The organism is Haloferax sp. AS1, assembly GCF_014530665.1.
Classification (GTDB): Archaea; Halobacteriota; Halobacteria; order Halobacteriales; family Haloferacaceae; genus Haloferax; species Haloferax volcanii.
The window spans coordinates 401,950-458,153 of sequence record NZ_SPSA01000003.1; the positions used below are offsets into that span (position 1 = coordinate 401,950).

Here is a 56,204-nt window from a genome sequence, read left to right on the forward strand (position 1 = left end):
CGCGTCGACGGCGAGGCCGACGACTACGACCCCGTCACCGGCGACTACAACGTCCTCGACAACCGCGTCACCGCGACGCTCGAACATCAGGGCTACGTCACGGTCACCCAGCGCGGTACTCGCCGCTATCTCGAACTCACGGAGGAGGGGCGACAGACGCTCCGCGCGTTCCGCCACCGGGCCGAATCGGTCGTCTCGGACCTCGAAGCGCGGACCGACGACCCGTCCGAGAGCGTCGATTTCGCCCTCGACAACCCGGTCGACGCGCTCGTGGAGAATCGGTAGGGCGAGTTGCCCTCGCGGTTACTGCCTCCGCCGCTCCCCGGCCGCCCCGGCCGCCCCCGCCGCTTCGAGGGGAACTGTTAGTACGGTCGCGACACGAGCCAGATATGTATGCCCTCCAACATGCACACGCGCAGAGCCGTTCTCGCGGCCGGCGGGGCGACCGCTCTGGCGTCGCTCTCTGGCTGTGTCGGCCGCGCGCTCGGTGCCCTCGACCTTGAGCGAGACTACCGGCGCGACGCGCCCGTCGGCGACGTGACGGGCGCGTGGCCGACCGCCCAGCACGACTTCGCCAACACCGGTTACACGACCGACTCCGGCCCCTCGGCTGACGCGAGCGTCGAACGAATCGCGTCGGGCGACGCCGCGCTCGCCACGTCGGTCGCCCTCGCCGACGGGCGCGGCGTGCTCGGCCACAGCGACGGCGACGGCGAGGACGGCGTCTACCGCGCGCTCGACCTCGATTCCGAAACCGCCCCCGCCGAGTCCGACGACGCGTGGACCGTCGACTACGCGCACGGCAAGTCCACGCCCACGCTCGCCGGCGACGCGATGTTCGTCTCGACCGCCGAGTTCGTCGCGGCTTACGACGCCCGGACCGGCGAGCGGTGCTGGCGGACGACCGAGGGCGGCTACGGGACCCCCGAAAACGCGCCGGTGCTCGCCGCGGAGACGCTCGTCGACGGCGGGAGCGCGCCCGTCTTCGGGCGAGACCCCGAGACTGGGGCGGAGCAATGGTGCTACGACGCCGGCGAGGCGTATCCCGGACTCGTCGCCCGCGACGGCGTCGTCTACACGCCAATCGGCGCTGACCACGAACAGACCGGCGTCGCCGCGCTCGATGCCGCCACCGGCGAGGAGCGATGGCGGCGCGAGGACCTCCCGCAGAGCGGCGTCCCGCTCGCGGTGGGCGGCTCTCACCTATACTACAACGCCCACCGCGGGAACGTGTTCGCTCTCGCCCTCGAAGACGGGTCGACGCAGTGGCAGGCGTCGATTCCGCTCCCGGAGAACGGCAGTCCGCGGACCGCCGTCGCGGGCGACACGGTCCACGCCCAGACCTCGCGGGGGAGCCTCGCCGCGTTCGACGCCGCCGACGGCGCGACGAAGTGGACGCTGTCGCTCGATGCGGATACGTTCGCCCGACCGCCGGTCGTCGCCGGCGACACCCGCTTCGTGGGGAGCGACGACCGTCTCTACGCGGTTTCGGCGGCGTCCGGTGAGAACCTGTGGTCGACGGCGCTCGACGCCCGACCGTCGGGCGGCCTGTCGGTCCGCGGGTCTGAACTCTACTTCGCCGGGATGGGTCGGAACCCCGGCGTGTTCCGCGTGACGGACTGACGCCCACTCGTCGCCGCCGATTGCGTTTCGCGCCGACCGACGATGCCACCTCCCGTCAGTCGAACGTGTACGTCCGGTATCGTCGAATCGCGTAGCGGTACGAGCCGTAGGAGACGCCGACGGTCACCAGGAGGTACAGCCCGACTCCGGCGGCGAGAAGCGGCGTCGGAGCGAGGTGCCCGGTGACGCCGAACCACGTCGCGACGAGGCCGATGACGGTTCCGGGGCCGACGACGAACATGAACGCCATCAGCACGAGCGTCGAGGGGACGACCGTGGTCGCGCCCCAGAACTCGCGTTCCTCGTATATCGGGTAGGCCGCGCCGATGCCGACCGAGAAGGTCGCGGCGGCGAGGCACATGCACACGCCGACGAGCGCGAAGCCGACCGCGGACAGCGGCGACGTACCGAGGGCGACGGTCACCAGCGGGAGCGCCGCCGCGACCGGAGCGCCGAGAAGCACACCGGCGAGGACGCGCCCGCGGACCAGCGTTCGCGGCGCGGTGGCGGTCAACAGCAACATCGGGAACTGCGGGCGGTCGTCGCCGACGGGGTTGAGGCCGAACGTCGCGCCCGCGAGATAGGTTCCGAGGCCGGCCCCGCTCGCGGCGAGTATCGGTCCGAGGCCGTCGGCCGAGGACTGGACGATGGTCGTCCCGAGCGGGCCGAGGAAGAACACCAGCATGACGAGGTGCGTGAACTGCTGGGGGTGGCGGACGCCGCGGACGAGCAGGCCCCACGCGACGTTGCCGCCGTTCGTCCCAGCGAGCGGCTTCGGCGTCGAGAAGCCGCCGGCAGACCCGTCAGCCTTCGGGCTCGCCGCCGAGCCTCGGTCGCCCCCGGGCGCGCGGTCGGTGAACCAGAGCGCGCTCGCCTGCCGGGTGGCGACGACGAGGCCGAGAGGCGTGAGCGCGGCGATGGCTGGGAAGGTGGCGACGGCGGCCGCCGAGAACGGTCGGGCGAGCGGGGTGCCGACGAATGCGAGCGCGAGGTAGTCGGTGAGCGGACCGAACGTCAGCGTCGCCGCCAGCGTGTCAACCGGAAGCGACCCATCGCCCAGCAACCGGCCGAACGCCTGCGAGACGAGGACGAACGCGGCCATCGCGACGAAGCCGACGACCTTGAGAACGCGCCGGACGCCGGGCAGACGCTTGAAGCCGCGGAGCACGGCAACGCCGGCGGCGTAGCCCCAGACGGTCGTACAGCACGCGAGCGGGACGACGACGACAGTCGTCGTGAGCAGCAGCGACGGCGCGCCGAGCCCGGCCGTGAACGTCGCGGCGACGACCGCAATCGGGAGTCCGAACCAGAGGGCGATTCGGGCGATTTCGGCCGTGATGAGTCCGATGACGACGGCCCGCGGGTGGACCGTGGTCAGCACGAGCGACTCGTGTTCGACGCGGCCGATTCGTTCGAGCGTTCGGAACGTCGCGAGGAGCGTGAGCACCACGGGCACCGCGGTGGCGACGAGGCCGAAGAGGGGAATCTCGGTCACGGACTGCGCGCTCCGACCGGCGACGTAGACGGCCGGGAGCGAAAACAGGAGGCTGCCCCCGAAGAACAACAGGAGCAACAAGAGGCCGACGACTCGGCGCGTCTCGGAGGTGTACCCCCGGATACTCCGAACGAACTCGGCGCGCCCGATTCGGAGGCCGCGGCGAACGTCTCGTCGGAGGCTCATTCGTCGGTGGCACCCGACAGCTGCGGTTCGTCGCTCGTGACCGCGAGGAACGCGTCTTCGAGCGAGCCTTCGCCGCCCGTCTGGGCGCGCGATTTCACCTCGTCGGGCGTCCCTTCGGCGACGACGCGGCCGTCGAACAGGACGCCGACCTCGTCGGCGACGGCCTCGACCACGGGCAGGATGTGCGTCGAGAGGAAGACGGTCGCCCCCGAGTCGGCCACGTCGCCGATGGAGGTCCGAATCTGCCGCGCCGCGCGGGGGTCGAGTCCCGAGGTCGGCTCGTCGAGAAACAGCACGTCCGGGTCGTGGAGCACGCTCTGGATGAACGCGGTCTTCTGTTTCATCCCCTTGGAGTACGTGCCGATGCGCTTGTTCGCGTCGCCGACGAGGTCGAACTGGTCGAGGAGGTCGTCGATGCGCGCCTCGGCGGTCTCCGACGGGATGTCGCGGAGGTCAGCGACGTAGTCGAGCTGCTCGCGGGCGCTGAACTCGTCGTACAGCGGCGGCGTCTCCGGGAGGTAGCCGACGTGCGGCGCGAGTTTCCCGCGGTCGCCCACGTCGAGGCCGCAGATGCGGACCGACCCCGAGGTGGGCTGTGACAGCCCCGTCAGGATGCGCATCGTCGTCGTCTTCCCTGCGCCGTTCGGCCCGAGAAAGCCGTACACCGTTCCGCTCGGAATCGACAGCGAGACGCCGTCGAGCGCGACCTCGGAGCCGTAGGCCTTTCTGAGGTCGGTCGCTTCGACCGCGGCGTCCGCGTTCGTGGAGGGCATGGGACGAGCCTCGATTCACTCTCCGGACGCGTAATGGTTGCGGCTTGACACACGGGCAACAGAAACGCGTCGATTCGCCCGCCGTCTCAGGGAGTCGTCGTCTCGGGGTTCGTCGGGCGAATCGACCGGTAGAACGCGGTCGAGTACGCGGCGAAGAAGCCGCCGATGAGGCCGCTGACGAGCACGAGTCCGACCGCGACGGCGACCATGCCGACGACGCCGATTGCCGGGAGGCTCGAAAACGCCGACGCGGCGGGCGCACCGCTTCCCGCGCCGGCCACCGCGGTCCCCTGATGCCGGAGCGACGGGGTGAGGAGGAGCGAGGCCACGCCGCCGAACACGCCGGCGACGAGGCCGCCGAGGCCGACGATGACCGAGTAGCCGAAGACCGATACGAGGTTGTTTCTGACGCAGGCGACGCTCCGCTTGACGCCGTCGACCGCGCCGAGGTCGTCGATGACGATGGCGTGGCCGAAGAACTGCACGACGAACGCCACGGCGAGGTAGGTGAGCACGACGGCGAGGACGACGATGGCCAGAATCGCGAGCCCGACCGTGCCCAACTCGATTCCGCTCCCGAGGACGGCGAGGCCGACGAACACCGCGGCGAAGCCGCCGACGAACGACAACACGAGGTTGACGACGAGCAGGCTGAAGTAGACGACGAGCAGCGAGACGTAGTGCGACTTCCCCTCGCTGACGAGCGTGCCGAGCGAGGTGCGACCGTCGATAGCTTCGTTGGCCATGCCGAGGACCCCGCCGAGGAAAAACGGGATGACGAATACCGTGACCCCGCTGAAGACCAGCGAGACGATGCCGCCGACGAGCGGGCCGACCGCCTGTGCGAACAGCGACGGGAGTTGGACGAGGCTGAACGCCATGGCGACGACGAACAGTATCGGGTTCCGTCTGAGAGAGCCGGCGGCTGTGCCGATGGATTGGAGGGCTGCCATACCGCCCACGTCGCGGTACCGCACAAAGAATGTTGGGTTGACAGGTCGTCCCTCCCGTCCCCGGTCTCCGACCCACAACTCGGTCGTTGACGAACGGGAGGCGGCCCGTGTTGCCGAGACCGCGATTACGCGTGTACCCGTGTAATCGGCGCTTTCACGGGAGACCGGCTCGGTCACGAAGGAACGCGTCGACCGCGGCCGCGACCCGCTCGGGGTCGTCGCCGGGGCCGCCGTGGCCGAGCGCGTCGAACTCGACGAACCGACTGGTCGGAAGGGCGTCGTGGACGTTTCGGGCGCTCTCGCGGAGGAAGTCGGGACCGTCGGTGCCGGCCAAGACCGCGGCGGGCGCGTCCACGTCCAAGCGGGCCGGAAGCCGGTACTGCTCGACCGCGCGGTTCATCCGGACGACCTCCTCGGCGAGGGCGACGCAGTCGGGCCAGACGGGCCATTCGTCGAGCCACGCGTCGAGGTCGTCGATGCCGTCGGGGTTGAGCACCTGCTCGACGTAGCGTTTGACCGCCTCGCGCCGCTGTCCCGCCTCCACGAGCGCGGCCATGCGCTCCGAGAGGTTCGCCTCGGTTCGGTTCGCTTCCGGGAGTACCGCCGGTTCGTAGGCGGCGACGGCGGCCACCCGCGCGTCGGTCGCCGCTTCGAGGGCGGTGAGCGCGCCGTAGGAGTGACCGAACAGCACCGGGTCGCGCCCGGTCGCCGCGCGAATCCCGTCGACGAGTTCGCGGACGCACTCGACCTCGCGCTCCAGCACCGCCTCGGCGGGCGTCGTCTCGGCGTCGTCCAGACAGGTGCCGAACCCGGGGCGCTCCGGGACGACGACCTCGTAGTCCCCGAGGTGCGGGACGACCGGGTCCCAGAACGCCGGCGGTGCCATCCCGCCGTGACAGCACAGAAGCGGCGTGTCGTCTCCGAATCGTTCGTCGGACGGTTCGGCTCCGGGTTCGAATCGAATCGGTTGCATCGCACCCTCGCTTGTCGCCGGCGTCGGCTAAGTCGCACTCTCAGCCGTGCGGCCGTTTACATGGGGGCCGAAGACGGAGACCGCCTCGGCCGCTTCGACACGCCCATGACCGACCGCCGAGAGAGCGGACGTATGGGGCTCATCGCCGAGTTCGACATCGACTGCGACGCGCTCCCGCTGACCGGGGTCGCGGCGGCGGTTCCGGAGGCGACGCTCGCGCTGGAACTCCAGTACAACCACGGCGAGCGGCCGATGTTCATCGTGACGGCCACCGGTGGAGAGGCGCGGGCGCTCGAAAGCGCCATGGACGACGCCTTCGACGTGGCCGACTGGACGCGAATCGGTGAGTCGGGCGAGACGCGCCGGTATCAGGCTGCTCCGGCGCGGAGCTTCGAAGAACAGCTCGGAGACAGCCTCGACGACCTCGCCGGACTGGAGGCCCTCGCCACCGCCGACGCCATCATCGAGCGCATCGAGGTCCGGCCGGCGGGCTGGCGGCAGACCGGTTGGTTCGCAGACCGCGACGAATTCGGGCGATTCGCGTCGTTCTGGCGGCGGAACGCCGGTTTCGAACTCCGACGACTCGCCCGCGACGGCGACCCCGAACCGCCGGGCGAGGGACTCACCGACCGACAGAACGAGGCGCTCCGGACGGCGTACGAACTGGGCTACTTCGACATCCCTCGCGGGGCCACCCTGCGGGAGGTCGCCGACGAACTCGGCATCACCGCGTCCTCGGCCTCCGAGCGACTCCGGCGGGCGCAGACCCGGCTCATCGCCGAGACGGTCGCGACGACGTGGCCGCCGCTTCCGAACTGACGAACCGCGGAACGGACCGCCCGACCACCCAACCGGCCGAGTCGCGTCCGGCGACGAACGCCCTAACTCAGCCGAACGACGGCGCTCCGGCCGGCGAAGTAGACGCCGTCCCCGGCGACGCTCGGTCCGATGTCGAAGCGTTGGCGCTCGTCTCCGGCCAATTCCTGTCGCGTATTCCCGGTGGCGGCGTCGAGGACGGTCATCGCGCCGCCGCTGTCATCCCGCGTCGGGACGAACACCGTTCCCGCACCGACGGCGATACCGCTCGCGTAGCTCCCGGCGTAGCTCCGGTTGTCCCAACAGCGGGTCCCGTCAGCCAGCGCGAGCGTGACCAGTCGGTCGTCGGCCGCGACGTACACCCGACTGCCGTCGGTCGCGATGGTCTCGGGCTGCCTCGGTCGGCGTTCGCCCCCTGCCCGCCGCGGTTCGAGCCGGTAGCGCCAGCGCTCCTCGCCGGTCTCGGCGTCGAATCCGAGCACCGTTCCCGCCCCGGTCCCGACGAGGACGGTCCCCTCGACGACCGAGACGTTACAGTCGATTCGGGCGCTCGTCTTCGCGCGCCAGCGCTCCGTCCCGTCGGCCGTATCCAGCGCCCGGACGTAGGTGTCGTCGCCGGCGGCGTAGACCGTGTCGCCGTCGACCGCGGGCGTCGAGTCGGAGGGGAACCCGGTCGCGGCCCGCCAGCGAGTCTCGCCGGTCGAACGCGCCACCGCGTGGGTCGCCACGCCCGATTGGACGTAGACGGTGTCGCCCGCGACGATGGGGCTCGCGCCGAAGATGCCGCCGTCGAGGTCTTCTCGCTTCCAGCGCCGGTCGCCCGTCGCCGCGTCGAACGCGTGGGTCGCGGCGTTAGTCACGACGACGAGCGTCCCGCCGCCGACTGCGGGCGCGGGTTCGGGGTCGGTGAGCGGTCTGGTCCACATCCGCTCGCCGGTCTCGGCGTCGACCGCGGAGAGTTCGTCGTCCATGTCGTGGACGTAGACGGTATCGTCGGCGACGACCGGGACGTGGTGGCCGACGTAGGTCTCGACGGGCACCGTCCAGTCTATCGCGAGGTCGCCCTCGGGGACGGCCTCGGCCGCGACGGCTCCGGTGTTCGTCGCCGGACCCAGCACGCCGCGCCAGTCCGTCGTCGCCGGTTCGACGGGGTCGTACTCGGGGCACTCTCCGTTCGTCGGGTTGTGCTCCGACCGCGTTCCGAGACAGCCCGTTGCGCCGATGGCGGCGGTCGCCCCGAGACTCGCCAAGAGCCGTCGTCGGGTCGGTCGCTTGCCCGCGTCGGTCATGCGACCTTCACCACCCCGCGGTGCGCGTGGGTCAGATACATCGCGTCCCCGGTGACGACCGGCGACGCCACCGGTCGGCCGTAGTACGGCTCGGCGAAGTAGTTCCCGCTCTGAAGCCATTCGTCGGCGTCGCCGCCCCACAGCCGCGTCCCGTCGGCGGCGGAGACTGCTCCGGTTCGGATGTAGACTCGCCCGTCGGCGACGGGTGGACGAGCGAGATACGGGAGCGCCGTCGGGTCGCGGTCGTAGCTCGGCGGCGCTTCGTTCACCACGCGCCACCGTTCGACGCCCTCGCTCCGCGAGAGCGCGTAGAGGTTCTTCGCGCCGACGTAGACTCGTTCGTCGTCGACCGTCGGCGGGCCTGCCGCCGCCGAGCCGGTCACGAACTGCCACCGCTGCTCGCCGGTGTCGGGGTCCAGCGCGTAGACGGTTCCGCCGACGGTCGCGTACAGCGCGTCGTCGGTGACGGCGAGGCCGTTGGGTGACCGGCCGTATCGTCCGTCGAGCACCGTCCGCCAGCGCCGCCCGCCGCCGTGGTCGTAGCCGAGAACGACGACCGCCTCGCGCCCCCGGTCGAACGGCGTGAAGGCGGCGTAGACGCCGCGGTCGTCGGCGACGGGCATCGTGGTTTCGACCGGTTCGTCCGGACCGAGGAGGCGCTCTGCCGGCCCCGGTCGGTCGGCGGTCCACAGCCGGCTCCCGTCGCTTCCGACGGCGTGCAGGCGACCGCTCCCGCTTTCGACGTACAGCCGGTCCCCGTACGCCGTCGGCGTACCGAGTCGGCCGCCGAGGTCCGCGGTCCATTCGCTCCCCCCGTCGCTCCCGACGGCGTGGAGCGCGCCGTCGTACCCGCCGATGACGACGGTTCCTGAGTCGTCGTCGACGACCGCGGGGCCGCCGCCGAGCCCGTCCGCGAAGCCTTCGACCCACCGGACCGACCCGGACGCGGCGTCGATTGCGGCCAGCGGGCTCACGAAGTCGTCCGGCCTGTAATAGTGGGTGGCGACCCCAGTGACGTAGACCGTGCCGTCAGCGACGACCGGCGGGGACAGCGCGCCGTAGAGCGGTGGGTCGGCGGAACTCCGCGAGACGCTCCACGAGACGGTTCCTTCGGTCGGGCCGTCGGGGGCGCGACCCGTCGCCTGCGGGTCGTAGCCGGCGGTCGGCCACGCCGTCGTCGGCGCGTCGAACGTCGCGTCCGGGGCCGGCGACGAACCGCCGCAGCCAGCGACCCCGCTCACGAGCGCGGCTCCGCCCGCGGCCAGTACCTCTCGTCTGGAGAGCATACGCCCGCCGTCTCGGCGCGGGATAAAAACCTTCGTGGCTCCCCGCTCGGAGACCCGCCGACCGCGGCTGGTCGCGCCGCCGTCGGAACCAACAGGAGTATTATCAATCGGCACACACGTCCCCGCGATGCCCTCCTATTCGAGACGCGACGCGCTGAAGACGATTCCAGCGCTCGCCGCCGGTCTCGCCGGCTGTACGAGTCTTACGGGCCGCGACGACTCGCTTCCGATGCCGACCGCGTGGACGGTGGACGTGCGGACTCCGACCCGCGCCGTTCGGCCGCCGTCCGGCCCCCTGCTCGTCGGGACTGAGAGCCAGTTTCGTGACGACCCGATGGTGTCCGCTCTCGACCCCGCGACCGGCGAGGAGCGCTGGGCGGTGACCGGTGGCAAAGGCCGCCGGTCGCCCCTCGGCTTCGACGACCGCCACGCCTACCTGTTTTCGAGGGCGGAGCGGGCCACGGCGGTCGACTACGAGGCGGGCGAGCGAGCGTGGTCCACCGAACTGACGGGCGTCGATAGACCCGACCCGGGCGTCGTTCAGTACCCGCCGGCCGTCGCCGGCGACACCGTCGTCGTCCCCATCTCGGGCGTGGAACACGACGTTGTGGACCGACTGCTCGGGCTGTCCCGCGAGGAGGGCGACCGACGCTTCCGCGCCGACCTGCCGGCGTCGCTCGCCGGCGCGCCCGCTCCCGTACCCCCCGGAGACGGCTCCCAAGCCGGCGTCGTCGCGCCCGTCCTCGACGGGACGCTTCGCCGGTTCGCGACTGACGGCTCCGAATCGTGGCGCGTCGACGCGGGTCCGTCGCCGTCGTCGGTGACGGTCGCCGGCGACACCGTCTTCGTCGGGAGCGCGACCGAGGAACTGCTGGCGCTCGACGCGGCGACCGGCGAGGTTCGGTGGCGCGCGCCGCTCCAAAACACCGTGTTCTCCCGGCCGCTCGTCGCCGACGGCCGCGTGTACGTCGGCGGCGCGGACTACTTCCTGTACGCCTTCGACGCCGCGTCCGGCACCCGACTGTGGCGGGACGAGCTCGCCGCCCCCGTGACCCGTGGGCCGACCCGCGTCGACGACCGACTGGTGACCGTCGTGGGGTCGGACATTCTCGTCCGGGGGCACAGCGGGACCGTCCCGTTCGACCCGACCGCGCTGTACGTCCACGCGACCGACGGGACGCTCGTCGACGAACAGCTGTTCGAGCGAACTCCCGATGGCGGCAGAGTGAACTGGGCTGTCGCCGCGGGCGGTGGCGTCTACGTCGGACAGGAATGGCAACTCGCTCGCCTCGCCCCGGAGGTGCTCGATGCCGAGTGAGCCGCCGGAACGGTCGGGTTCGGCCGGGAATCGGAACCGACACGTCTCCCGCCGCGCGGTGCTCGGCGGGCTCGCGGCCGTCGGTTCGCTCGCGGTCGCCGGCTGCGGTTCGATTCCCGGACTCGGCGGGAGACGGCCCGTCTGGCGACGCGACATCGACGGTGCGTACATGGCCGGTCCGCCCGCCACCACCGACGAACTGGTTCTCGTCGGGATGCAGGACAAGGCGCTGTACGGCCTGCGGCGCGAAGACGGGTCGACCGCCGTCCGGTTCGAAACGGGCGGCCCGATAGAGACGCGACCTGTCACCCCTTCGTCCGGCGGTCCGTACCACGTCCACAGCACCGACGGCGACCTCTACGCCGTCGATGCGGCGGGCGACGAACTGTGGCGCGACGAGGGCACGGCGCGCCGGGCGCGACTCGTCCGCACCGACTCGCTCGTCGCTGAACTCGACTTCGCGCCCCCCGAGAACACGCTCACGGGCTACGACCCCCAGACCGGTGACCGACGCTTCGACCGGGCTGTTTCCTCGCACTCCCTCAACGGCGTCACCGACGACTCGCTCGTGGTTCCCGTGCCGGTGGGCGGGAGCGACTCGCGCGTCGTCTCGCTTTCGCCGGCGGACGGGAGCGTCCGGTGGCGAACTGAGCCCCGACGGTGGTATTCCAACGTGGTCGCGGACTCTCGACTCGTCGTCGCCGCGAGAGACGGGACGCTGGCAGCCTACGAGCCGTCAGACGGGAGCGCTCGGTGGCGCGTCCCCATCGGCGACGTGGGATGGACGATGGTGCTCGGGTCGCAGGCGTACCTCATCCGCCGGGGGGACGGGCGGCAGGAACTGCTCGCGTTCGACCGCGAGACCGGCGAGAAACGGTGGGCGAACCCCACCGGCTACCAGATTCGGGCGGTCGAGGCCACGGACGACGCGGTGTTCGTCGGGACCCGCGTCGACGACCCCGACGGCGGGGTTCTCGGCCAAATCGACTGCTTCGGCCTCGACGGGATGCGGCGGTGGCAGACCGTGACCGGACTCCCGTCCGTCGACTCATTCGGCGTCACTGACTCTCGCGTCGTCGCCGTCTGGGACCGCGGCTTCGAGGTGCTGGCCCGAGACACCGGCGCGTCGCGGTGGTCGTACGAACCGGAATCGGCCAGTCGACTCTCGTTCCGCGTCGAGTCGGCGTCGGTGTTTGTCTCGTACGTGGACGACGGCGAAGCCGCGCGGTTCCCGCTGGACTGACTCCGCGTCCCCGAGTCTCCGATTCGACGACGCGCTCCCCACCAACTTATTGCTGTGCCGAGGGGATACCCCGTCAACGAGGGACACGAACCGATGGACGACACACGCCGCGCGTCTCCGCTGGAGCGCCTCGTCGAAGCAGCCGAAACCCGAACTGACGATGAGGTGAGCGACTCTCTCGGGGAACTCCTGACGGCGTCGCCGGAAGACCGAAAGCGGGCGCTCCGAGAGCTTCGACGTCTCGCGGACGACCGCCCGACTGCGTTCGAGTCGTTTCTCCCCGCCGTCACGCCGTTTCTCACCGACGACGAGCGCGCCGTTCGACTGCTGACCGCGAAGGCGCTCGTCGCGGTCGCGGAGGCCGACCCCGACGCGGTCGCGCCCGCGGTTTCGGCGCTCGCCGAGCGCCTCGCCGACGAAGACGAGTTCTACTACGTCCGCGCGCGGTCGGCCGAGGCGCTGGGCTACGTCGCGCTCGACCACCCCGACGCGGTCGCCTCGCCGGCGGTGCTCGCGGACCTCCGCGTCGGCCTCTCGTTCGACGAACCCGAGGTGAAACAGAAGCTGGCGAAGGCGCTCGAATGCGTCGCGCTCGGCGACCCCGGGCGGCTTCGCCACCGCGTCTCGGCGCTCGCCGAACATCTCGACGACGGGGACGAACTCGTCCGGTACCATCTCTGTACGGCGATTGCGGGCGTCGGCTGCGATTCGCCCGACTCGCTCGCGGCGGTTCGCGGGGCGCTCTCTGCTCGGCTCGTCGACGAGAACGCCTTCGTCCGGGGCCGCGCCGCCGAGGCGCTCGGGCTGTTGGCCGGTGAGCGCGGCGACCGCCGTGACCACGGTGAATCGGTGGCGGTTCCGGACTCGGCGCTCGGTGCGGAGTCCGACGAGGCGGCCGCGTTCGTCGCCGAACGAGTCGGGTTTCTTCGGGCGTCGATGGAGGGCGATACCGCGGCTGCGGCGTCGACGGTCGAGGACGTCGGCACGCTCGCCGGTGTTCGAAACACGACCGCGGACGCAGTCACCGAGATAACGTCTCCCGACGCAGAGGGTGTCTGTCCCCACTGCGGTATCGACCTCCCCGAGGGTGCGCCGCCGATGTGTCCGAGCTGCGGCGCGCCGTACTGAACTCCGCGTCCGGCGTGACCGACGAGCGGTCGTCCGTCACGGCCGTGCCGACCGAAACTCGCTCCCGCGTTCGCTCCCGCGCCTCGGACGACAGCCGCCGCCGTTCACCTGTCGGCCGCAGCGAACGTGACGCCCGTAATCTCGAACCGCGCGCCACCACCGTCTGACTCGGTGACGCTGACCGTCCAGCCGTGGGCCTCCGCGACCTGCTTCACGATAGCGAGCCCGAACCCGGTGCCCGTCCGTGACGTCGTCTGTCCGGCTTGGAAGACGCTGTCGCGTCGGTCGGCCGCGATGCCGACCCCGTCGTCCTCGACGTAGAACCCGTCGGGGAGGTCGCCAACCGTGACCACCACGCCGCCCCCACCGTGTTCGATGCTGTTTCTGACGAGGTTCTCGATGAGCTGTTGGAGCCGACTCCGGTCGGCGACGACCGTCGCCGTCAGGTCGGTTTGGAGTTCGGCGTCACCCGTTTCGATGGTCCCCCAGCAGTCGGTGACGAGCGTCCCCAGCGACACCGGTTCTCGTTCACCGACGTTGTCGCCTTTCCGGGCGAGCGTGAGCAGGTCGTCGATGAGGTCGTCGATACGGGCCAGCGCCCGAGCGGCAGTCGCGAGCTGGTCGCTCTCGTGGTCTTCACGAGCCAGTTCCACGTTCCCCGCGGCGACGTTCAGCGGGTTTCTGAGGTCGTGGCTGACGACGCTCGCAAACTCGCTCAGTCGCTCGTTTTGGCGCTGAAGCTGCTGTTCTCGCTCGCGTTGCTCGGTCGTGTCGCGATACATCCAGAGATGGCCGGTCCCGTCGGGGAGTTCGATCGGTTCGTAGCTTCGGTTGAGCGTCCGACCGTTCGTCAGGGCGACTGACTCGTTGTGGACCGACTCTGTCCCGGCGATTAGTTCGTCGACGCGCTCGACGAAGCCCTCCGAATCGACCACGAGTTCGCTGGTCTTCCGTGCCAACTCTCGGCAGTCAGCGCCGATGAGTTCCGTCGACGGTTCCGAGATGCCGAACAGTTCGAGCAGTCGGTCGTTAATCGCGAGGACGGTCCGGTCGCTGTTCTCGGCGAGGACGCCGACCGGGAGCGACCGGATGAGCGTCGAGAGCAGCGCGTTGGTCCGTTCGAGTTCGTTCTCGCGGCGGACGCGTTCGGTCACGTCTTGGAACAGCGAGATGATGCCGACGACCTCGCCGTCGTCGTCGGTGATGACTCGATTGTGCCACTCACAGCGGATGTGTTCGCCGTCTTTCCGGACGTTCTCGTCGATGCTGTGGTAGCCGCCCTCCGCGACCGCGAGCTGGTCCGTGACGGCGTCGACGTTGTCGTAGCTGTCGTCCGCGACGATGACCTCCCAACTGTGGCCGCGGAGTTCTTCCTCAGTGTAGCCCAGAATCTCCTCGCCGCGCTCGTTGAGCCCGATGATCTGGAAGTCGCTGTCGTATTCGAGGACGCCGAGCGGTGACTGTTCGATGAACAACGAGAGGCGCTGTTCGCTCGCTTCGAGCGCGCGTTGCGAGCGGTGCCGCTCGACTGCGTTTTCGATACGGTTCGCGAGCACGGTGTACTGGCTGGTTCCCTGTTCTTTCTGGAGATAGTCGGTGACGCCCGCGGAGATGGCATCGCTGGCGACCTCCTCGCTTCCTTCGCCGGTAAAGAGAATAAACGGGAGGTCGGGTGCGTCCTCGCGGAGGGCTTCGAGAAAGTCTAACCCGTCGCGCTCGGGCATGTCGTAGTCCGAGACGACACAATCGAACGTCGAATCCCCCGCGCGATTGAGTCCCTCGGCGACGGACGTGGCCGTCTCGACGCGAAACCGGTCGCATTCCCGTTCGAGGAACGCCGCCGTCAGTTCGGTGAAATCCTCGTCGTCGTCGACGTACAAGACGACCACTTCGTCCACTAGCTCGCTCATGTCTATCCCGCTTAGACGTGTGCTGAGAAGGTACTTAACGATAGTCGCAGTTTGAGGACCGAGCAGGTCGTTGAGTCACGTTGGGCTCACATTCACCGACCTGCTCGACGAGTGCTTTCTGGTGGATTTCGAAGCGACGTGAACGCGTGAACCGGGTCGCGTTTGCGGACGGCTGTTCTCTGCGAAAACGAATACGCTAAGCCAGTCGCCCCCGGTGGTTGCTTTGACGTTCCTGAATATCTGACTGGCCTAACGTTCGGAACTGTTTTGTATGTTTAGGCTGGCCTAAATAATATGGTGGACGATTCCGAAAACAGCAAGACACTGACACGGCGTGGCTGTCTGAAGTACGGCGGAACAATCGCGGGAAGCGGGCTCCTTGCAGGCTGTTCTGGTACTTCCGAGCCAAGCAGTTCGTCTCCGAAGTCGCGTACGTCATCGACGCAGACGGCTGTTTCGGAGACGGTCTCGGAGACGGATACGGCGACCGGGTCAGATGAGCCGTACACTGTCACAATCGAACCAATGGGTGAGGTTGCGTTCGACGGCCCGCCCGAGCGGTGGACCGCATTACTACCCACTTTTGCGGATATGGCGTTCGCACTCGGTGGTGGACAGACGCTTGGTATTCAGAACCACGACCGTTTTGCGAGCGAGGCCTTCGAAGAGCTTCCCGGGATAGACTTCGACGCAGATGACACCGTGGAACTGGTTGCCGACGGTGTGAGTAAGGAACTGTTCTATGAGATGAACGCGGACGTTCATTTCATAGACCCCCATATACTGCGACTCTGGTACGGCTGGGATCAGTCTGACGTCGATGAGATTGCGGACAACGTCGGCCCGTTCTTTGGCAACTTTATCCGCCGCCACAGCGACGACTGGCACGATTACCGTTACTACACCTTGTACGAGGCCTTCGGACTGATGGCTGAGGTCTTTCAGGCACAGGACCGATACCAGGCATTCGTCGAACTCCACGAGGAGATGCTTGCGTTGGTCGATGAGCACTTGCCGCCAGCCGACCAGCGTCCAACCGCCTTACTGGTATATCCGGCCGACGGAGCGGGCTTCCAGTTCTACCCGTTCCGGTTTGATGACGGGGGAGTCAGCACCAAGCAGTGGCGTGACCTCGGGCTGACCGATGCGCTTGCGGCGACGGATGTCGGTCATTACAGTTTCTCTGACAGGGGGACGCTCGATATCGAAGCCCTGATCGAAATCGACCCCGAGGTACTGCTGGTGCGAAACTATGGCGGGGCGTCCGAGTCAACGTTCCAGAAGGAAGTCGTCGAACCACTCCAAGACCAAGCGGGGTCCCATAGCGTGCAGGCGGTTGAGGACGACGCGGTTTACAGTGCCGGTTACCTTGACCAAGGGCCAATCATCAACTTCTACCATACCGACCGGGCGGCGAAAGATATCTACCCGGACTCGTTCGAGAACGTGACGCTATTCGACCGTGAACGCGTCGCAGAAATCGTCCACGGAAACATCTGAGACGGGTTAGAATAATACCTACCGCGGGACCGTTTCTGCTTCGGACAGTTACGCCGAGTATCGCTAGTTCGCCCTCAGCGTGCTCAGTTCGAAGTCACCCGGGTACGCGACGGCGGGTACAAAACGATACTGAATTTTTGACATTTTCGGGCGTGTAACGATACTCACCGTCGGTTCACAGGAGGGCGACCGTCACCACGCTCGCTAACTCAGTCGCACTCGTTCTCTGAACGTTGGCCTCCAGTGAATCGGTTCCACTCGGCTCGACCGAGGGCACTCAGAGGTCATCGACCCGACGCAGAAACGAACAGAGTGCGTCGGTGGCCGTTTCGAACAACTGTTCGCCCTGCTCGGCGGACGCAGACGTCGCATCCCCGACTGCACCGTTCTTGCTGAACTCTTCTGTGAACCGATTGACGACGCCACCATCGACCGTGTCGTCCCAGGTTGCGGCGTCGCCGTCGGTTGGGCTGCCGACCTCGTCGGGACAGATGTGAAGGAGCATGGATGTCTCGAGTTCACCGGCGTGGTTGACGTGGTCGTCAACGGCGCTCATCCACTCCCAGAGGAACACTTCGAGGTCAACCGTCGAGTCGTCGGCAACGGTACGCGTTAGGTTTCGGAGCGTCTCACTGTTTCCACCGTGGCCATTGACGAACACGACCGTCTCCACGCTCGAGTCCGACAACGAAGTGAGAATCTCATAGCTGTACCGCCGAAGCGTTTCCGCGGAGACCGATAGCGTCCCCGGAAAGTGACTATGATACGGTGCGATGCCGACTGGAATCGTCGGCAGGACGACCGAGTTGAGATCACTGCGCCGGCCAGCCTCGCTCGCCAGTTCCTGTGCGATAATCGTATCCGTACCGACGGGTGCGTGTGGCCCGTGTTGTTCCGTGCTTCCAACGGGGAGCAGCGCTACCGTCGGTGCCGCGTCTTTGACGTCCGTCCAGGAACTCGTCTCAAGGTGCATACCGTTCGGTGCTGAGCACGCTACATAAGCGATACCAATCCGGTCACTCGGCGGCATACCGTGTCGGCCGCGGGCCAATACTGTACGTTGTGCTGATTCGGGGCGCGAATCTTGCATGCGATTCCCAACTGAAATCGTTCGATTGCTCCCGTGTGACGAGCGCTCAATTGACAGTTCCACGGATCTGCGCGACACCATGGCGAGCCTAGATTATTTCGGCAGTCGCTCGACCAGCCCATCGATTTCGGCGTGCGTGTTGTACACGTGAGGACTGACACGAATATTCCCTTCGCGCAAGGCTGTATGGATGCCAGCATCCGCAAGCGCTCGATGGGTTTCACGGGCCACGCTTTCCGACGAATGGCTGAGTACGACGATGTTGGCGTGCCGTTGAGGGTCTTCCGGCGTTACAACCTCGAACGAACTCGATTCAGCCCCCTCGATGAGCTGACCGACGAGTCGCTCGCCATGAGCGCTGATCTGCTCGATGCCGATTCCGGTCAAATACTCGACCGCCGCAGTCCAGGGCATGAAGTTGTTGAAGTTCGCCGTTCCAAAGACGTCGTATCCGGACGCACCGAGTTCCGTATCAAGCGACAGATTCTGCATTTCGTCCAGCGTCGTTCCGGCTTGCATCGATAACCAATAAGCGTTCACTGGACCAAGTGCATCGAGGACCTCCGGTGTGAGCCACGTAAAGCCCGTGCCGTACGGTCCGCAGAGCCACTTGTAGCCACAACTGATGAGCACGTCGACCGGTGTTCGCGATACGTCAATCGGCCGCGCCCCAACGCCCTGCGAGCCGTTTAGCACGAAGAGCACGTCGTGTTCGTGACAGACGGTTCCGATCTCGTCGATATCGAGCCGCCGCCCAGTGAACGAGTCCACCCACGTCGTACAGAAGGCGCGCGTCCGCGGGGTCGCTGTCTCGGCGAGCTGCTGTGTCAAGGGTGTCGAACACTCGGCATCGACGAACCGCAGTTGGACCCCCTGGGATTCGAGCAGATGCCACGGGAGAATTGTCGCCGGGAAATCACCCTCGACGAGGATTACTTCATCACCTTCGTTCCACTCAAGCCCGTGAATCAGCAGGTGCAGCCCGTACGAGAAGCTGTTTCCGAGGATAATTTCGTCGGGAGAGGCGTTGATGAGTGTCCCGAGTGCCCGTTTGACCCCGGCTGGTACCTCGCGAAAGGCCTGTTCTGGGAGCCGATGGGGCGCTCGTTTCAATGTAACCGCATCGTCAACTGCCTCGACGGCTCGCTTCGGTAAGGGCCCTTGATGGGCGCAGTTCAGCCAAGTATGTCCATCGAACGGCCCGAAATCCGCATTCCAATCCGCCATGAGTCTCGTAGCCCTAGAGCCGACTTAGTAATTCGCCCGAAGCATTCTGTGTCGAGCTTATCTCCTAAGCCGACCGGGTATCTGTATCCACTATCGAGAACGTCCCTCCGCACCGTGCTTCGTGAGGTACTTGGAGAGGTTATCTCTGCGCCGGCGATGGGTGTCGTCGCACACGCGTCGGCGGTGATCGATGTCGACACGAAGTCAACGCGGTTCATCAAACAGAGCGAGCCGAGACGTTCTGACCTCAGGACTTTTGGGGACCTCGTCCGTCGTCTTCCACTGACCATGACCCTCGTCGTCGAGTGTCGTCTCGTCTCGGAGCGGTTGCCGCTGACCGACGTCGCCGCCGCCGTACCGGACGTGACCCTCCGGGTAGAGAACACGCTGACGTCCGCGCGGAGCCGACCGGTGCTTATCTTCTGGGCTGATGGCGGCCGGTTGGACTCGGTCGACGCGGCGTTACGGGACGCGTCGGTGGCGACTCACAGCGTGCTCGGGTCGACCGTGGACCGCCGTCTCTATCGCGTCGAACTCTCGGAGCGGCCGCCGGCCATCTACACGGAGTTTATCCGGCTGGACACCGCCCCCATTTCAGCGACGATAACCCCGAGCGGATGGGACGTGCGGACGCGGCTCTCCAACCGAGCGACGCTCGCCGAGTTCAACAAGGACTGCGAAGAGAACGGTATCACGTTCCGACTCGACCGCGTCGTCGACGTCGCCCCCTCGGACAGCAACGAGTACGGACTCACCGCGAAACAGCGCGAAACGCTGCTCGCCGCCCACGAGGCGGGTTACTTCTCCGTTCCGCGAACGACTTCGCTGGCGGAGTTGGGGGCCGAACTCGGCGTCACCGCCCCGTCCGTCTCCGAGCGACTCCGGCGGGCACAAGACCGACTCGTCCGGCACACTGTCGCCTCAGATAAAAAGACGTCTTAAACACCACAACAGGTTAGAGTCAGTACTTATCGCCGCACGCCCCCGGGATACAGACATGGCATCGAAGCTACAATCACGGGTGCGAAACCTCCCCGTTGACGGCGTCGGACGCCACCCGAATCGGCGGGTAGGCCGCCGCATGACGACGGTTGACGGGGTGACCTGCGCGTGACCGATACGGTCGGCACCGAAGCGGACGCGGCCGAACGCGACGCCTACTTCGTCGGCGGCGGCATCGCGTCTCTCGCCGGGGCCGCGTTCCTCCTTCGAGACACCGAGATACCGGGCGAGAACGTTCACGTGCTGGAAAAGCGGCAGGTGTTCGGCGGCGCGCTCGACGGGCGCGGAACCCCCGAGGAGGGCTACGTCCTACCCGGCGGCCGCATGTTCAACTTTCCGACCTACGAGTGTACGTGGAACCTCTTCCGGTCGATTCCGTCGCTCGAAGACCCCGACGCGACCATCAAGGGTGAGATGGACGAGTTCAACGAGAAACACGAGACGTACGCCGAGGCCCGCCTCGTCGGCGCGGACCAAGAGATACTCGACGTCTCCTCCTACGGGTTCGAGACGCAACACCGTCTATCGCTGCTCCGCCTCCTTCTCACTCCCGAGGAGAGGCTCGGTGAGACACGCATCGAGGAGTGGTTCGACGAGACCTTCTTCGACACCACGTTTTGGTATCTGTGGGCGACGACGTTCGCCTTCCAGCCGTGGCACAGCGCGGCGGAGATGCGACGGTACATGCAGCGGTTCACACGGGAATTTCCCCGACTCCACACGCTGAGCGGCGTGTCGCGGACGAAGTACAACCAGTACGACTCCGTAGTACGACCGCTCCGCCGCTGGCTGGAGGCACGCGGCGTCGACTTCTTGGGTGGCCACGCCGTCACCGACCTCGATATCGTCCCGGCCCGCGCGGGCAAGACGGTCGAAACCATCCGCTACGAGGACCAAGACGGCTCCGCCGGCACTATCACCGTCGAGCCGACCGACGTCGTCTTCGTGACGAATGGGTCGATGACGGACGCGCTGAGCCTCGGGTCGATGACCGAGGCCCCCGACCTGCACGACAGCGGCACCTCGTTCGAACTCTGGAAGGCACTCGCGGACGACTTCCCCGAGTTCGGGAGGCCTTCGGTGTTCGCCGACCACGTGCCCGAGTCGAAGTGGGAGTCGTTCACGCTCACACTCCGCGAGCCGGACTTCCTCGAACACGTCGTGGAGGTCACCCGCGAAGAGCCGGGGAACGCGCTCGTGACGTTCACGGAGTCGAACTGGCTGCTCTCCATCGTCACCGCCGTCCAGCCCCACTTCGCGAACCAGCCGGATGACGTGAAGGTCATCTGGGGGTACGGCCTCTTCCCGGAAGAACGCGGGAACCACGTGAACAAGAAGATGGAGGACTGTACGGGCGAGGAGATTCTGGCGGAGCTCTGTCACCACCTCGGCTACACCGACCGCCTCGAAGAGCTCCGCGAGACGGCCACCTGTATCCCCTGTATGATGCCGTTCATCACGAGTCAGTTCATGCCGCGGACGCCCGGTGACCGCCCCGAGGTCGTCCCTACGGGATCGAACAATCTCGCGTTCCTCGGCCAGTTCGCCGAGGTTCCCGACGACGTGGTGTTCACCGTCGAGTACTCGGTTCGCTCGGCACTGATGGCGGTTCACGAACTGTTCGACGCCGAGGGCGATGTGCCGCCGGTGAGCACCCATCAGTACGAGCCCGACGTGCTTCTCGACACGGTACGGGCCGCTTTCAGATAGCGACCTCGAAGACGACGCTGGCTCGGATTCGGCGGCCGTCTCGAACCGTGGGCGTTCGAACTCCTCGACGGCGATATCTGTGTTCGCAACGAGCCGAATCGACGATGGTGAAGCCAGTTGCCCGCGGTCCGTGAGGTGGATGCACCGTTCCTGATTACTGATGACTTCAGGGCTCTTCCTGAACTTCGAGAGCTAGTGAGTGCGGCTGTTGCATTATCACCGATCAACAACCTCGGAGGCTGATTTTGATGCGCGACTTGCGTTCAGCAACATCGAGACTGAATCGGACCTGCGGTAGACCCGCTTTCTACCCGTTGAGGGACCTGGGGTCAAATTCAGTTAGAAGTCGCCGTTGATGATATTCGCGACCTGTTCGCGGTCGAACAGTTGTTCCTCCTTGGAAAAGTCGGGATACGGACCACCGTCGTAATCAGGCCACTCACCGAACTGCTCCGGATACAGCTGTTTGGAGACCATCTCTAACTGGAAGAGGTTCATTATTGGGCCGCCGTACCGGGCGCTAAGCGGATACACCTGGTCGTTTTTCACTGCCGAAATTTCTCCCGCAACCGGGTCGTTGTGGAACTCCTTTTTTACTGCTCGCCAATCGTCGCTCCTGGCAAACGCGTTTTCGACGAGGATGACTTCCGGATCGGTCTCGACGAGGGTCTCCAGGTCAATCGTGCTGCTCTCTTCCACATCCGAGAGTGCGTCGGGGACGCCGAACGGACGCGTGTGCGACCGAATGAATCCCGGGCCGTTCATGTGGAAGGTCCAGATGGTATCCAGCTCCGGAGTCGTCATGATTCGCGCCGTTTGCGGCCGGTTATCGCTTGCTGGGAGACTCGACGAGATTGTCGAGTCGAGAGTGGTTTTGACGTCGGAGAGCGCTTCGTACCGCTCCTGTTCTCGGAAGACTTGCGCTACTTTGCCGAAAATATCCCAGAGGGAATAATACTGGTACTGGTCTGCCCAGTCTGCCGGCGGTTCGCTGTGGTTCCGACTGAGGGAGTTCCCGAACCAAGGGGCGATTTCCGTTTGGACTTCCTCGACATCCGCGGTGTCCCACGCATCCATTGTCGAGACGTATGCCGGGTCGGCTAGGTGGAGGTCACTGTCGAGTTCGTACAGGGTTTCCTTGTCCGGATTCCACGAGTTGTAGAGATTCGACCAATCGACCGAGACTCCATTGAGCCGTTCGAGAAGCTTGTCGTAATTGCCCTCGAAGTTGGACGGGCTGTACATCGCATTGAGGGCATCACCGTGACCGAGAGCGACGACCATGTCTGCGTGGTGAACGAGAACGGTGAATACGCTCTTGGGAACCTCGTCGAGTTCGATAGTACCGGCTGGTGCCATCGTCACCGAATAACTCTCCACCTCCGGTTCTGTGGTCTTCGTCGCGGTTGACGAGTCGTTCGCGGTTGTCTCAGTCAACGGTGACGCAGAGTTCGACTGTCCGATACAGCCAGCGAGCAGTCCCCCACCGATGACTGCCCCACCGTACTTGATTGCGTCTCGTCGCGTCGGTGTCTCGTGATCGCTGGAACCGTCTGGCATATGGTTTAGGCCCACCTAAATACGCAAAAGCGTTCCGAATTTTAGGCAGGCCAAAAACATCAGCGAGGAGCACCGCGGCGTGGGCACATCGACGGCCCACTCTCGGTGAGACCGGGTCCGCAACGCGGACACACTCTGCCGTCAGGAGCGTTCATCTCCTCGACCGCGTCGTCGGTCCCATCCCGAACAGACTTGATTGTACCAACTCCCGCTGCAACCGACCCGGACGACTCGTTCCCCAAATAGTGCTGACAGAGCTGTACGCGGTCGGTGAGGAGCGCCGACGTTTCTTCGCCTTTGGCGTCGATTTCACCGAGTGTTGGTGCCCCTCCATCGTGAGCGGGCAGACCACAATTACCGTTCTTCCGAAGCTGAGGATGATAATGTTTAATATTTTGTCCGCCCTATGTTGTTATATGAGCGTGGTCAGCGTCTCGATGCCGGAGGAATTGCTTAATCGAATCGATCAGTTCGCGGACGACCACGGCTATACTGGTCGCAGTGAAGTAATTCGCGAGGCGAGCCGAAACCTTCTCGGTGAGTTCGAGGACAAGAAACTCGAAGACCGAGAGTTAATGGGCGTCGTTACAGTCGTTTTCGATTACGAAACGACAAGTGTCGAGGAGAAAATGATGCACCTCCGCCACGAGCACGAGGACATCGTCGCATCGAACTTCCATAGCCACGTCGGCGGCCATCATTGCATGGAACTGTTCGTGTTGGAAGGGTCGCTCGAAGAAATCTCGACGTTCGTCGGAAAGATTCGAGCGACGAAGGACACGCTCACAATCGACTACTCAGTACTCCCCGTCGACGACTTCGGCCCGCTGGCCGACATGAACTAATTCTGCTGCCCTTCTCTGCGTTCACGCCGCCCCTAGCAACATCTACGAACTTCAATCTTCGTTAGTATCAGCTCTAGATGGGAAACTCACAAGAACCGGTTGATATGTCGAGAGAGTTGCCAAAACCAATGGCTCAAATCTCGCGTCGAAGACTACGCTAGGAGGCAGGCGCACCCACGATTGCTGCAACGGGAGTCGCTGGCTATCTCGGTGGATGGGGTGGACGCTCGATACTGTCACGGTCGCGTACGTCCCGATTTCCCCGGCCGTGCAACACTATGTCTCGACGCCATCCGTCTTGGACGTCTCCCGATCAGACCTCGGAAATCCGATCCAGCCGCCTTGGCTGGGGTCGCTAGTTGACGGGTGCCGCGAGTCCTCCCGCCCATCTTGTATCGGATGTCGCTTTCCTCGTCTTCGCACGGAATCTGTGTTCTGTCAATCACAACGAGATAATCGGTCGACCGGTCGCGACTCTCATTCAATACTAAAACCCTGAATTTACACGCTCTATACATATGTAGGTGTGGGCGTACTCCCAGTGCTGGGGAAGCGTCATCGCGTTGATTTGACAATAACTCGACCGTCAAACTGCAATGAAACGGTCCCCGACTCGTAGGCAACTCCTCCGCAGCACCGCTCTCGCTGGCATCGTGGCGATGGCTGGTTGTAGCACAACAAATCGTGAATCGAACGCCGCCAGTACCAGTACGACGTCGTCGACGAGCACGAACGACTCCGAAACCACCGCAACGACGACCACGGAGTCAACCCTGACACCCCCCGAGTCAATCGACGACTGGCTGGCAAATGCCAACGGTTACCGAGGCGATGCGCTTCGATACGGGCCTGGTTCCCAACCGTTGATTGAGGTTGGCCACCCCGTCGAGGACGGACTGTCGTTCGACCCGCCCGTAATCGAAGTCGCTCCCATGACGAATGTGACCTGGGACTGGACCGGTCACGGCGGGCTCCACAACATCGTTGCGCTCGATGGGACCTTCGACAGCGGACGACCGAACGCCCAATCGGGGACATCTTATCACTACATCTTCGAAGAACCAGGGACGTACCCGTTCGTCTCGGAACCGCACCGAGACGAAGGGATGCGCGGCGCCGTGTTCGTCAAAGAGCCTCCGTCGACGGGGAACCAGACCGTCGACAGGTGGGTCGTCGACAGCAGCAACTTCGACGGTACGGTGGTTGACCGAACCGACGTCGACACGGCGACAGTCTCTGTCGGAACGCAGGGCAACAGAGGTCATTTTGCGTTCGACCCCCCGGTTCTGAAGATTACGACGGGTACGACGGTCGAGTGGAACTGGACCGGAGTCGGCGGCGGGCACAACGTGGTGTTCCTGAATTCAGACATCCACTCCGGTCAGGTTACGCCCGAATCCGGAGTCCACTTCCGACATACGTTCGAACAGAGCGGAACGTATCGCTACGCCTGTCAGCCCCACAGATCACTCGACCAGAAAGGAGCGATTATCGTCGAATGACTATTGCCGCTCATTGAGACGGCAGCGAGTTAGACAGCGCTAGTTCTTTGAGCCCTCTCGCAAGGTGCGAAACGCAGGAGACGCCCGTGCGCTCGCGGCATGCTATCGCTGATTCGGAACTCGACAAGAGGGTTTCAGACGACTCGGCTCTGTTGAACCCTCAGAACCTGACACGAATGGCGTACGAGAGACAACCTCGGACATTGAAGTAACGCTCGGACGATACGCCGCTGTGCGACGACCCATTCGGTACGTTCTATCGGCGATTGTCGGTCTGGGCGTAATGTCGTTGACGGCCGTCGTTGACGGCGGTAACCTCGGTCTCGTGGCAATGATTCCACTCATATACGGGACGACAACGGCGTTTGCGCTCGACAACGCAGAGACGATTCGAACCCTGTCCGGCGAGGGTACCTCGTGGAAGATTGGGATGCTTGGCGGCGGCATCGGTGCGGGAAGCACGGCCGGCCTGTCCCAGCAGTCGTTCGCGGCGGGTATCGTGGGCTACGGGCTGTTAGTTTTCGGAATCGCACTGGTCATTGCAGAGGTCGGCAACCAGGCAGACGAGTAACTTTCCGCAGGGACGAGCCGTCTCGACTGTCGAGCGACTGATGTGGTCGTTGCAACTTATAGCGATGAACGAACATTGCAAGCCAATTACGGACGCTCCGCCGACTATCTGCGGTTTACAGCTATGATTCGGTGGCCCATGAGCGTGATTCTCGCGGGTGTTGATGCGGGCTCTATCGTAATCACAGAGACCGACCCAACACACCGTGTTCTTACTACTGCCTACCCGGACACGCTTGTCCGTCGGTTCCTTGAACTGGTCATCTCGAAGGACCGTTCCAGCTCTGTACCTGGTGTTGTTCTAGTGGAGCGGTGACGTACTAAACGCAAGACCTCGATGCGCACCGCCGTGGAAGAAAAGAATACGAGATCGGTACGTCACCCAGAGAGCCGAATGAGTTTCTCTGTGACGAGTTCAACCAACTTGGTTTGATCCACGCCTCACTCGCTGACACCCGACTCGTCACGACGCCGACGCTGCTCTCGGTGTTCGTTCGAACTGAACAGCTCTCGACTGCCGAGGCACGGCTGCTCCTCGATGACATCAGCGACGCCCGTGGCTGGGGTGCGAACAGTCACGTGCAGCGAGCTCCCTCGTTGCTCGACGAGTCCTGACTCGTTTGAGCTCATTCCACAGCGGCCTTCCTATCGTTACCAAAATGTCCTTGAATCCCTTGGTTAGTATAAACGATACTGCCTGCTTCCGTTGGGTCAGCTATCCAAAGGCCAAAATCGAACGGGGGAGTTCCCAGTATATCGTCCCATGTGCGACCCAAATACGTCGATATCTGTAAAATTCGGCAGCGCTATATCCGAACAAAGTACCTTTTAGCCTTCTTGAACTGCACCTGAATCGATGGTTACAATCCTCTCTAAAACACGTCCCGGACGAGTAGTAGACATTATTCTCGCCGCTGTCGTTCTCCTAGCTATTCTAGACCACGTTAGCGTGGTTGCGATTACTTCGACAAGCGTCTACATATTTTTCCTTATCACCCCTCTTGGGTTTCTCCGTTTGTACGTCGATCACGGGTAACAAGGAACGGCTCCAGTCGGCCGACCGGCTCCACCGCCATCACAAGGCAGCAGACGACCGGTACGGTGAGGAGCGTCCTGCGGACCTCCAGCCCGACGATATGAAAGACCGACCTCCTCTCGGAGCAAGGTCGCCCGATGCTCGTGCGATGCTGAGTTACGGTTCCAGCGATTCACGTAGCGATTCACTGTTGATGAGGGCGCACATCAAAACGACCTTATGGAACTGTCGAGACCAGCCGAGCGCTCTCACGGCGTCGCCGGGAGCGCCCACCGCCACGCCGATCTGAGAGCGACGACGCCCAACGGGCCGCCGAATCCGGCGGCGACCGCCGCGATGGAGGGAGCGTAGTAGCCGACGCCAGCGACGACGGCGATGCCACAGGCTCCGACTGTGGCCGCTATCCCGGCCACGCGTCGGTCGAGTGGGCCGAATGCCGTCGTCTCCACTGGAAGTTCGAACGCCTCGACGGCTCGGCCATACTCTTGGAGGTGCGCGACACTGAGTTCGTACTCCCCCGCGGACGGTATGAGCGAGAACGTTCGGGTGTCGCAGGCGCGGTCGACGAGCTCTCCCTCGCACAGCTCGGCGTCCCGGAGGTCATCGACGGGGATAGCCCATTGGACCGCCCCGGTGAAGTCGTCGTACGCGACTACCGCATCGTCGCGGCGCTGGTACGCCAGTGTACCGTGAGTGACGGCATACTCGACGGCCTTTAGCCCGCCGAGGCCGGCCGGCAGGAGGCCGAAACAGACCGCCGTGGCGGTGACCGCCCCTGTCGATCCGCCGGTGAGCCCAACCCACGCGAGGAGGTACGCCGGGCCGCCGCCGACGGCGGATGTCGCGCCCCGCCAGAGCGCGGCACCGCGGACGGCGCGCCGGTTCGGATGGACCTCAGCCGTCGGCGACGCGTCCGGAGCCGCCACGGGCGGGAGCGTCCCCGCCTCCTCGTCGGGGTCGGACGACTGCCCGCCGCGGTAGTCCCGCCACTCCGCGAGTAGCTTCACCGTGACGAACGCGGCCAGCGCGCCGGTCGGACCACCGGCGGCCGCGAACCAGAGCACCACCACGGCCACACCGGCCTCGTTCTTCGCGCTTCCGATCACGTCCCGGGGGGTGCTCGTCTCGTGGCGCCGCTTCCGGAAGTACTCGCGGTTGATGACACCGACGTGCGAGACGATCAGGGAGACGGCGCTCGTCGCCACAACCGGATCGGCGAGCGTCGCCGGCACGTCGATGACCCGGCTCAGTACGAAGAGGAACATCCCGACGAGCGCCACGGCAGCCCCGAACGCTCGCAAGACGAACGGGACGTTCCGGGGGTAGACCGGCGGGAGCGAGTCGACGACCGTGACGTTCCCACGCCGGCAGTTGAGGTCGCTCGGTCCGGCGGAGACCCCGCCCCACTCGTCGGGCTTGAGCGGGTTCCCCTCCTGTGGGCGCTCCAGTTCGTCGTAGTTCGGCGGGCGGCGCGCGAACAACGCCTTCAACCCGGCGAACGGGACGGCGACGACCAGTTCCATCGCGTAGACGACCGCGAACGTCTGTGCGCTCCACCCGAGGTGGAACACGCCGACCAGCGGGACGATGTTCGCCGCGACCGTCACCAGAAACACGGCAGACGAATCGTTTGCTGCTGGCCCCGCCGAGTTATTATTCATCGATATAGGCCACCTTCCCCGTGTATCCGCTGCTGTAAAGCCTCTGTGACGATGCAGTCGTCCACGTGGCGACGAATCAATCGCCTCCACCTCCTCGCCGCCCGTATTCCCACACCGCGATGTACAACAGGAACCCAGCCGCGAACACCCCCGTTCCGACCCCGGACGAGTCACGTGTCGGGAGTCTCTCTTGGGCGGCAAAGACACCGACCAACGCCGACGCCACGCCGACACCACAAACTGTTCCGAGGACCCCGAGACGAACTCGGGTACCGTCCACGAGGGTTCGCCCGGCCTGATACACGAGTCCAAGGCCGGCCAGTCCTGCGAGCGCGAGTGCAGTCGTCTGTAACGATGGCACGACAACCCCCGCGAGTACGGTGACGAAGCCGCCGATGGAGACACCCGTAGCGACCCGTCCAAGCGTCCGGACGCGGCTAAGCCCCGAGGAAGCCGTCTCGAACGGACTAGCTGTGTCCTCGGACTGCTGGGGCTCACCGTCAGTCGTGTGTGATACCCGCTGGCCGACGTGAATGTAGCGAGAACCATCCGGTTCCGTCCAGCTCGTCTCTTCGACAACGTCTCCCCCCGGCGTGTTCACGTCAACGTCGTCAAACCGGACCGGTAGTCCCGCCGAAATCTCGAACGTCGGGTGATCCTGAAGTTGGAAGTGGAGGTGTGGCTCTGCGGAGTTTCCCGAATGCCCACACCGGCCGATTTGCTCGCCGCGCCTCACGCGATTTCCGGGTTCAACCTCGATGCTCCCCGGGACGAGATGAGCGAGAGTGCTATACTCGTCTTCCGCGTGCCGGATCGTGACGGCGTTCCCCGTCAGACTCCGTTTGAACGGATGCGAGAATCCACCGGCTCGGCCGAGTTCCGGGCCATCGTCGTGTACGTCGATGACGACGCCGTCGGCGGGTGCGAGGACGGGCTGGTCGTAGCAGTAGTAGTTCTCGATTCTCGTGTCTGTGCTTACTGGACGGCTGCGCCCTTCTCCGTCCGTAATCACGAGGTCATAGGCGTAGCGCTGGGTCGCCGGAAACCACGAGTGGGAGTACTCTTTGATCGGACTTCCGTTTACGACTGTCCACGTCCCCTCTACGGGTAGTCGATAGCTCGCGGTCTGGTCGTACGTTTCTGGATTGGGAAGCGAACCACGGTGTCTCCCGATAGCGACGAGGCTTCCCAGCAGTTGCATCGCGTCCTGGCGAAACACGAGTGGATTAAAAAACGATAGTGGGATACCGAGCAGAACGGCGATCTGGCCTCGCCAGCCGGTGTCCATTTCGAGCCAGTCTCGGGGACCCTCGTCGTCAGCGCCGAATCCGAGCGATTGCTTAGTGCCGCTGCGTAGCATCGACACGAACGGCCAGAGTGCGAAAAACCAGAACAGGTGGAACAACTTGAGTATCTCAAGCTGGGGGACCAGGTTTCCAAGGACCCCGATTAACCCGAGCAGCGTCAGGGAGAACGGGCTGATAGACTGGATTCGCTCGCGGAGACGCGAACCCAGAGACGGTGACGTAGCTTGATTCGACATACGTAGGTACTGCGTGAGAGATGGGTATTCAGGTGCGTAAGCATTCTGTGAGCTCAACTTCACAAGAACAGCTCACACGCATCGCGGAGGGGAGCACTCAATGACCCCACCGTTCAACGAGTCTGTATGACGAACAGTGAACGCGGGGGAGCGGCGTCGGAGGAGGCGTTCGCGTTGCTCGGCCACGAAATCAGACTCGACATTCTGCGCGCGTTTTTCGAGCGGTACTCGCCAGTCGATCCGGATTCACGTTCGGACGTACGGGAGCAGCGCACGCTCTCGTACGCCGAACTGATGGCAGCAACAGAGATGGAAGACAGCGGGAAGTTCAACTACCACCTCGAAAAGCTCCGCGACGTCTACATCGAAGAGGTGGCGGAGGGATACGTTCCGACGGCGAGCGCGATCGCGCTCTACGAGGCAGTCATTGCGAACCGACCAACAGAGTCGATACCGGCCGACTTCGATATTGAGGAGTCCTGTCCGAACTGTGAATCCGGGCTTCGAGGAAAGTACGAGCAGGAATTTCTCACCGTCGAATGCCCCGCGTGTGACCTGTTCTGGGGAGCGACGTACCGGTTTCCGAAAAACGGGCTCGCTGTCCGCGAGGGAGAGGGGGTTTACAAAGCCCTCTACGACCGGATGATGCACCACGTCGGACTGGCTCGCACGGGCCAATGCCCGTCGTGTGCTGGCATCACCAGCGTCACTGTGCCGCGGGAGCGACTCGATGAGGACTCGACACCGACTGCGGAGTTCACCTGTGAGACGTGCTCGTGGTTCATTACTGTCGATATCGTCAGTGCACTCCAATTCGAACCGCAGGTGACGAAGGCGTTGACCGAGCTTGGTGTTCCGCTCAGTAAGTCGAGTAGCATGCGAGCGACGGAGCGGGTGCTCCCTGACGTAACCGGTTGGGTCAGCTCCGGCGACCCGTTCTATGCCACGATCAGCATCACGTATGACGATTCCGTCGCTGAGATTACTGTCAGCGACGACCTCAACATCTGTTCTGCTGCCGTTGAATAACTGGCTTGATGGCCGTTCGTTAGGTCGGTCGTAGCGTAGATGACGACACGATACCTTGGACGTAGATGTGCGCGTAGGCGCTCGCCCACACGATCGAGAGGAGCTCACTGACACTCGATGAGATGACGCTCAAAACGGGGTTTAACGAGGCTAGACTCGTCCCAATCTCGGGGAGATATGTCGGGAGAAAGAGGCTGACTGCACTTCCGATCACCATCACCCCGATAAGCACGAATCTGCCTCGGTAGTTCGTCGTGATGCGCCAACTCATGCGGAATGATCTAAGCGGGCCGTACTGGCCGATGACACACGCCTCGAGTGCGAACCAGAACTTGTACAGGAGAAACAGAAACGGCACGACAAAGGCGATTCCACCCACCGCTGCGGCGACGGGGAAACTGATCGTCTCTCCCGGTATGACCGGGAGCACACCGACGATAAGGAAGAGTGGTAGTGCTAAGAAGAACGGAACCGTCATCACCAAGAATACGGTGAGAATGACGACTCCGACTAGTGATGGCGTCCGAGCGAGGCTTCGATGTAACCCCTCACGTCTCGTGACGGGCTCGCCGGTCAGTTCACCGGCGACGATCGTTCCTACGTAGGCACGGATCAAGATGATGAACGCAAACGCCGTCAGAGTCTCAACCACGGCGATTGCGGGCATCGGAAGCGCGTCGATACCGTCCGTTTCGAGAAGCCGTCTAGCAAAAATGATCACACCCGCGAAAACGACGATTGACGGATAGGACCGAAACAGGCGAACGGACCAGACTAACGAATCGAGAACGCTTCGACGAGTTGCAGGGGTCTTGATATTGCGGCAATCAAGACACCCACAGCCATCGACATCGTCTCGGGCCTTGATCGTCGGTGCCGCGTCATCCGCGGTTGGGTCGCCGGCAGTAGAAGCTCGGACCGGTGTGTCGGTATGTTTACTCATTCGGCAGTAACGAACCGGGAGATGCATTCGCCGGCGGCAAGCAGGATCGACGGTGGACCAAGCAGTGAGGCGAAGGATTTGAACGCGCGTTTGAGACTCGGCCGATCGTCCTCGGTGCCGAGAAAGAGCAGTGTCGGGTCTTCAGAAACGACGTAGACGCTCATCTCCCGGCCTTTCTCCGAATAGCAGGTGTCCGCAACTTTGATTACGCCGGCCGATTCGAGATGCTCCAAGTGGTAATGGACGTTCTGCACGCTCTGGTCGAGCTGAGTAGCGATCCGTGACGGTGTCGCCGGCGTTTCGTTGAGCAGTCGAAAAATCTCGTAGGCGGTCTCGGAAGACAGTGCTTCGATCACGTCTCGCGTCCCGTCGTCGTCGAGACTCAGGACGGCCGGCGTATCGCTTCGTTCAACGGTCGCGTCAGTTCGTGTCGGGAGGATCCGTGACATAGGGTTTGGTTAGTTTCTGCGGGCGGCGATTGCGGGGGTTTGATCTGTTCGGTGGCTGTTCGAAACTATCGTACGTAATTGTTGGTGGATGGTCATACTGAGTCCGGAGTCTCAGTTGAGGCAGCGATTAATCGCAGATAGTAGGCCGTGTACACCGTGTAGAAGTACGCGAAGCCGACCGCGGAAAGAGCGATTCCGATCGGGAGCAGGACAGCAATCGGAATCCCGAACTCGATCGGTAATGCGTCAGCTGGGCCAGCGTCTGTCATCGTCAACTGGACCAGGTATTCGGGAACAAAGAAGACGTTCAGCAGGACGAGCCACGTCGCGGAGAATCCAGTGACGCTTTTCAGGTTCGAGCGAACGAGCCCAACACTTCTCCGGAACGCAGCAGTGACACTCGCGTTTTCGATGACGATTGCCGTGTCGTAAAACTGCACGAACATAATGACACCAAGGATCGACACGAGCCAGACGAGCAGCGAGATGACGCCTGCTGCGAACGCAGCCATCTCGTGAATCGCGGTGAGCGCCATCGAACCGATACCGAGGATGAACCCGATGAGTCCAAATCCGACCGCGGTTCCAAACACGAGTAGCACGAACACCACCGTTGCAAGGAGCAGCCGAAAGTAATGAGTCCGGGCTACCGTGAAAAAGTGAGTGAGGGACGGGTCTGTGCCGTCGATCGCAGCTCGGGCAGTGCCGATGAACCCGCCGATAACGAACGGGAAGACGATCAGCCAGGCGAGCGACACGCTCACCGAGAGATACGGCGACTCGATGAGGTGGTCGACGTATTGCAGCTGGCTGCCTGCCCCGACGAACAGGCCAGCGATGAGCAGGACCGGATTCGCGCGGAGGGCGCTTACTCCATCTTTGAATGCGGAGGCAGTGACCATCGTATCTACGAGTTACCGCTGTGATATCTTAGGTCGAACGTAGTATCAAAATCGTATTTAACCATCTGGCCCCTTCTCCCGCCTGTTTCGTGGATACGACGCAGAGCACAGTTTCGATTTGAGCTATCGGGGTGTTGAAGCATCCCGCCCGGCGACAACTGCCGACTCGTGATACTACGTCAGTATCATCTATCGTTCGACCAGTTCCGTGAGAGAGAACCGTTCCGAACCCTATCGATGATCAGCAGACGCGACAAACGAGTGATCGATATACTCGACGGACAGTGTTGACGACACTCGGGACAGCGGGAGTCACGCACCAATTCGCGCCAGTTGAGCGACTCGTATTCATCGAAGAGACGGGTGAAGAATGCCGACGTGAGCACGGGGATGCGTGTATTGGTTGCTCTTTTCCAAGAATAAGCGCTCAGCTAAGCAGAGCCGCTGTTCAAAATCGGTTTTAAGTCTCCTGTATGCTTTTGAGTCATACGGGTGTTGGTCCAGTAGGTACCGATGTTCGACACGCTCGCTCTCGTGTTCGGGTCCGGACTCGTCGCTGCGGTACTGTGGAGCCCGATCCTACTCAGCAGCCGAATTCGTTCATTATTCCACGGACTCCCACCAGTACGCTCCACGGTCGCAAGCTATCTCCTCGTCGCTATTGCGCTGTCGGTCCCATTCGCGATCGGTACTGGCATTGTTTTCACGACAACGAGTACAGAGGGTGCCGCGCTCTCGAATGCACTGCTGGCTATGGCGTTCGTACTCACGATTGCATACATGGGTGTGCTGCCACTGACTTCGGTTATCGGCTTACCGCGGGTTGGCATTGATTGGGACCCAACCAACTACGGACTCGGCACGTGGTTGTTACTCGTCACCGCGGCACTCTGGTACGCTGCGGTCTTCGTCATCCCATTAGCGTTTTTCGCGTTTCTCCTCGCGCTCCCAACCGGATGAGAGACGAGAGAATTTCAATAAAAATAATGGTGATATCGGATTTCGAGATAGTCGCACACCGTAGTCAGCCGCCAACTGCTGGAACCCGTCCCGCTCCGGGAGTCGGCCGTCATCGACCTCGCCGTGCGTCTCAAGATAGCGCAGCACGCCCTCGAGACCAGTTGTGTTGACGCCGTGAGTGCAGCACAATCAAGCTGGCGAGCGACACAGAAATCATACTTAGTGTTCATCTGACCTCTGCCGTGTGAGCGCACCACGTTGTGTGAGCGACGTGGCAGTTAGCACGTCAGCAATTGCAAGCGCTCTGGGGGAGACATCTAATCTTCGAATATTGGAGACGGTCCTTACTCATCAACTCCCCCGACCCGCCTCCCTCGAATATATTGTATTATTGTTATTATCGTCGGTGAACGGACACCCATTGCTGTCACCACGCGCTCCGAACTAGACAGCCAATTGCCATTATCAGGTTCAATAGGCTGTTTAATCCTCGAATTCAGATACTTTTGGCTCACCTAAATCGGAAACTCTATATGATTTAGGCCGACCTAAACAAATGATGAAAAACAGGAACTTAACGCGGCGTACGACCCTGAAGACTGGAGCCACCGCGCTCGCGGGGCTCACGGGACTCGCCGGCTGTACCGGTGCTGCCGAGGACCTCGGCGGGGACGGCGAGTCGACGACGCTCCGCATTGCGACCGACGCCGACCCGAGCTCGCCGCTGAACATCTACGTGAGTAGCGGCAGCTCGTTCGACTGGCTGAAGGACCTCGTGTACGACCGCCTGCTCGCGCCGTCGCCGTACGTCGAAGACCCGATGCCGGGGCTGGCGACGGAGACGACGCAAGTCGACGAGACGACGTGGACCGCGACCGTTCGCCCGGACGCCACGTGGCACGACGGCGAACCGTTCACCGCCGACGACGTGGTGTTCACCTATCGCTACTTCCGCGACGCCGAGCCGAATCGCTACACGCACCACGTGAGCGACGCCCCCGAAATCGACGCCATCGAAGCGGTCGACGACGAGACGGTCCGGTTCGAGTGCGCGTACCCCGCACCGACGCTGGCGGACATCACGTTCGCGGACCTCCCCATCCTCCCGGCGCACATCTGGGAGAGCGTCGACGACCCCTACACGTACGCCGAGTACCCAGTCGGGACCGGTCCGTACGAACTGGTCGACTACGAGGCGGGCGAGCGGCTCCGATTCGTCGCCAACGACGACTACTTCGGCGGGGCACCGCTCGTCGACGAGCTTTTGGTCCCGATTATCAAGGACCACTCGACCATCTTCACGGCGTTGGAGACCGGCGAAGTCGACACGGCGAACGTCGAGATTCCGCCTGAGGCCATCGACCGGTTCGAGTCCTCGGAGTCGGTCGACGTCGTTCGAACCGATTGGCTCTCGCTCGTCGAAATCCGAATCAACTACGAGCGCGAGCCGTTCGACCAGCACGCGTTCCGCGGCGCGGTCTCGGACGCCATCGACCGGGAAGCGATTACGGAGACCGTCACGCTCGGGATGGCGCGCCCCGGCGTCGAGGGCTATCCGCACCCCGAATCGCCGTGGACGGCACCCGACCTGTCGACGCCGTACGACCCGGAGAGTGCTCGGGCGACGCTCGACGAACTCGGCTTCACCGACGACGACGGCGACGGCGTCCGCGAGACGGAGGCCGGCGACCCGCTGTCGTTCTCGCTGAAAGTCGCGTCGAACCAGCCCACGTGGATTCGCGCCGCCGAGATGGTCGCCGCCGACCTCCTCGAAGTGGGTATCGAGGTCGAGGTCAGGACGCTCGACCCCGGTTCGATTGGGAGCCTGTTCGGCTCCCGCGACTTCGATATGTACGTCAGCGACATCTCGCCGCACGGCGTCGCCGACCCCGACCAGTTCGTCATGTCCCACCGCTCGGGCTACCTCTGGCGGAACGACATCGACTACCCCGAGTGGGACGCCCTCTACGACGAGTGGCGGCAGACGACGACCGTCGAGGCCCGAAAGGAGGTGCTCTTCGAGATGCAGCGCCTGTTCAACAGCCAGCCCACGTCGCTCGTGTTGTGGTACCCCGAGCCGCGCTGGGGCTACGACCCCGAGGCGCACGACGCGTGGGGCGAGTCGCCCGGCTTCGGCATCCATCACAAGTGGTCGCTCCTCCCCGAAGACGAACGCGGCACGGCCGTGACCCGGTCGTTCGACTGAGCCCATGACCGCGCACTTCCGGGCGGTCGGACGCGGCGTCGTCGAGTACGGCGCGACGCTTCTCGCGGCGCTAACGGTCAATTTCGCGCTCCCGCACCTCGCGCCGGGCGACCCGCTTCGGTACGTCGTCGGGCAGGCGGTCGCCGACCTGTCGGCCGCCCAGCGACGGGAACTGCTGGCGACGTACGGCCTCGACCAGCCGCTTCATATCCAGTACGTGGACTACCTGCTCGGAATCGTGCGCGGCGACCTCGGCTCGTCGGTGATGTTCGGGCGGCCGGTCGCCGCCGTCATCCTCGAACACCTCCCCTCGACGCTCGTGCTCGTCGGTCTCACGCTCGTCGTGTCGACGCTGGTGGGGACGCTCCTCGGCGCGTGGAGCGCGTGGAACGAGGGGTCCGAGACGGACGCGGCGCTCCTGACCGCCCTCGTCGCCGCCAACTCGACGCCCGCGTTCTGGGTCGGTATGCTGTTCGTCTCGGTGTTCGCGTTCCGGCTCGGCTGGTTCCCCTCCTACGGCATCGCCTCGGTCGCGGGGACGACGGGGGTCTTCGACACGCTCGTCGACCGCGCGATGCATCTCGCGCTCCCGCTGGCCACGCTCACGCTCGCCCGGACCGGCGGCATCTACCTCGTCGCCCGCGGCTCCGTCCTCACGACGACGGACGCCGACTTCGTCCGGTTCGAGCGGGCGAAGGGACTCTCCGAGCGAGCGATTCTGTTCAGACACGCGCTCCCGAACGCCCTGCTGCCCATCTACACGCGCTTTACCCTTCAGTTGGGAACGCTCGTCGGCGGTGCCGTCGTCGTCGAGACCGTGTTCTCGTATCCCGGACTCGGGATGCTCGTCTACGACGCGGCGCTCGCCCGCGATTACCCGCTCTTGCAGGGCGCGTTCCTCGTCCTCACCGTGACGGTCATCGCCGCCAACGTCCTCGCCGACCTCACGTACCCGCTCGTCGACCCGCGAACGGGCGCGGCTGATGGGGGGGCCGGCGAGTGAGCACGGCCACCTCCCGACTCGGCGGCCTCGTCGCCGCGGCGAGCACCCTTTCGCGGCGCGACTGGCTCGTCTTCGTCGGCGCGGCCGGCGTGCTGTCTATCGGTGTTATCGCCGTGTTCGCACCGATACTCGCGCCGTACCCCGCGGATGTCGCCGTCGGCGACCCATTCGAAGCGCCGAGTTCGGCCCACCCGTTGGGGACGGACGACGCCGGACACGACCTCCTCTCGCTCCTCCTCGTCGGGGCGCGCGTGTCGCTTTTGGTCGGCCTGCTCGCCGGGTCGCTCGCGGTGCTCGCCGGGCTTTTGGTCGGCGTCACGGCGGGCGTCGTCGGCGGGCGGACCGAGACGGTGTTGATGCGCGTCGTCGACGTGGTGTTGACCCTCCCGTTTTTGCCGCTCGTTATCGTCGCCGCCGCGGTGCTCGGCCCGAGTCTGGCGACGACCGTGGGCGTCCTCGTCGCGGTGATGTGGGCGCGTCCCGCCCGAGAGCTTCGCTCGCAGGTGCTCTCGATTCGAGAGCGGACCTTCGTGCGGGCGTCGCGGTCGATGGGCGCTTCGCCGACCTACGTCGCTCGACATTACGTCGTTCCCGCGCTGTTGCCCATCGCGGTCGCCCAGTTCGCAAAGGCCGCGAGTTCGGCCATACTCCTCGAAGCGTCGCTGAGCTTCCTCGGCCTCGGCGACCCGACCGCCCCCTCGTGGGGGACGATACTGTTCTACGCCCAACAGCGGAGCGCCTTCCTCACCGACGCGTGGTCGTGGTGGGTGCTCCCGCCGGGCGTCGCCATCGGCGGAAGCGTGCTCTCGTTTACCTTTCTCGCGCTCGGTATCGAGCGGCGCACCGCGGGCGACCGGCGCGCCGCGACCGCCGTCGACGACGGCCCGGAACTCACCGTGATGCCGCCGGCCCCCGATTCGGCTCCGGTCCTCGACGTGACCGACCTCACCGTCGTCTACGGCGACGACGATACCGCCCCGACCGCGGTCGACGACGTGAACCTCTCGGTGGGCCGCGGGGAGACCCTCGGCGTCGTCGGCGAGTCGGGGAGCGGAAAGAGCAGTCTCGCGCTCGCGCTCCTCGCGCTTCTCGACCCGCCCGGACGTGTCGCCTCGGGGTCCGTGACGCTCCGGACCGACCGCATCGACGACGCGGGGGCCGCCCGGTCCCCGACGATGGCCGACTTCCGTGGAGACGCCGTCGCGTTCGTCCCGCAGGAGGCGATGAACGCGCTCGACCCGAGGCGGACGCTCCGCGAACAGGTCGTCGAGGCGGTGGTCGCCCACCGCGACTGCTCCCGCGAACGCGCCGAAGACGTGTTGACGGACGTGGGGTTAGACGCCGAGAGTCACGGGCGATACCCCCACGAACTGAGCGGCGGGATGCGTCAGCGGGGCGTCATCGCCGCCGCCCTCGCGAACGACCCGGACGTGCTCGTCGCCGACGAGCCGACGACCGGCCTCGACACGGTGACGACGATTCGACTGCTCGACCTGCTCGAATCGCTTCAGGCCCGACTCGGCTTCTCGCTGGTCATGGTCACCCACGACCTCTCGTCGGTCGCTCGCGTCGCCGACCGAATCGCCGTCGTTCGAGACGGCCGCGTCGTAGAGGTCGGTGAGACCGACAGACTCCACGAGTCGCCCGACCACCCGTACACGAACGAACTGCTCGGCGCGCGACCGACGCTCCCGTCCGATATCGGCGCATCGCGGGGTGCCTCCGGGGATTCCACTGCACCCACGGACTCGGGGTCCGCAGACACGGGCGACGCCCACCTCGAATACGACGGCGTTGCGAAGTCGTACGACGGCGACGCGGTGCTTCGGGGGGTACATCTCCGCGTCAGCCGCGGCGAATCGGTCGCGCTGGTCGGTGAGAGCGGTGCGGGAAAGAGCACGCTCGGCCGCATGGCCGCCGGACTCGTCACCCCCGACGAGGGGACCGTCGCCGTCGAGGGTCGGTCGGTCCCGTCGTGGGCCGCGACCGACCGCACGTCGCTCGGGCGGACGGTCCACTATCTGTTTCAGGACCCCTACGCCTCGCTGTCGCCGAACCGAACGGTCGGGTGCGCCGTTCGTGAGCCGCTCGACATCCACGACATCGGCGAGCCGGGCGACCGCGACGCCCGCGTGCTCGACGCGCTTTCCGACGTGGGCCTCGCGCCGGCCGAAGACTACGCGGGGCGGCGACCCACCGCGCTCTCCGGGGGCGAGCGGCAGCGCGTCGCCATCGCCCGCGCCGTCGTTCTCGAACCGGCGGTCCTCGTCGCCGACGAGCCCACCTCGATGCTGGACGCGCCGCTCCGCCGCGACCTCTTGGAACTGCTGTACGACCTCGTCGCGGCCCGAGACATCACGCTGCTTCACGTGACACACGACATCGCCGCCGCCAGCGAGTTCGCCGACCGGCTCGCCGTCCTCGCTGCCGGTCGCATCGTCGAGAGCGGCCCCCCAGCGACGCTTCTTTCGACGCCGTCCCACGAGGAGACGCGAACGCTCGTCGACGCGACGAGGGCGCTCCACGCCGGCAGGTCACCGACAGCGGCAGACGCGAACGCGGCTGACGATATCGCTGAGAACGCGCCCGCCGAGGGCGACGAACCGCACGCAGAACGATGACAACCGACTACCGATGACGACACACGACTCAACGCAACCGCGACCAGCGACGAACGGCGGCCAGACCGAGGCGACCGAGACGGCACCGCCGACCGGGGACGGGGCGTCACCCGTCGGGTTTCTCGACCCCGACGACTGCTTTACGCGCCCGTTCTGTCAGACCCCGTTCGTCCGCGAGCACCTCGTCCGAATCGACCAGTACGACCTGCTGGAGACCGAACTATCCCGCTTTGCGGGCGTGGTGATTTCCAGCCACGCCGACCAGGACTACCTCTACCGTCACCGCGACGTGATTCGGGAGTTCCTCGACGTGGGCGGCGTCGTCGTCTTCAGCGGCCACCTCGCAACTCGGTGGCTTCCCGGCGCGGAGCCGTTCGTTCCCCGAGACATCGAAGACCACGCGGACTACGTCGTGAGCGAAGTCACCCCACACCCGGTGTTCGACGGCGTCTCGATGGACGATTTGACCTACCAGCGCGGCGTCGCCGGCTTCTTCGCTCGCGGGCATAACCCGCCGCCGGCACACGCGACGGCGATTCTCGAACTCCCCGGTGGTGAGCCGGTCGTCTACGTCGACGACGAGACGACCGACGGGACGATTTTCGCCCACAGCGGAAACGACCTCATCGGGTTCGGTCGCCGGGAGACGAGCGCCGCCCGGGTGCCGCGGCAGCTCGTCTCGTGGATTCGAACCGAGTCGGATGTCGCCGTTGGCGGCAGTCCGGAACCGCTCCGAAACGGGGAGGACCGCCGATGACGCGCCTCGCCGCGCTTTACAGCGGGACCGCTCCACAGCGCCGGACGCTCTTGGACTCGGAGTACGCTCGGTACGTCGACGAAGTGGTTCACGTGCGCGACCTGTCGATGGTTGACCTCTCGGCGTTCGACCGACTCCTCGTCCCGTCGCGACTCCACCTCGGCGCGCTCCACGAGGGGCGCGACGCCATCTTCGACTTCCTCGATGGCGGCGGTGACGCGGCGGTGTTCGGCGGCCAGCCCGACCCGTGGCTCCCCGAACTGTCGTGGACTCACCGCCCGACGAACTTCTGGTGGTGGTTGAACGCCGACGGCGACAGCGGCCTTCGGTTCCCGCGCGACGACCACCCGTTCTTCGAGGCGGTCCCGCCCCGCGACTGCACGTGGCACTTCCACGGGGCGTTCGATGCGCCCGCGGACGCGGACGTGCTCGTGACCGACGTCGACGGCGACGCGGTCCTCTACCTCGACCGGGAGACGTGGACCGGCGACCTCGTCGCGACGACGCTCGACCCGACGTACCACTACGGGTCGTACTTCATGCCCGCGACCGACCGCTTCCTCGCGGGATTCCTCCCGTGGTTCCGCGATGAGTTCTAGAACCGACGCGACGGCCGCGCTCGTCGCCGTCGCCCTCGTCGTCTGTCTGCTCGGCGGCGGGGCGAGCGTCGGAAGCGCCCACCTCGACCACGACGATTCGACGCCGAGCGAACCGCTCGAACCCGACGAAGTTCCCCCGTGGTTCACCCCCGCCGTGGGCGGGCTGGGTCTCGCCGTCGGCGGCGCCGCGGTCGGTGCGGTCGTCTCCGGTCGGGCCTCGAAGCGGGTTGGCTGGGGCGGCGTGGTCGTCGCCGCCGCCCTCCTGTCGGTCGCCGGTGCGGCGGACCCCGCGTGGTTCTGACTCTGACATCGATCTTTTCGGCCCGTCGCGGTGAGCGGGCGCATCCGACGACGCCGCCCAGCTACCCCCGCCCGCCGCCCGGCGTTCGCGTTTACTCGGTGAGCGTCATCGTCATCGGCTCCATGTCGAGGAACGCCGTCTCGTACCCCTCGTGGCGAGCCGCCTGCGGCGGTGAGTCGACCGTGATGGTGAACTCGTCGCCCGCACTGAGTTCGGGAACGACGGCTCCGTAGTGATAGGCGAGGTCCGGGTCGAGCGTCGACTGGAGGTAGCCGTCGAAGACCGTCTCGCCGTCGCGTCGCAGTGTTCCCGACAGCGCCATCTGGGGGAGCATATACCGATTGTGTGGCGTCCGCGGGGAGACGGCGACGTACGTCTCGCCCGTCGTGCCGCCGAACGGCGTCGCGTCCGCGAGCGTCGTCACGACGAAGACGGCGTCACCGCTCGTCGCCGTTCCCCGGACCGTTCCCGGGAGGTCGCGTTCCGCCGGGACCTGCGTGCTCGGAAGCATCTCCATGGCCATCGGTTCGACGGCACCCGCTGTCCCCTCCTCGTCGGCGGGGATGTCCGACACCATAATCTCGTCGAGCGCCGACGCCGCAAACTCGAACTCGAAGGAAAACGAGACGTCACCGCCGCTGTCGGCGAGCGCCCCGGTCCGCCGAATCGACGGCGACCCGACACGCACGTCGATGTCGAAGACGCCCTCGCCGCCGAGCGCGACGTTGTCACCGAAGTGAAAGCCCATCGGCTGTGAGAGCATGGGCCACGGCGAGAGTTCCGCGACGGTCTCGCCGTCCCGTGTGAACGTCAGTTGCGGGTTGCGGTCCGGCGGAACGAGACCCGTCTCTGTGTGCCAGACGATGGGCATTACGTGCACGGTGTCCTCGGGCTTGACGGCGACGGTCGTCAGCCCATCGGGCTTGACTAACCAGAAGCGGTGTGGGTACGTGTACGCGAGTGCGCAGGTGTAGTCGCCGGCCGATTGCGTGCCGACCACGTCCATGCCTTCGAAGTGCGTCGGCAGATAGACCGCGTCCGGTCGGTCTTCGACGAGCGGCGGTTCGGCCGATGACGCCGTAGAGCCGCCGTTCGACTCGGTCCCCTCAGCGCCGGACCCCCCGGAACTGACACCGCCGAGACAGCCCGCGAGACCGCCGACAGAGAGTCCCCCGACCGTCCGGAAGAGGGTGCGTCTACGCACGAGGCTCCTCCCTCGCGGAGTCGTCCTCGCCCGTCGACCCGTCCGCGGGAGCCGCCGGCGGCAGCGCCCGTAGACGGCGCGGGGGTACGAGGAAGTTCCCCCGCCGTACGGTGCGAACGTACTGCAGAATGCCGTTGTTATTGCGCTGGCCGACGGACGACTTCTCGGCGAGGTCCGTCCCGTTCATTGCCTCTCGCGTCGTCACGAAGTCGGTGATTCCCCGCTGTACTGAGAGGAAGTGAAGCCCCGCGTGACCACCGTCGGTCGAGTCGAAGTCGCGTCTGAGGAGGAGGGGGCTGTCGTCCTCTCGCGCCCGGGCGACTTTCTGTGTGTGTCCGACGACGCCCGTCTCGCGGGCGGTGTCCGTCGCGTCGCCGCAGTCGCCGACGGCGCTGTCGGTTCCGAGGTTGTCGCCGACGCCTTCGATACGGTCGTTTTGGGCGTGGTACGGGCAGAACATCTTCGCTTCGCGCTGCCAGCGGTCGTCCTGCGTGTACCACTGGTCGAGATTGAGTCTCAGTCGTGAGATGTGTTGCGTCGTTCCGCCGGCGAACGGACCCGACCGGATGGTCACGCGGTCCTCGCTCGCTTGGTTCTTTTCGAACCCCGATTTGAACCCCATGAACAGCGGCGCGTCCTCGGGGACGCTGTCGGACGGTACGCCGTCGACGTCGGCGTTTTGCGCTGGCAGTCCCGTCCCGACGAACCCGGTTCGGCGGTCGACTACCTCGAACGCGTCGGTCAGGTTCGCCATCGGCTGGTCGACGCCGTTGAGCGTCGAACGCCCGTCGGTCAGCGCCGACTCGGCTCCGAGAACCACGTTCGCACGATTGCTAGCGAGATGGAGCACGGCGTCCGGTTCGTCGAATGCAGGGTCTTCGAAGGGGGATAGCGCCTCCGGTCGCGGAACGTCGACCGTGGCGGGAAGCGGGTCGTCGAACCGGTCGAAGTACGCCGGCGAGTAACCGACGGTCAGTAAGAGCCCGTCACCGCTTCGTTCGTAAGCGCGCTCGACCCCGCGAAGCGCTGTTTCGACGGCTTCTCTGTCCGCGTCAGTCGGACGGCCACTCGTCTGAAGATCTAAATAGAGGAGGAGATGGTGTCTCGGGGCGACAACGTTCCCATAGTCATCGCGTGGGAGAACACGGTTCCACGCGTGTTGCCGCGCCGGATGCGACGACAGGTCGTCGGGACCGCGCGGAACGTCAGTATCTTCTCGACTGAGACACGCGCTGAACGCCGCCGCGCCGCCCGCGGCCACGGCGGCTTTCAGGAACGCCCGCCGGTCGAGTTCGTCGCTCTCTGAATCGTCCATCGGCGGTACGCTATCCGCTGGACAGTCGTGACGGCTGTTCTCTTCATCTCTGTCCTCGTTTCGGACGTGTTCATTCCGGTGTGGTCGGTGGCAAGTGTCCCGCTCTGACATCACTTTTTGGTCGACCTAAAAGTGTATAAAACTGCTGAAACTGTGGGGTAACGAGAGCGATTCGATGGCTTCAACCATAGCTTACCTTAGCGATGTTGATTGTGTGGCGAACAGATACCGCCGGCTCAACTCACGAGAAGACAGTCTGTCTGTAGTGTGAACTGTGAACTAGTATAACTCCGTTCCATATCTCGAACACCGCAGTACGGATCTGACCAAGATACCAGATGTTGGTCGGTCTGGTGTAGCAGGTCTTGTTTTAACGAAATTCCGGTGTGAAGTGACCTCCAAACCTCCCAAGAACAACAGTATGTGTGAACCCCGCTGTCTCGTAGTGAGTTGTGTTTGTGTGCGCCGACGATGGGTGCCGGCGCAGGGGGTCGGACAGACTTCGACTCCTGAGTCGGCGAGGTGACGACGAATGCACCAGATAATCTACGCGCTCGTGACTGCATCGACAACAGACCAAGCCCTCTCGCGGACCGCCGACGTGTTCGACCAACATTATGTGACGGTCGATGACGACTCGACAACGGTCGCCGGTAGCGCCTGGTGGTGTGACCTCCCGGTTGCAGAACCTGTTGACTCAGAAGACGGCCAGGAACTCCTTGAGCGCGGGTGGCAGGTGACGACACGCGAGTTCGAGCGAAACCTCGAGCGTGTTCGCGAGGGCGTTGACGACCTCGACGCTGCGGCGATCATGCGCGATGAGGACCTCGTCAGGCATGCGTGCCACAATCTCGGGGCGTACCGTGGGCCGGTAGTGTACCTCTACGACGAGTTCGCTGACGGGGTTCGCCACCGCGAGCGGCTTGAGCAACTCGTCGGGTCGAACGACCATCTGTGGATCGTTCCCGCTGATGTTCATTACTGAGTCGATGTTGTGCCCAATGGTACTCCTGAGTGAGTCGTTTCCTGATCGTGGTATCGCTGTTCGAATCGTCGTCGACGACGCGGCTGACAGCTATCGTGTCGAGTACACGCCGCTGTCCGGTGGTGTGGTGACCGACGAGTGGACTGTGTTCGGTGGGGTGTCGGAGTGCAAACAGGCTTGTAGCTGCAACACGTGGGAGATTCTTAATGTCATGATCCCGAACTGGCAACTTCTTCTATCTGTAATTGCCATTGTGCTTGGTTATGCTGTCAGTGGGCTAATCCAGAATAATCGAAGAACTGACGTTGTATATCGGGTTTTACTCAGTGTAGGGACGCTCTCGGCAATATACGTACTTATAGCATATTGAAGCCCTGTAAACAATCGATATTGTGTTGAGAACTGTACTGGAATGTCCTCACACCTTCGCTCTGCAAATGACCGTCCGTGATTCTGGTTGTATAACGCGGTCTTTTCAGTGTGATTGATTCACACGCTCTTCTAATCGGGGCGTTTGACTCACCCAGTATGAAATAAGTGGCTCCGATTGCTAAATACACCTTCTATATTCCACACGCACTTTCTGTCAGGTTCAGAAAATTTCAACAGAGATACCAATCTGACTCTGTTGAAACTCTTCGGTATTGACACCGAAAAGGAACTACTCGGCTCTGGTGAATCACTAGACGGCGTCGGTTTCGACCGGTAGAATTTGGAAGATGAAGCGGGAAACCGTCGATGCTCTATGTCGAAAATCTCCCGCTTCACGAAGAAGGCGGTCACGTTGGCTAAAAATGTTGTTGGTGACCGAGGCGAAGTCGCCGCCCCCGCAGGGGGTGGCGGCTTCGCCGACTACGCTCTCGTATCGCTGCACTGTCTGCGGATTTACCTCGATGAGTCGTACCGCAACGCACTGGATCTGCTGAGCGAAATGCCGCATATTCTCGCCGAGATCGGCCTCGAAGAGGGCGATCTCCCTGATCACTCGACACTAGTTAAGGCATTTGATAGGTTTCAGATGAAGGCCTGGCGAGTGCTGCTGCGCCTGTCGGCGCAGCTGCACGACCCCTCGGGTCACGCCGCCATCGATGCCACCTCTTTTGACCGCGAAAACGCTAGCAAGCACTACTGCCGCCGCACGAATTACCACGTTCAGACACTCAAAGCGACGGCTCTCGTCGATACGCAAACGCAAGCTGTTCTCGACGTTCATTGTACGACCGAGAAAACCCACGACACACAACTCGGCTGGCAGGTCGCCTCCCGCAACGCAGGCGACCTGCACAGCCTCGCCGCTGACAAAGGCTACGACTGGATGCAGTTACGCGAAAAACTACGCGAGGAAGGCGTGAGACCGCTGATTAAACATCGTATCTTCCGGCCCATCGACCACGCGCATAACGCGCGAGTCGATGGGCCTCGATACCGCCAGAGATCGATGTGTGAGACTGTCTTCTCGTCGATCAAGCGCACGCACGGCGACGCCGTGCGAGCGCGAACGTGGTACCGTGAATTTCGTGAACTCGTTTTGAAATGTGTCGTTCACAATATCAAGCGTGCCGCAACATAGCCAAATCAACCGCTGTATGGCGATTCACCAGAGCCCTATCTAGTAATACAGCTTGGGGTCAACTTTGTAAAAATGAGGATATTGGTGGCGAGCCTGTTGATTTTCGAAGGGCTCTGAGGACTCCGCTAGAGCAGTTCGTCCTCTACCAGCTGGAGACCCTTCGAAGTGAGGCAGTACTCGTTGGGGTTGGATGCGACTCGGAGGACTCGATGGCCCACCGCGCTGTTGACTTGGTCGCAGACGAAGCCCCACTCGATGTAGCGGTCCTCCGGAAGGTTCATCGCGACTCCGTGACGGTCCGCGACTTGGGCGACGATATCGGCGATTTCGCTCGGGGTGACCGCAGTAACGCGATCCCCCGCCTCCTCGTCGGCTTCGGTGTCCAGGACGAAACTGTTCGTACCGCCCTGTTGAGTCTTTTCGAGGTAACCGTCTTCCTCGGCGATGTTGTTGAGGAGCCCAGTCGTCGTCTGGATGGTAGCTTCCTCTTCTCCGTCGTCTTCTTCGAGGTGTTTACCCACGTCGTTGTAGTAGAGGTGGGCGTTTAGCTGGCTACGAGCGAACTCTTTCTGACCCAGATCGTCCGCAATGATCTTGAGCAGCTTAGTTCGCTTCTCGGTCAGGTCGTCGGGAGTAGTGAGTGTCGTACTCATTGACTTACCTCCCCGGCGGTGACAACATTCAAGACTCCACCCACCCCAAAAGCAGGTGTAGGCAGCAGTCTCGGCTGTTGCCCGTCGGGCTTGTGCGTGCGAGATGACCCGGTGCCCAACCGTGTCCTGGCAGACTTGTGATGGGCGTACACGGGTCGGCCCGACCGAACTTCTGCGGCCGGTGTATCTCGCAGCTAGAACAATTTCCCACAGGGTAAAAAGCATTTTGCCGCTCACCGGGGTGAATATCTGGGAAAGGACTATTGGAATGGAGAATATAGTCCAGAACAGACTATGAGTGGGAGCCCGTTAGGCGCGGAACCAGAGGATAGAGATAGGGGAATATTGACTCCAGATGACAGGACGTACCTACGTGGTGAGAAAGAATACAGTAGCGAACAATCTGAGATTGACGCGCGATACAGAATTAGGAAGCGAATCAAAGACTCGATCTTGGACTTCAGTGTCATTCTCTCCAACCTCTCTCAAAAAGACCGAGAGCAAGTGTTTCGTTCGAACGCACCACAGCAGGATTCAGGCGGAGAAACTTCACTAAGCGACTTCGAAGAGTTCATCAAAAAGACCCGCTTTGTTAAAGGAATTGAAAACGCTATCGCGTTTTTGTATCTCGGGATCAGCGATTTAGATTGGGACTTTGAGGAAGTCGTAGAAGCCGGGGTTCGATCAGCAGAAGAAAAGCACGGAAAAGTTGTTGAGAACGTTTCTGTATCTATCCACATTGACTACTCCGAGCCTGATTTCGAGGAGCTGATGCTGAAGCTGGAGAGTGGCGAGGGGCTAACTAGAGATGAAATGAGTGCTCTCATACGTTCGAATGAATTCGAGATCGACCAGGCGACACTCGATCAATTTCTCAAACAATTCGAGGACGACATTTCGGAGGAAATCGAAGACGGGGATATCGAGATTCATTTCAACGACGAGGAGTGATTGTTCCGAACGTCATTTGGGAAGCGTTTCGAAACTAGCCACCTCCTCGTCAAGGACGCGTTCGACGAAGTGCTTGATTCCTGCCTTCCACATGTTCAAATGGTAAGGCTGAGCAGCAGTGTCTGAGTCGCCGAGGGAATCTCGGTATTTGCTATGGCTCTCTCCAAGATCGTGCAAAACGTCCTGAAGACCATTATCCTTCAGTTCTTCCGACTGCATCGCACGAGATGCAACGTAGTGGTGGCTTTGAGTATTCCGGTCGCCATCGAATTTGTAAATATCCTGCCATCCAGAGAGAAGACTATCACAGATCGAGCAATCACATAGTGGTTCACCGAATTTCTCACCCAATGTCTCTGTCTCTTGGAAGTTGAGGAACGTCTTCGTTGGGCGGTAGTAATACCGATTTAGTCCTCCACCTCCTCCACCATCAGCATTTTCCAGCTTCTCGTCTCTGGATTCCTGATATCCTGGACCGAATCCACTCCCAGTATTCCCTAAATAGGCTAGGGCGTGTTCTAAGTAGCTCCCGTAAAGTAAGTGAGGATCAATATCTTGCTGGGAAATTTCGTAGATGGTTTCGGCGACCGCAGCGTAGTGCATCACCCCACGCTCCCGCTTTTCAAGTGACGCTGGCCACAGGAAGACCTCATCTACGCCAATGTCGGAGACTAATTCAAGCAGCAAATTACGAGTCGAGCTATCCGAGAGGAACTCGTTGGTGACGAATAAACATGGCTTGATCGGTAGGTCGCAATAGTCCTTGGCTATCTCGATGATTCTACGGTTTGACTCAAGATCGTCAGGGGACTCGATTTTGACGTACCAGGGGATTACCGCCTTTGGCTTGAGGCTGTCAGCCCCAACGCCGTATCTCTCTAACTTCGATTGGCCAGAGTCAGTTATCAGGTCTACCTGTAGGTCACATTGTCGGTGAATCACCTTTCTGAGTTCCTCCGAATCCAAATCGCTGACTGTTAGGTTTCCCTTTCGGAGAAGGATGCTGGAAACGGGCTTTCCGTAGTAGTTGACAAGGAACTGGTCCCACTCCCTAAGGTCGCCAACTTCGTCTCGGAAGTTGTCTCCAATCCGGTAGGTCGGAAGACGTGGATCGACGTAGAAGTTTAGGTCGTACTTGCGATCCAGGTTATCGATAAGTCCGGCTATTTTCCTCGGGTCGTCAATAACGAAGTGGGCCGGGATCAGCAGTGAATCAACGTACTCGGCGGTTTCCTTGATGACGGTCGTCTCGCCATTGCTGTTGTAGCGGAGTGTGTTCTCGAACATCATCTATGACCTCTTCCCTGACCCGGACCTTCGCATGCTTACTGGGCTGGTTTTTATTCGGGGGTGATAAACATTTCACACGATTGCCAACAGCGAGTAGACCGATTTCCTTCTCTTCAATCCGAGAAATTAGATCTTCAGTGACTCTTTCCTCCCACACACAGAGATATGAGTAATCGACGAAGGAGCAATTTCGCTCTGCTTGAGCGATTCCTTTCCTGAAATCCTTCGTTTTGAGCTCTACAGCGAAAACCTCGCCATCACGAACGCCGAGTACGTCAATCGGAATAGAGAACAGATATGGTTCAGTAACGAACTCAATCTCGTTATTTTGGAGATACTCTCTAACGAACCCCAGCTGATACTTCTCGGGCCAATACATCTACTGACCCATGATTTCGTCTTTGATCTCTGATTCGGTCGTGTACTCCTCGTACTGCTGGTAGACGTATCGGAGCAAGTCCTCAAGGTCCATATCGACGTGCTCGCTGATTACCTCTGCAAACTGGCCCTCAAGATCGTCCTCCAGTTGGCGATTGACCTCCTTTGCGATTGTTCTCCCTCGGTCGGTCAGGACAAAGCGTTTGTTCGAGTGGCCTCGTGTGTCGTTCTCATCACGAAGGTGATCGGCTCTTTCGGCTTCTACCTCCCTGATTGCCCCCATGCTGATCAAGAGTTCTAATTCGTCGTAGATTTGTTCAGAGAACGGACCGTACTTGTACGGCTTGAACTCGATTTCTACGTTCTCGTAGACATCTTTGAACTCTGTCTCCTCCTGGAGGAGAAACAAGAGTTTCTGGAGTCGGGTGATTCCTTCAACCTCATCGGCGTAGTTGAACAGGAGAAAGGCTAAGTCCGTCTCCTCGTTGATTTCATCAATTTTGGCCATATCGAAGGGGATTCCTTATCAAGAGTGACTCGTTGGCCAAACTAAACCGTTACCCATCATCAGACAGTCTATCTTACGGGACTCACGGGGGATAATAGTAGATAGACGTCTCATGCTCTATTGAATCAACAAGGGGAAACAAATTCCCCCAACTCCGGTGTTACTTCTCTCCCTATAGACGAGTGGTTTCCTCAAGACCCATCAACCACAGTCAGTTCGGCAACTTGCCACGGAGTTGGGAGTCGACAAAGGAGTCGTCAGCCGTGACCTACAGAAGCTCAGCCGCTTGGATATCTTCGAGTTTGAGGATGATGGACGAAGTAAAGCTCCGCGTCTGAAACATCGGCACGTTGTTGTTGGACCGGTGGTATAAATCTGAAAGCAAACACACCCTTAAATGTGTATATCTACACCAAGAATAAATCTGGCAGTATTCAGTAAATACTAATCGAAGTACTCAGTGAGGTCTCCTTGGTGAACCTCATACTTTGGCACCGTCTCATCAATTGTGATTTCTCCCGTCATTTCTTTCGGACTTGGTGCGTCGAAGACGAACACGGGATTTTCTTGGGAAATTACATCGTCAACCTTGACAATTTCCTTAAGAAATGGTGAGGAAATGTCTCCGATTCCACAGATATGACACCACCCTTCTGAGCGAGTCAGCGCAACAAAAGCCTCGTTTCGAACCTGGACATAATTCTCCCGCCATGTGAGGCCACTTTCACTATGTGCCTCCTCCCAATTCGAAAATGCAATTTGTTCAGCACCAGCAACATAAACTGATGCTGCTTCATTACCCTTGGCACGGTCGGTACCTGCTACGGTAACGTGGCCCTCTTTCCAGAACTCGTCTCGACTCCCCTCAGTTGCTATCCGTGCAAGAGAGTCATTATTCAATTTCTGATCTGCGTGTGTGTTAATTGCGTTTACAATCCGCTTCGCTCGAACATTCCTTGCTGGACCGATTGAAGAGTCAGCATAGTCCTTCGGTCCAACACACACGACCATGATCTGTGTTGGATCCAAGTCTTCATCAACAATATCTCGGATGACATTCTCGGCAATCGTTTGGGCCTCGTCCGAGAGGTCATCATGGAAACTATATGTTAGTAGCTCACCAGGATCAACTCGGCTTTGGAGAGGATGCGGCGACAACTCTCGATTCCGAGATATTCGAATTTCACTACCTGTCTCTGCGAACGAACACCCATCTTGAACGGTATACCCGATTGAGTCCCAATCAGTCTTATCAGTGAGTGTGTGGACAACTCCCTCATCGCGATAGAGCCCCATACCAAGTGCATGCGCAGCCATAAGGATGTCACGAGGAGTTCGATATGATTGTCGCATCACGAAGCTCTTCCTTACCGGGCCTTCGTAGAAGCCACTAAGATCAACTGAGCGATTTTTCGCATCATCCTCTCCAAAAATCAACTTCGGACTGGGTGCCGATAGCTTATTTAGTGTTTGAGCCTCGTCATATGCCCATATCAATCTCTTAGGTTCACGGAGGGCTTCATAACACATCCGGTAGAACGCAGGTCCGAAATCTTGTGCTTCATCGATCAGAATCGCATCATACAACTCTGGGATGTCCTTATTTGAGTTTATCAAATCTGCACAGTGGCTATTGAGAGAGGGAAACCCGAGAGATTCATGCGTTATCCTATATGGTTTGACATTCATCTCCATCGCAATCTCACGATAGAGCCCTCGAGCCTGTTCATTTTCTGCAGTAAAATCCGGGTTTTTACCCCAAGCGTGAAGTATCTCAAGATTAGGTCCAGGATCTTCACCATTCGAAAAGTCTCGGTAGAACTCTGTAATCGTTTTGCCGATTGTTTGGTATAGGCTACGTGTATTGAAGGTGAAGGCAATCTTCCAGTCTTCTCGCTTGTAATGCATTACTGCAGCTTTTTTCGCCATGATTGTGGTTTTGCCAGAACCCGCAACTCCACGTATCTGCTGAGGGCCGGGGGGTATGTGGAGGCCAATCTGTTCTTGCACCTTATCTTGTTCGTGAAGCTCAAAACCTCGAGCAGCCGCACGATATTGAGATGAGCGTGTGTGCGAGAGTTGCTCCTCTCGAATCGGGTCACGCTCCGCAGAAAGAAGGTCTCCTTGGTTCATTCGCTTCCGAGCTTTCTTAAACATCTGATCAGGGATGGAGACATTACCTGCAGCATCTAGCAGGGCTTCTTTGAAGGGGCCGTTTTTGAGATCTTCCTCAAAGAGGATCTCTACATTCAGATCAGGATAATTAGAGTTGTCCCATTCTTCACGAGTAATCTCTGGTAAAGCGACAACACCGATGAGTGCACCATGCTGAGGGAAGTTCATGAGATCAGCAACCCCGGTGAGCTGGGACTGAACGTGAGCGAGTTGTTCCTGAACCTCGGGGACTGGGCGGTCGTATTCGTCGTTAATTTCCCAGTCTTCGTTAGTCACACGGCCGATTTCATCGATTCCATATCCTCGGCAGGTAATCACAACTAGCCCAATGTCGGCATGTAGAAGGACAATATCAGGAGAATTGTCAAATTCATTTCTTGCAGGTCGAAATGGGTAATTATAGTATGCGACAGCCCAATCTTGTTGGGTTAGTTGACGTGAAATTTTACCGACCTCCCACTGACTATCCCCTCGAAAACGCTTATCCATCCGTTCTATGACATAGAAATCAAGCGCGATTGGAGATGTTGCATCTCCTGACTTACTTTTACTCATGTATTATCAAAGAGTCAGTAGGACGATGATAAATCTATGCTGGGGTGGAAACCCGATAGCATTCTTCGAGAGTGAAATCGTCTAGGCCCTCTAAAGAGGTATAAAATGCCTCTTCGGAGAGAATTGAGGTTGAGTTGGGATTGCCAGCTTGGCCTGCAACATCAATATACATTGATACACGAATCCTTTCCACCTCTCCAGCAAGATTTGCGATGATATTACTGAACCTGCGAGATCGTTCACTCCCACTAAGACTAACAATATCAAAACACGCATCAGCTTCGAACTCTCCCGTGTCATTGCCATCTAAAGATTGTTTACCGTGTCCTGCACCGCTAGTACTGACTAAATCAACAGTTCCAGTTAGTGGAGAGTCATAGTCTGAAGACCCCTCGAACTCAATACGTGTTAGTAGTTGTAGTTCCGTTGCGGTTCCTGACCCCATATTTTCCACAGAGAGTTTCACAGTGTCTTCGTTAAATGAGGGGTCCCCAGTTGTGTTGATTTTTGGAACATATTGGAGCTCCATTAGATCAGATTGTGTTTCCATTATTTGAGCATGCTTTCCGAGAATTTCAGTTTGTTTTAGATATATCACCACAAGAAAAACAGACACCATCGCTGAGACTCCAGCACCAAAGGCACTTACTGCAGAGATTGCTTGTGTGTCAAACATCGTGTAGGCGGCCCCGAAAAGAATGTAAATTACGGCAACTGTGAAGGCAGCAATCAGGCCCCAAGGGGCTAAATCAGCAGGATCCAACAGGTTGTCATCATCACTCATGGCAGTTCGTCCTGATTATCCGACATACGAGATATGAATATTGTGCTTCGGAGATACGTTACTGGAGATAAATTGTACCAGTTCACGATAGTCATCATTATATTTAGATGAAGGGGACAACCATCCATTTAAAAGTCCCTGTTGAAATCCTTCAGTGTTGACATTGAGGAGAGCCACTCTTCCCACCGGATTCCGCAGACCCGATGCGGAACTAGCTTCTTAGCAAATCGCAAGACTGCAAGAGGGTTACAACAGAGCCAACTCTCCCTATTCCATCGCGAGTTCCGGAAGCCGTTCCTGAAACAACCTATCTAAAATCGCCCACAGAATCTCCGTCGGAATCTGCTTCTCGAACTGAACTGCCTCGTGTTTGGACTCTCCTTCATCTGGCAGATAGTACTGGAAGTGAACTGCCCCGAGTTCGGGATGGTCGTCGTCACGATGCCACCCACAATTGAACCCTGTATTCGGGTCTGCGTAATGTACCCGAAACTGCGACTCGTCTCCGACGAACCGCCACTCGACGTCGAGCGTTGGAGCCTCTGGCCCAGTCGTCGGCACGACTCGGTTGGGGTCAATCTCTGCTTGGATGAACTTCTTGACGATGCTGTCCGGTTCGTAGGCCACCGACGTGACCGCGGGGTGCCGCTGCAAAACGTCCTTTAGCCCTTCGTAGACCGAACTGTCGATAGTTCCTGATAACCCCATTTGGTCACGCGGAGATGGAGTCTCGTTTAGTCGCCCAGTCGTACTCGTTGAGCGCCGCTCGAACGACTGGGATGCGGTCGGAGAGATGCTCCCACTCGCTGGCAACTTCTCGCCGCGTCTCGACTTCGTCGGCGTCGTCGAGGTCTGCGATACTCGCTCGAAGTTCGCCAGGTGTCTCGACATCGTACGACTGCTTCCAGTCTGTGATCTTGCTGCGCATCGAGTCGAGAGCACTCGTCAACTCCTCGCGGCTGTGTTCTCGCTGGAGTGACGCGACCTCGCGGTAGGTCGCCATGAGTTGGTCGACGCAGTAGAGGGTCTGGTCGCCCTGCTCTATCTTCCGGAGGACGTTGTCCTCGACGAGTTGGTCGAGGTACTTCTGGGCGGTCTTGACGGAGACTTCTGTCTCGTTCGCGACCCACGACGCAGTTCGAGGCGTTCGGAGCGTCCGAGCAGCGGCACGGATTCGCTCACCTCGGGTCATCGAAGCGCGAGGGTCGTTCCGGGGTTCGTCGGGCATACTCGATTCTACGAGGTAGTAGAACATATATCCACTAGATTGGAAATATGTGTAGTTGGACAACAGACCACGCTAACTAAACTTTGATATTCCCAGACAGTCAACATAACTAACAGTTGAACAAAATGGCACTCAACCGACATAAACTCATCCAATTCACAAAACTCGGTGCTGTCATACTATTATTAGTTGGAATTGGTGCGTGCATCCTCCATTATCAACCGGTGGGTGATAATCAATATTTCTAATTACAACATTGATTGCAGTTTCGCCTGTCGTAATATTTGAAATTTGGAATGAGATGAAATCACCATATGTCGTCGTTTCAGATATCCACGTTGTTGATTTCCCTAACGTGGTATTCGATTATGACAATGAAGAAGCGCAAGTATTCAACAACGGAATTTGTGTTAGAGTGCACGTTAAGAACATTGGATTTGAAACTGCGAAAGAGTGTACCTGTGAAGTCAAAGAAGAACTCTCAAATGAGAAATTTCCTGCTCGTTGGTCTATTGGAGGGATGGCACTGTCTAGTTAAGCCAGTTTGAGGAACGAGCAGGTCGTTGAGTTAGTTGGTCAAGATGCTCGCAGACCTGCTC

At 62.0% G+C, this 56,204-nt stretch carries 48 protein-coding genes and 2 pseudogenes (1 of these 50 running past the window's edge); 25 read left to right on the top strand and 25 right to left on the bottom strand.

Annotated features, from left to right (window positions below; all coding sequences use genetic code 11):
- Both E4P24_RS18685 and E4P24_RS18690 read left to right on the top strand, forming a co-directional pair.
- Positions 1-285, top strand: partial view of a DUF6293 family protein gene (locus E4P24_RS18685; RefSeq protein WP_008610322.1) — the end only. It extends 579 nt beyond the left edge of the window; only the last 285 of its 864 coding nucleotides appear in the window; its start codon lies off the left edge, out of view; it ends in the stop codon at positions 283-285.
- Between the two features lie 108 nt (positions 286-393).
- The gene (locus E4P24_RS18690; RefSeq protein ID WP_188149022.1) at positions 394-1,623 is read left to right on the top strand and encodes a PQQ-binding-like beta-propeller repeat protein; all 1,230 of its coding nucleotides are present in this window, start codon (positions 394-396) and stop codon (positions 1,621-1,623) included.
- Between the two features lie 55 nt (positions 1,624-1,678).
- Here E4P24_RS18690 and E4P24_RS18695 read toward each other — a convergent pair whose 3' ends face one another.
- The 4 genes from E4P24_RS18695 to E4P24_RS18710 form a co-directional block, all read right to left on the bottom strand.
- Positions 1,679-3,304, bottom strand: a complete 1,626-nt coding sequence (locus tag E4P24_RS18695) for a hypothetical protein (RefSeq protein ID WP_188149023.1) — start codon at positions 3,302-3,304, stop codon at positions 1,679-1,681.
- Entirely contained in the window at positions 3,301-4,077 is a 777-nt protein-coding gene (locus E4P24_RS18700) for an ABC transporter ATP-binding protein (RefSeq protein WP_006599969.1), read from the bottom strand. Before E4P24_RS18700 ends, E4P24_RS18695 begins: the two co-directional genes overlap by 4 nt.
- Before the next feature lie 86 nt (positions 4,078-4,163).
- Complete coding sequence (locus tag E4P24_RS18705) at positions 4,164-5,030, bottom strand: hypothetical protein (RefSeq protein ID WP_188149024.1); 867 nt, start codon at positions 5,028-5,030, stop codon at positions 4,164-4,166.
- 154 nt (positions 5,031-5,184) lie between these two features.
- The gene (locus tag E4P24_RS18710) at positions 5,185-6,003 is read right to left on the bottom strand and encodes an alpha/beta fold hydrolase (protein WP_188149025.1); all 819 of its coding nucleotides are present in this window, start codon (positions 6,001-6,003) and stop codon (positions 5,185-5,187) included.
- Between the two features lie 60 nt (positions 6,004-6,063).
- Between E4P24_RS18710 and E4P24_RS18715 the strand changes: the two genes are divergently transcribed.
- Complete coding sequence (locus E4P24_RS18715; RefSeq protein WP_188149026.1) at positions 6,064-6,822, top strand: helix-turn-helix domain-containing protein; 759 nt, start codon at positions 6,064-6,066, stop codon at positions 6,820-6,822.
- Between the two features lie 62 nt (positions 6,823-6,884).
- Here the strand turns inward: E4P24_RS18715 and E4P24_RS18720 are convergent, their stop codons facing one another.
- Positions 6,885-8,108 (bottom strand): PQQ-binding-like beta-propeller repeat protein, encoded by a 1,224-nt coding sequence (locus tag E4P24_RS18720; protein ID WP_115803538.1) that lies wholly within the window; start codon positions 8,106-8,108, stop codon positions 6,885-6,887.
- A complete protein-coding gene (locus E4P24_RS18725) occupies positions 8,105-9,394 on the bottom strand; it encodes a PQQ-like beta-propeller repeat protein (RefSeq protein WP_115803537.1) in 1,290 nt (429 codons plus the stop codon). The genes E4P24_RS18720 and E4P24_RS18725 overlap by 4 nt, the downstream gene beginning before the upstream one ends.
- 127 nt (positions 9,395-9,521) lie before the next feature.
- On the opposite strand from E4P24_RS18725, the gene E4P24_RS18730 reads away from it, so the two are divergent.
- The 3 genes from E4P24_RS18730 to E4P24_RS18740 all read left to right on the top strand — a co-directional run bounded on the left by E4P24_RS18730 (position 9,522) and on the right by E4P24_RS18740 (position 13,083).
- Positions 9,522-10,712, top strand: coding sequence for a PQQ-binding-like beta-propeller repeat protein (locus E4P24_RS18730; RefSeq protein ID WP_115861538.1), 1,191 nt, complete (start codon positions 9,522-9,524; stop codon positions 10,710-10,712).
- A complete protein-coding gene (locus tag E4P24_RS18735) occupies positions 10,702-11,955 on the top strand; it encodes a PQQ-binding-like beta-propeller repeat protein (protein ID WP_188149027.1) in 1,254 nt (417 codons plus the stop codon). Before E4P24_RS18730 ends, E4P24_RS18735 begins: the two co-directional genes overlap by 11 nt.
- 93 nt (positions 11,956-12,048) lie before the next feature.
- Entirely contained in the window at positions 12,049-13,083 is a 1,035-nt protein-coding gene (locus E4P24_RS18740) for a HEAT repeat domain-containing protein (RefSeq protein ID WP_188149028.1), read from the top strand.
- A 104-nt stretch (positions 13,084-13,187) separates the two neighbouring features.
- Here the strand turns inward: E4P24_RS18740 and E4P24_RS18745 are convergent, their stop codons facing one another.
- On the bottom strand, positions 13,188-14,993 hold the full coding sequence (locus E4P24_RS18745) for a PAS domain S-box protein (RefSeq protein WP_188149029.1): 1,806 nt from the start codon (positions 14,991-14,993) through the stop codon (positions 13,188-13,190).
- 525 nt (positions 14,994-15,518) lie between these two features.
- Here E4P24_RS18745 and E4P24_RS18750 point away from each other — a divergent pair.
- Positions 15,519-16,493, top strand: coding sequence for an ABC transporter substrate-binding protein (locus E4P24_RS18750; protein ID WP_115803532.1), 975 nt, complete (start codon positions 15,519-15,521; stop codon positions 16,491-16,493).
- Between the two features lie 277 nt (positions 16,494-16,770).
- Here the strand turns inward: E4P24_RS18750 and E4P24_RS18755 are convergent, their stop codons facing one another.
- Positions 16,771-17,466, bottom strand: coding sequence for a creatininase family protein (locus tag E4P24_RS18755; RefSeq protein WP_188149030.1), 696 nt, complete (start codon positions 17,464-17,466; stop codon positions 16,771-16,773).
- A 210-nt stretch (positions 17,467-17,676) separates the two neighbouring features.
- Positions 17,677-18,810, bottom strand: a complete 1,134-nt coding sequence (locus E4P24_RS18760; RefSeq protein ID WP_115861548.1) for an aminotransferase class V-fold PLP-dependent enzyme — start codon at positions 18,808-18,810, stop codon at positions 17,677-17,679.
- Positions 18,811-18,924: 114 nt separating this feature from the next.
- Between E4P24_RS18760 and E4P24_RS18765 the strand changes: the two genes are divergently transcribed.
- Both E4P24_RS18765 and E4P24_RS18770 read left to right on the top strand, forming a co-directional pair.
- Entirely contained in the window at positions 18,925-19,752 is an 828-nt protein-coding gene (locus E4P24_RS18765) for a helix-turn-helix domain-containing protein (RefSeq protein ID WP_345776381.1), read from the top strand.
- 168 nt (positions 19,753-19,920) lie between these two features.
- Positions 19,921-21,522 (top strand): oleate hydratase, encoded by a 1,602-nt coding sequence (locus tag E4P24_RS18770; protein ID WP_188149031.1) that lies wholly within the window; start codon positions 19,921-19,923, stop codon positions 21,520-21,522.
- A gap of 339 nt (positions 21,523-21,861) precedes the next feature.
- Here E4P24_RS18770 and E4P24_RS18775 read toward each other — a convergent pair whose 3' ends face one another.
- Complete coding sequence (locus E4P24_RS18775; protein ID WP_188149057.1) at positions 21,862-22,902, bottom strand: ABC transporter substrate-binding protein; 1,041 nt, start codon at positions 22,900-22,902, stop codon at positions 21,862-21,864.
- Between the two features lie 596 nt (positions 22,903-23,498).
- On the opposite strand from E4P24_RS18775, the gene nikR reads away from it, so the two are divergent.
- From nikR to E4P24_RS18795, 4 genes and pseudogenes are all read left to right on the top strand, one after another.
- Positions 23,499-23,927, top strand: coding sequence for a nickel-responsive transcriptional regulator NikR (gene nikR, locus E4P24_RS18780; protein WP_004041006.1), 429 nt, complete (start codon positions 23,499-23,501; stop codon positions 23,925-23,927).
- 863 nt (positions 23,928-24,790) lie between these two features.
- Positions 24,791-25,429, top strand: a complete 639-nt coding sequence (locus E4P24_RS18785) for a halocyanin domain-containing protein (RefSeq protein ID WP_223174124.1) — start codon at positions 24,791-24,793, stop codon at positions 25,427-25,429.
- A gap of 283 nt (positions 25,430-25,712) precedes the next feature.
- Positions 25,713-26,000, top strand: coding sequence for a hypothetical protein (locus E4P24_RS18790; RefSeq protein ID WP_004061579.1), 288 nt, complete (start codon positions 25,713-25,715; stop codon positions 25,998-26,000).
- A gap of 398 nt (positions 26,001-26,398) precedes the next feature.
- Positions 26,399-26,614 (top strand): annotated as a pseudogene (locus tag E4P24_RS18795) (hypothetical protein); the annotation flags it as partial.
- Positions 26,615-27,191: 577 nt separating this feature from the next.
- On the opposite strand, the pseudogene E4P24_RS19480 reads toward E4P24_RS18795, so the two are convergent.
- From E4P24_RS19480 to E4P24_RS18805, 3 genes and pseudogenes are all read right to left on the bottom strand, one after another.
- A pseudogene (locus E4P24_RS19480) lies at positions 27,192-27,296 on the bottom strand (IS5/IS1182 family transposase); the annotation flags it as partial.
- Positions 27,284-28,651, bottom strand: a complete 1,368-nt coding sequence (locus E4P24_RS18800; protein WP_188149058.1) for a DUF6498-containing protein — start codon at positions 28,649-28,651, stop codon at positions 27,284-27,286. The gene E4P24_RS18800 and the pseudogene E4P24_RS19480, both read right to left, overlap by 13 nt.
- A 121-nt stretch (positions 28,652-28,772) precedes the next feature.
- Positions 28,773-30,239, bottom strand: a complete 1,467-nt coding sequence (locus tag E4P24_RS18805; protein WP_163488716.1) for a M23 family metallopeptidase — start codon at positions 30,237-30,239, stop codon at positions 28,773-28,775.
- A 126-nt stretch (positions 30,240-30,365) separates the two neighbouring features.
- Here E4P24_RS18805 and E4P24_RS18810 point away from each other — a divergent pair, with 126 nt between their 5' ends.
- Entirely contained in the window at positions 30,366-31,268 is a 903-nt protein-coding gene (locus E4P24_RS18810; RefSeq protein WP_188149032.1) for a helix-turn-helix domain-containing protein, read from the top strand.
- A 19-nt stretch (positions 31,269-31,287) separates the two neighbouring features.
- On the opposite strand, the gene E4P24_RS18815 is transcribed toward E4P24_RS18810, so the two are convergent.
- The 3 genes from E4P24_RS18815 to E4P24_RS18825 all read right to left on the bottom strand — a co-directional run bounded on the left by E4P24_RS18815 (position 31,288) and on the right by E4P24_RS18825 (position 33,562).
- Positions 31,288-31,935 carry a hypothetical protein gene (locus E4P24_RS18815; protein ID WP_206043011.1) on the bottom strand — a complete coding sequence of 216 codons (648 nt, stop codon included), beginning with the start codon at positions 31,933-31,935 and terminating at the stop codon, positions 31,288-31,290.
- Positions 31,936-32,207: 272 nt separating this feature from the next.
- The gene (locus tag E4P24_RS18820) at positions 32,208-32,660 is read right to left on the bottom strand and encodes a helix-turn-helix domain-containing protein (RefSeq protein WP_004061567.1); all 453 of its coding nucleotides are present in this window, start codon (positions 32,658-32,660) and stop codon (positions 32,208-32,210) included.
- Between the two features lie 92 nt (positions 32,661-32,752).
- Entirely contained in the window at positions 32,753-33,562 is an 810-nt protein-coding gene (locus E4P24_RS18825) for a hypothetical protein (RefSeq protein WP_115861556.1), read from the bottom strand.
- Positions 33,563-34,075: 513 nt separating this feature from the next.
- Between E4P24_RS18825 and E4P24_RS19120 the strand changes: the two genes are divergently transcribed.
- The 7 genes from E4P24_RS19120 (at position 34,076) to E4P24_RS18860 (ending at position 42,009) form a co-directional block, all read left to right on the top strand.
- The gene (locus E4P24_RS19120) at positions 34,076-34,522 is read left to right on the top strand and encodes a hypothetical protein (protein ID WP_223174126.1); all 447 of its coding nucleotides are present in this window, start codon (positions 34,076-34,078) and stop codon (positions 34,520-34,522) included.
- Between the two features lie 559 nt (positions 34,523-35,081).
- A complete protein-coding gene (locus tag E4P24_RS18835; RefSeq protein ID WP_223174127.1) occupies positions 35,082-36,728 on the top strand; it encodes an ABC transporter substrate-binding protein in 1,647 nt (548 codons plus the stop codon).
- Between the two features lie 4 nt (positions 36,729-36,732).
- Positions 36,733-37,731: an ABC transporter permease gene (locus tag E4P24_RS18840; RefSeq protein WP_004061560.1), complete on the top strand. Its 999-nt coding sequence runs from the start codon at positions 36,733-36,735 to the stop codon at positions 37,729-37,731.
- On the top strand, positions 37,728-40,352 hold the full coding sequence (locus E4P24_RS18845) for an ATP-binding cassette domain-containing protein (protein WP_188149034.1): 2,625 nt from the start codon (positions 37,728-37,730) through the stop codon (positions 40,350-40,352). Before E4P24_RS18840 ends, E4P24_RS18845 begins: the two co-directional genes overlap by 4 nt.
- 13 nt (positions 40,353-40,365) lie before the next feature.
- The gene (locus tag E4P24_RS18850) at positions 40,366-41,109 is read left to right on the top strand and encodes a phosphate starvation-inducible protein PhoH (RefSeq protein WP_188149035.1); all 744 of its coding nucleotides are present in this window, start codon (positions 40,366-40,368) and stop codon (positions 41,107-41,109) included.
- Positions 41,106-41,708 carry a hypothetical protein gene (locus E4P24_RS18855; RefSeq protein WP_188149036.1) on the top strand — a complete coding sequence of 201 codons (603 nt, stop codon included), beginning with the start codon at positions 41,106-41,108 and terminating at the stop codon, positions 41,706-41,708. Before E4P24_RS18850 ends, E4P24_RS18855 begins: the two co-directional genes overlap by 4 nt.
- Complete coding sequence (locus tag E4P24_RS18860) at positions 41,698-42,009, top strand: hypothetical protein (protein ID WP_115803520.1); 312 nt, start codon at positions 41,698-41,700, stop codon at positions 42,007-42,009. The genes E4P24_RS18855 and E4P24_RS18860 overlap by 11 nt, the downstream gene beginning before the upstream one ends.
- Positions 42,010-42,100: 91 nt before the next feature.
- Here the strand turns inward: E4P24_RS18860 and E4P24_RS18865 are convergent, their stop codons facing one another.
- Together E4P24_RS18865 and E4P24_RS18870 are read right to left on the bottom strand one after the other, a co-directional pair.
- A complete protein-coding gene (locus E4P24_RS18865; RefSeq protein WP_188149037.1) occupies positions 42,101-43,213 on the bottom strand; it encodes a hypothetical protein in 1,113 nt (370 codons plus the stop codon).
- On the bottom strand, positions 43,206-44,528 hold the full coding sequence (locus E4P24_RS18870) for a twin-arginine translocation signal domain-containing protein (protein WP_115803518.1): 1,323 nt from the start codon (positions 44,526-44,528) through the stop codon (positions 43,206-43,208). Before E4P24_RS18870 ends, E4P24_RS18865 begins: the two co-directional genes overlap by 8 nt.
- 532 nt (positions 44,529-45,060) lie before the next feature.
- Here E4P24_RS18870 and E4P24_RS18875 point away from each other — a divergent pair.
- The 3 genes from E4P24_RS18875 to E4P24_RS18885 all read left to right on the top strand — a co-directional run bounded on the left by E4P24_RS18875 (position 45,061) and on the right by E4P24_RS18885 (position 47,083).
- Positions 45,061-45,513: a hypothetical protein gene (locus E4P24_RS18875; protein ID WP_188149038.1), complete on the top strand. Its 453-nt coding sequence runs from the start codon at positions 45,061-45,063 to the stop codon at positions 45,511-45,513.
- Between the two features lie 16 nt (positions 45,514-45,529).
- Positions 45,530-45,883, top strand: a complete 354-nt coding sequence (locus tag E4P24_RS18880) for a hypothetical protein (RefSeq protein ID WP_188149059.1) — start codon at positions 45,530-45,532, stop codon at positions 45,881-45,883.
- Between the two features lie 375 nt (positions 45,884-46,258).
- The gene (locus tag E4P24_RS18885; protein ID WP_188149039.1) at positions 46,259-47,083 is read left to right on the top strand and encodes an IS5-like element ISHvo1 family transposase; all 825 of its coding nucleotides are present in this window, start codon (positions 46,259-46,261) and stop codon (positions 47,081-47,083) included.
- A 125-nt stretch (positions 47,084-47,208) separates the two neighbouring features.
- Here E4P24_RS18885 and E4P24_RS18890 read toward each other — a convergent pair whose 3' ends face one another.
- On the bottom strand, positions 47,209-47,736 hold the full coding sequence (locus tag E4P24_RS18890; RefSeq protein ID WP_188149040.1) for a hypothetical protein: 528 nt from the start codon (positions 47,734-47,736) through the stop codon (positions 47,209-47,211).
- 294 nt (positions 47,737-48,030) lie between these two features.
- Between E4P24_RS18890 and E4P24_RS18895 the strand changes: the two genes are divergently transcribed.
- Positions 48,031-48,687, top strand: coding sequence for a hypothetical protein (locus tag E4P24_RS18895; protein WP_188149041.1), 657 nt, complete (start codon positions 48,031-48,033; stop codon positions 48,685-48,687).
- 12 nt (positions 48,688-48,699) lie between these two features.
- Here E4P24_RS18895 and E4P24_RS18900 read toward each other — a convergent pair whose 3' ends face one another.
- From E4P24_RS18900 to E4P24_RS18925, 6 genes are all read right to left on the bottom strand, one after another.
- Positions 48,700-49,977, bottom strand: a complete 1,278-nt coding sequence (locus E4P24_RS18900) for a hypothetical protein (protein WP_188149042.1) — start codon at positions 49,975-49,977, stop codon at positions 48,700-48,702.
- 379 nt (positions 49,978-50,356) lie between these two features.
- Complete coding sequence (locus E4P24_RS18905; protein WP_188149043.1) at positions 50,357-50,863, bottom strand: type II toxin-antitoxin system antitoxin SocA domain-containing protein; 507 nt, start codon at positions 50,861-50,863, stop codon at positions 50,357-50,359.
- A 444-nt stretch (positions 50,864-51,307) separates the two neighbouring features.
- Positions 51,308-53,593, bottom strand: a complete 2,286-nt coding sequence (locus E4P24_RS18910; protein WP_188149044.1) for a DEAD/DEAH box helicase — start codon at positions 53,591-53,593, stop codon at positions 51,308-51,310.
- A 34-nt stretch (positions 53,594-53,627) separates the two neighbouring features.
- Complete coding sequence (locus E4P24_RS18915; protein WP_188149045.1) at positions 53,628-54,377, bottom strand: hypothetical protein; 750 nt, start codon at positions 54,375-54,377, stop codon at positions 53,628-53,630.
- Positions 54,378-54,644: 267 nt separating this feature from the next.
- On the bottom strand, positions 54,645-55,004 hold the full coding sequence (locus tag E4P24_RS18920; protein ID WP_345776382.1) for a hypothetical protein: 360 nt from the start codon (positions 55,002-55,004) through the stop codon (positions 54,645-54,647).
- A gap of 85 nt (positions 55,005-55,089) precedes the next feature.
- On the bottom strand, positions 55,090-55,605 hold the full coding sequence (locus E4P24_RS18925; protein WP_188149047.1) for a hypothetical protein: 516 nt from the start codon (positions 55,603-55,605) through the stop codon (positions 55,090-55,092).
- Positions 55,606-56,204: the final 599 nt, after the last annotated feature.

Bases quoted from the DNA above. Each gene is read 5' to 3' on its own strand.
- E4P24_RS19120 (WP_223174126.1), top strand. From the start codon at position 34,076: ATGTTCGACACGCTCGCTCTCGTGTTCGGGTCCGGACTCGTCGCTGCG.
- E4P24_RS18810 (WP_188149032.1), top strand. From the start codon at position 30,366: ATGACGAACAGTGAACGCGGGGGAGCGGCGTCGGAGGAGGCGTTCGCG.
- E4P24_RS18840 (WP_004061560.1), top strand. From the start codon at position 36,733: ATGACCGCGCACTTCCGGGCGGTCGGACGCGGCGTCGTCGAGTACGGC.
- E4P24_RS18710 (WP_188149025.1), bottom strand. From the start codon at position 6,003: ATGCAACCGATTCGATTCGAACCCGGAGCCGAACCGTCCGACGAACGA.
- E4P24_RS18740 (WP_188149028.1), top strand. From the start codon at position 12,049: ATGGACGACACACGCCGCGCGTCTCCGCTGGAGCGCCTCGTCGAAGCA.
- E4P24_RS18890 (WP_188149040.1), bottom strand. From the start codon at position 47,736: ATGAGTACGACACTCACTACTCCCGACGACCTGACCGAGAAGCGAACT.
- E4P24_RS18820 (WP_004061567.1), bottom strand. From the start codon at position 32,660: ATGTCACGGATCCTCCCGACACGAACTGACGCGACCGTTGAACGAAGC.
- E4P24_RS18895 (WP_188149041.1), top strand. From the start codon at position 48,031: ATGAGTGGGAGCCCGTTAGGCGCGGAACCAGAGGATAGAGATAGGGGA.
- E4P24_RS18720 (WP_115803538.1), bottom strand. From the start codon at position 8,108: ATGACCGACGCGGGCAAGCGACCGACCCGACGACGGCTCTTGGCGAGT.
- E4P24_RS18915 (WP_188149045.1), bottom strand. From the start codon at position 54,377: ATGAGTGATGATGACAACCTGTTGGATCCTGCTGATTTAGCCCCTTGG.
- E4P24_RS18695 (WP_188149023.1), bottom strand. From the start codon at position 3,304: ATGAGCCTCCGACGAGACGTTCGCCGCGGCCTCCGAATCGGGCGCGCC.
- E4P24_RS18910 (WP_188149044.1), bottom strand. From the start codon at position 53,593: ATGAGTAAAAGTAAGTCAGGAGATGCAACATCTCCAATCGCGCTTGAT.
- E4P24_RS18870 (WP_115803518.1), bottom strand. From the start codon at position 44,528: ATGGACGATTCAGAGAGCGACGAACTCGACCGGCGGGCGTTCCTGAAA.
- E4P24_RS18850 (WP_188149035.1), top strand. From the start codon at position 40,366: ATGACGACACACGACTCAACGCAACCGCGACCAGCGACGAACGGCGGC.
- E4P24_RS18860 (WP_115803520.1), top strand. From the start codon at position 41,698: ATGAGTTCTAGAACCGACGCGACGGCCGCGCTCGTCGCCGTCGCCCTC.
- E4P24_RS18875 (WP_188149038.1), top strand. From the start codon at position 45,061: ATGCACCAGATAATCTACGCGCTCGTGACTGCATCGACAACAGACCAA.
- E4P24_RS18735 (WP_188149027.1), top strand. From the start codon at position 10,702: ATGCCGAGTGAGCCGCCGGAACGGTCGGGTTCGGCCGGGAATCGGAAC.
- E4P24_RS18760 (WP_115861548.1), bottom strand. From the start codon at position 18,810: ATGGCGGATTGGAATGCGGATTTCGGGCCGTTCGATGGACATACTTGG.
- E4P24_RS18815 (WP_206043011.1), bottom strand. From the start codon at position 31,935: ATGCCCGCAATCGCCGTGGTTGAGACTCTGACGGCGTTTGCGTTCATC.
- E4P24_RS18805 (WP_163488716.1), bottom strand. From the start codon at position 30,239: ATGTCGAATCAAGCTACGTCACCGTCTCTGGGTTCGCGTCTCCGCGAG.
- E4P24_RS18925 (WP_188149047.1), bottom strand. From the start codon at position 55,605: ATGCCCGACGAACCCCGGAACGACCCTCGCGCTTCGATGACCCGAGGT.
- E4P24_RS18700 (WP_006599969.1), bottom strand. From the start codon at position 4,077: ATGCCCTCCACGAACGCGGACGCCGCGGTCGAAGCGACCGACCTCAGA.
- E4P24_RS18730 (WP_115861538.1), top strand. From the start codon at position 9,522: ATGCCCTCCTATTCGAGACGCGACGCGCTGAAGACGATTCCAGCGCTC.
- E4P24_RS18705 (WP_188149024.1), bottom strand. From the start codon at position 5,030: ATGGCAGCCCTCCAATCCATCGGCACAGCCGCCGGCTCTCTCAGACGG.
- E4P24_RS18825 (WP_115861556.1), bottom strand. From the start codon at position 33,562: ATGGTCACTGCCTCCGCATTCAAAGATGGAGTAAGCGCCCTCCGCGCG.
- E4P24_RS18905 (WP_188149043.1), bottom strand. From the start codon at position 50,863: ATGGCCAAAATTGATGAAATCAACGAGGAGACGGACTTAGCCTTTCTC.
- E4P24_RS18745 (WP_188149029.1), bottom strand. From the start codon at position 14,993: ATGAGCGAGCTAGTGGACGAAGTGGTCGTCTTGTACGTCGACGACGAC.
- E4P24_RS18690 (WP_188149022.1), top strand. From the start codon at position 394: ATGCCCTCCAACATGCACACGCGCAGAGCCGTTCTCGCGGCCGGCGGG.
- E4P24_RS18715 (WP_188149026.1), top strand. From the start codon at position 6,064: ATGGGGGCCGAAGACGGAGACCGCCTCGGCCGCTTCGACACGCCCATG.
- E4P24_RS18855 (WP_188149036.1), top strand. From the start codon at position 41,106: ATGACGCGCCTCGCCGCGCTTTACAGCGGGACCGCTCCACAGCGCCGG.
- nikR (WP_004041006.1), top strand. From the start codon at position 23,499: ATGAGCGTGGTCAGCGTCTCGATGCCGGAGGAATTGCTTAATCGAATC.
- E4P24_RS18755 (WP_188149030.1), bottom strand. From the start codon at position 17,466: ATGCACCTTGAGACGAGTTCCTGGACGGACGTCAAAGACGCGGCACCG.
- E4P24_RS18750 (WP_115803532.1), top strand. From the start codon at position 15,519: ATGGGTGAGGTTGCGTTCGACGGCCCGCCCGAGCGGTGGACCGCATTA.
- E4P24_RS18885 (WP_188149039.1), top strand. From the start codon at position 46,259: ATGTCGAAAATCTCCCGCTTCACGAAGAAGGCGGTCACGTTGGCTAAA.
- E4P24_RS18725 (WP_115803537.1), bottom strand. From the start codon at position 9,394: ATGCTCTCCAGACGAGAGGTACTGGCCGCGGGCGGAGCCGCGCTCGTG.
- E4P24_RS18790 (WP_004061579.1), top strand. From the start codon at position 25,713: ATGTCGTTGACGGCCGTCGTTGACGGCGGTAACCTCGGTCTCGTGGCA.
- E4P24_RS18880 (WP_188149059.1), top strand. From the start codon at position 45,530: ATGGTACTCCTGAGTGAGTCGTTTCCTGATCGTGGTATCGCTGTTCGA.
- E4P24_RS18900 (WP_188149042.1), bottom strand. From the start codon at position 49,977: ATGATGTTCGAGAACACACTCCGCTACAACAGCAATGGCGAGACGACC.
- E4P24_RS18835 (WP_223174127.1), top strand. From the start codon at position 35,082: ATGAAAAACAGGAACTTAACGCGGCGTACGACCCTGAAGACTGGAGCC.